The sequence below is a fragment of the Sphingopyxis sp. H053 genome (assembly GCF_001468225.1).
Taxonomy (GTDB): domain Bacteria; phylum Pseudomonadota; class Alphaproteobacteria; order Sphingomonadales; family Sphingomonadaceae; genus Sphingopyxis.
In genome coordinates this window covers 225,254-281,187 of record NZ_LNRU01000007.1, presented here as the reverse complement: position 1 = coordinate 281,187, position 55,934 = coordinate 225,254, and the positions used below count along the sequence as shown (strand labels likewise).

Below are 55,934 nucleotides of genomic sequence, written 5' to 3'. Positions count from 1 at the left end.
AAAAACCCTCGGCGAGCCCCTGCAAGGTCACCGTCTTGCCGGTGCCGGTCGCACCCGCGATCAACCCGTGACGGTTCGCACGTTTCAGCACCAGCGACTGGCGCGGGCCATCGGCTGCGCCGCCTCCGCCAAGGCCGATATAGATTTCGCTTGCCGTACTGCCGTCGCTCACCCGCTGTCCTCCACCTTGAAATGTTGCGTCGAGGTTAGAGCGGCGGGTGAGTGCAGGCAATCGGCAAACCAGCGTGGCCGCCGAAACCAGCACACGGCCAAAAACCGCCGAACTTTACACTGAATTCGCGTTTCGCGGCGGCACGGGGGAACACCGCCGCTGGCGTTAAAGCCACAAAAGCCCCGCACGCGCGAAGCGAAAATGGGGCTTTTGTGGCTTTACGCGATCGTACGGGCGGTCGGCGCATCGCGCCACGGGCAAGAACAGCAATGGTGTCGGGTCGGGCCATCCGAAAGCATAGATCATGGCGGGATATTTTAGGAAAGGCCCTTTCCATGCCCGCCGCCGGCATCGACCGGCGGCGGGCATATCCAATCGCCGCCAAGCACGCTATCTCTTGCAGATGAGCGCTGCGGAGGCCGAGATAATTTCCATCCTGCGCGCCGACCGGCGGCGCTGGCATCTGCTCGCGACGGTTGCAGCGCTCGATCTGCCCGACTGCTGGATCGGGGCGGGTTTTATCCGAAACGCGGTTTGGGATCATCTGCACCAATATCCGCCATCGCCGCCCAATGGCGATATCGACGTGATCTGGTACGATCCCGATCGAACCGACCCGGCACTCGATCGGCACCACGAGGATCGGCTGGCGGCAATCGAGCCATCGGCCCTCTGGTCGGTCAAGAATCAGGCACGGATGCACATCCGTAACGGCGATCCGCCTTATGCTTCCGCCATCGATGCAATGCGCCATTGGCCCGAGACAGCGACCGCCGTTGCGGCCCGACATCATGGTGCCGGCCTCTGCGAAGTCGCAGCTCCCCTGGGCACCGACGATCTTTTCGGCCTGATCTTGCGTCCCGCGGCAAATTTCGTCGACCTGAAGCGCGACGTTTACGACGAGCGACGGCGATCCAAAAAGTGGCTGGAACTCTGGCCATTGTTGCGGGAGGCGTAGGACGGCGCGGGACCGAAGGCCGTCTCCTCAATCATCGTCACCCCGGATTTGATCCGGGATCCCCGCTTGCAGTCGATGCCAGTCGATGCCGAAAAAAGCGGGATCCCGGATCAAGTCCGCGATGACGAAGGTGGGGAACATGAACGCCCGCTCCCCACCCCCAAAGCCGAGATCGACCCCGACCCATTCACCCCATCATGAAGGCGTTGAGCTTGTTGCCGTCGGGGTCGCGGAAATAACCGGCGTAAAACCCCTCGCCGCGCGGTCCCGGAGGGCCTTCGCATGTGCCACCATGCGCGAGCGCGATTTCGTGGAGGCGGTGGACCTGTTCCTTGTCCTTCGCCTGCAGCGCGACCATCACGCCGTTGCCGACCGTCGCGACATTGCCGTCGAAGGGCCGCGTCAGCCCGATGCCCGCGCCGCCGCCCGGCTTTCCCCACGCGATGAAGCCGTCGAACTCCATCATCCGCGGCGTGTCGAGTTCGGCGGCAATCGCGTCATAGAAGACCGCCGCCTTTGCCAGATCCTTCGTGCCCAGCGTCACATAGCCAATCATCATCTTTCTCCCGACTCGTTCTTATGAGAACATAATATGAACAAGAGCCGCGGCGCGCAAACAAAAAGGGCGCCGGACCCGAAGGTGCGGCGCCCCGTTTGATGGACCGGAAGCCGAAGCCTATTTCACGCGAATCGCGATAAAGGCCGACGGCTGGCCGCGGCGCTGGATTTCGAGCAGCACCGCATCGCGGCCCGCCTTCTTCGCGTCGGCGATGGTCCTGGCGAGCGCCTCGCTCGTCGTGACCGGGGTGCGGTTCGCGCTGAGGATCACGTCGCCGCGGCGCAGGCCCTTGCGGCCGGCGTCGCTGCTCGCCGACGCGGCGCCGATCACCAGACCCTTGGTTCCGGCGTCGACACCCACCGCGCGCGCGATATCGGGGGTCACCACCTGCACCGACAGGCCAAGCTCGTCCTGGATCGCCTTGTCGGCCGCGCCGGTCGGATCCTCGGGTTCAGCCTGCTCGGCCTCGGGGTCGAAATTGGCGCCCGCCAGCTCTTCCTCGGGCGGACGCGTGCCGACGAGGACATTGAGCGTCATCGCCTTGCCGTCGCGGATGATCTCGAGCGGGATGCGCGTGCCCGGCTTGGTGTTCGAGACGATGTACGACAAAGTCTGCTGCGGCGTGACGTCCTTGCCATTGACCTTGGTCACGACGTCGCCGCGCTTCAGCCCGGCCTTCTCGCCCGCCTGTGCGGGTTCGACGCGCTGGATGAACTCGCCGCGATCCTTGGGCAGGCCGAGCGCCGCCGCGAGATCCTCGTCGACCGGCGCGATGCCGATGCCGAGATAGCCGCGCTGGACCTTTTCGCCCGCGCGCAGCGCGTTGATCACCGGGATCGCCGCATCGGCGGGGATCGCGAAGTTGACGCCGATGTTCGCGCCGACGGGCGAGATCAGCATATTGTTGATGCCGACGACATTGCCCTGCAGGTCGAACAACGGGCCGCCCGAGTTGCCGCGATTGATCGCGGTATCGGTCTGGATATAGCGGTCATAGGCGCCGCCCTGCCCGATGTTGCGCTGAACCGCCGAGATGATGCCCGCGGTCACCGTCGAGCCGAGGCCGAGCGGGTTGCCGATCGCGACGACCCAGTCGCCGACGCGCGCGGTGCCGCCGTCGGCGAATTTGACGAAGGGCAGGCCGCCGGCCTCGATCTTGAGCAGTGCGAGATCGGACGCGACGTCGCGGCCGACGATCGTCGCCTTATATTCCTTCTGGTTGGTCAGCGTCACCGTGACCTGGTTCACCGCCTCGCCGCGCGGACCGCCCGAGATGACGTGATTGTTGGTGACGATATAGCCGTCGGCCGAGATCAGAAAGCCCGAGCCGCCGCCCTGCTGTTCCTGCGTGATCGGTTCGCGCGTCCCGGCAAAGGGGTTCAGCCGGACGCCGAGCGTGACTTCCTGCTTGGTCGAGATGTTGACGACCGCGGGCTGCAACTGCTCGACGAGGTCGGCGAAGCTTTCGGGCGCACCCGAACGCGGAACGACCTTGGCGATTTCGCTCTTTTCATTCTGCGCGACCTGCGCGCCGACGGGGGACTGGGTGACCAGCGCCAGCGCGGTGCCACCCGCCAGCAAGGCCGAAGTGATGCCATAAACATAACGCACGATCGAAATTCCTTTTCGTTCTCGAAAAACTCATCTGCCCCGGCCGCGGCTATCTGCGGCGAATTGGCTGAACGGTGATTGAACATGAACGAGCGCTGCAAGTTCCATTCAGCCGGCAGCCGCCCTCATCAACCGCCGCTGAACCGCTTCAGATATTCATTGTCGGGCGACATGATGATCGACGTCCCGCCCGTGTTGTTTTCACCCAGGAAGGTCTGCCGATAGCTCTGCATCGCGCGGTAGAAGTCATAGAATTCGGGGTCCTTGCCAAAGCTGGCGGCGTAGATACGCGCCGCTTCACCATCGGCGCTGCCGCGGATGATCTGCGCTTCCTTCTGCCCTTCGGCGCGGATCGAGATCGCTTCCTGCTGGCGCGCAGTGCGCATGCGGTTGTACGCCGCCTCGAGCGTCGCGCCTTCGGGAAGGTCGGCGCGCTTGATCCGAACGTCGATGATCTCGGCGCCATATTTGTTCGCCTCGCGGTTCAACGCGACCTGGATATTGTCCATCACCGCACCGCGTTCGGGCGACAGCAAGGTCGCGAAGGTGCGCTTGCCCAGCTCGTTGCGCAGCGACGAGCCGAGGATCGTCGCAAGCTGCGCCTGCAATTTATCCTCGGTGCGGATCGCGGTGTACATACGCACCGGATTGGTGATGCGGAAGCGCGCGAAGGCGTCGACCTGCAGCCGCTGCTGATCGGTCGAGAGCACCTGCTGGCGCTCCATGTTCACGCCGAGGATGCGCTTGTCGATATACTGGATGCCGTCGGTGAAGGGCACGCGCAGGACGAGGCCGGCGCCGGACTTGCCGAAATCCTCGCCTTCCTTGTAGCGGTTCACCGTGCGCTCGATCTCGCCGAAGCGCAGGATCAGTGCCTGCTTATCCTCGGGCACGATCGCCAGCGATTGCGACAGGATGACGAGTATGATGACCACGCCAAAGAGTAGCCGCATCGGGTTCTGGAAGAACGAACCGAACATCATTCGCCTCCCTTCGTGGCGGCTTCAGGCGCCTTGATCCGCTTCTGCACTTCGTTGAGCGGCAGATAGGGGGTCACCCCGCGTGCTTCGACAATCGTCTTGTCGACGTTCGACAACACATTCTCCATCGTTTCATAATAAAGGCGCTTGCGCGTCACTTCGGGTGCCAGTTCATATTGCGCGTAGATCTGGTCGAATGCCGACGTGTCGCCGCGGGCGCGTTCGAGCACCTGCTGCTGATAGGCGCGCGCGAGGTTGATCGCCGATTCGCGTTCCTGCCGCGCCGCGGTGACTTCCTTGAACGCCTCGTCGACCTGGCTCGGCGGGTCGACCTGGCGGATCGCGATGCCCTGGATCATCACCCCGGCGCGATACTGGTTGAGCAGTTCCTGCATGCGCTGCTGGACCTGCGCCTCGATCTCGACGCGGCCGGGGCCGATCGCCTGGACGAGGTCGAAGTTCGCGACCGTCGCGCGCATCGCGCTTTCGGCGACTTCGCGGATCGTGCCTTCGGGATCGGCGAGCTGGAAGAAGAACAGCTCGGGATCGCGCACCGACCAGCGGACCTCATAAGCGAGGTCGACGATGCTCTGGTCGCGCGTCAGCACGAAATTCTCGTCCGTAGCGTTCGGCGAGCCGACCGCCATCGTACGGATCGCGCGAACGTCCTCGAGCCGGATGCGCTCGATCGGCGCCGGCCAGGTCAGTTTCACGCCGGGGCCGACGGTGCGCGAATAGCTGCCGAGACGCGTGACCACGCCTTCCTTTTCGGGCGGTACGATGTGGAAGGAGGAGAAAAGCACCCACGCGGCGACGAGCGCGAGCACCACCCATTTCCAGAGCTTCGCCGAATCGCCGAAATTGAACGGGCTGCCGCCGCCCGAGCCGCCACCGCCGAAACCGCCGCGTCCCTTGCGCAGCAATTCGTCGAGCGCCGAAGGGCCGCGCGGTTTTTGCGCGCGCCGCTGGTCGGCCGGATCGGGCGTGACCCACGGGTTGCGCGGGCCGGGCTTTTTGCCGTCGCCCTTCCCGTCATCGTCCCCCTTGCCGGGACCGCTGCCCCACGGGCTATTAGCCATCTGGCTGATCTGATGGAAAAATTGCCGCAATCCTCTCGGGCTGCGGCGTCCCATGCTGCCGTCAATCTTGTCGTTCATAAGGCTTTTATAGGGGCGGCGGGCGCGATTAACAGGGGGTGCGCACGAAAATGGCTGGCAAACGCACCGATCATGCCTATCTGCCGCGGACATGACCGAACAAAGCGCCGATATCGCCCGCCTGACCGCCACCGCCGCCGACCTCAGTGGAGGACGGTCGTCAGGCCTGCGAATGCTCGACGATTCGGGATTGCTCGCGGTGGTGCTCGATGTGTCGGGGCTTGCCGTCGAAGAGCGCCAGCCGCTCGAGGACAAGCTCCGCGCCGGCCTGCTCGCCGATGCGGGCGTGCGCGAGGTCCGCATCGCGATGACCGCCGAAAAGAAAGCGATGACGATCATCGCGGTCGGCAGCGGCAAGGGCGGGGTCGGCAAATCGACCCTCGCGGCGAACCTCGCCGTGGCGCTGCGCCGTCTTGGCGTGAAGGTCGGACTGGTCGACGCCGACATCTACGGGCCTTCGCAACCCCGATTGATGGACAGCGAGGGCGTGAAGCCCGAAGCGCGCGGATCGAAGCTGGCCCCCGTCCCCAACGCCTATGGCGTGCCGATGCTCTCGACCGGCCAGATCGCCGCGCCCGGACAGGCGATCGCGTGGCGCGGCCCGATGGCGGGCAAGGCGCTCGAACAGCTCGTCGACGCAAGCTGGGGCGACATCGACACGCTCGTCGTCGACCTGCCGCCGGGCACCGGCGACGTCCAGCTGACGATGATCCAGCGGCACAAGCCCGCGGGCGCGGTGATCATATCGACCCCGCAGGACCTTGCGCTGATGGACGCGACGCGCGCGGTCAGCCTGTTCGAACAGGCCGACGTGCCGATCATCGGGCTTGTCGAGAATATGGCGGGCTATGCCTGCCCGCATTGCGGCGAGGTCAGCGACCCGTTCGGGTGCGGCGGCGCCGAAGCGGCGGCAAAGACGATGGGCCTCGACTTCCTCGGGCGCGTGCCGCTGTCGATGGGCATCCGCCTTGCGAGCGATGGCGGCGTGCCGCCCGCGGCGGGAACCGATCCCGCGGGCGAGCCATTCCATGCGATAGCGGCGAAGGTTGCCGACTGGCTGAACACACGAAAGGGGCGATAATGGCGATCAACGACGAAGGCGAAATCCGCGAACTGCTCGGACAAAAGCGCCGCATCGCCGTCGTTGGCGCGTCGCCGAACCCGGCACGCCCGTCGAACGGCGTCCTCGCCTTCCTCGTGGGCCAAGGGCATGACGTGATCGCGGTGAACCCCGGCCACGCCGGCAAGACAATCCACGGCGCGCCCGTCGTCGCGACGCTCGCCGACGTCGAACCGCCCGCCGAGCTCGTCGACATTTTCCGCAACAGCGCCGACGCCGGCACCGCGGTCGACGAGGCGATCGTCCATGGCGCGAAGGCGGTGTGGATGCAGATCGGGGTGATCGACGAAGCCGCGGCGAAACGCGCCGAGGCCGCGGGACTGACCGTCGTCATGGATCGCTGCCCCAAGGTCGAGATCCCGCGACTCGGCCTGCTGAAGTGAAAGCCGCGCTTTCGCTGCTCACCGCGACCATGCTCGCGGGATGCGCCACGACGTCCGTCGCCAACAGCCCGCAGGATGCGTTTTTCGAGGCGCTTTCGGCGCGCTGCGGCCAAGCCTACGCCGGCAAGCTCGCAAGCGATCAGGAGGCCGACGCCGAGATGCGCGGCAAGGCGATGGTGATGCATATCCGCCATTGCACCGCCGACCGGATCGAGATTCCCTTTCACATCGACGGGCTGGCCGAAGACGGCGGCTGGGACCGCTCGCGGACGTGGATCATCACCTGGACGGGCGCGGGTCTCCGCCTCAAGCACGACCATCGCCACGCCGACGGCAAGCCCGACGCGGTCACCCTCTATGGCGGCGACACCGCCGATGCCGGGACGGCGACGCGCCAGACCTTCCCCGTCGACGCCGAATCGATCGCGATGTTCACCGCAACCGGCCGCAGCGTTTCGAATAGCAACATCTGGTCGGTCGAAACGACGGACGCGGGCTTCACCTACGGCCTCGACCGGCAGGGACGGCATTTCCGCGTCGCGTTCGATTATGCGAAACCGGTGACGCCGCCGCCCGCGCCCTGGGGTTGGTAAGGAACCGATTCCCCCGTCATGCGCTAGGTCGCATCGAACGGGAGAAAATATATGCGCACCCAGACCCTTATGCTGATTCCTTTGCTCGCGCTCGGCGCCTGCAGCGAAAAGGCGCCCGACCCGCGCGGCGTCGGACATGACGAGACGCTGCTCTCAGTCTCCGCGACCGGCCGATCCGAAACGCGGCCCGACGAGGCGCGCTTCACCGCAGGCGTAAGCACCATCGCGGCGTCGGCCGAAGCCGCGACGCAGCGCAACAATGAAACGATGACCAAGGTGACCGAGGCGCTCAAAGCCTTTGGCGTCGCGGGCAAGGATCTCCAGACGCGCCAGCTGACCGTGAACCGGATCGACTGGGGCGCCAACAAGGGCAAGTTTGAAGCCGTCAATCAGGTCGAGGTGCGGATGCGCGCGGTCGACAAGGCGGGCGAAGCCGTCGCCGCGACGACAGAGGCCGGCGCCAACGTCCTGTCGGGTCCGACGCTGCGCGTCTCCGATCAGGAAGCCGCGACCAAATCGGCCTACGCCGCCGCCTATCGCGCCGCGCGCGCCCGCGCCGACGCTTATGCGGGCGCCGCGGGGCTCAAGATCGACCGGGTGCTGACGATCCGCGATGGCGGCGACAGCGCGCCACCGATGCCTTATGCCGGCGGCGTCGCTTATGAGGCCGCTGCTCAATCGGCCAACGCCGCCCCGCCGTTCAATCCGGGGGTCAGCGAATCGCAGGTTTCGGTGCGCGTCGACTTCGCTTTGTCGGAGAAATAGAGCGCAACGCTGGCGGCCGCGCGAAAGGCCGATTTTCTTTGCGCCGATTCGCACCCCTGACTATCAGCAGCGAGCATGGCCGGCATTCGCGACATCGTGGGGAAAGATAAATCGCGCCTGCCGCACGTCAGCCGCCGTTCGCTGCTGGTCGGCGCGACCGCGGCGGGCGGGCTGGCGATCGCGTGGAGCCTGTGGCCGCGCGATTATCAGCCGAACCTCACCGCCGCCCCCGACGAACATATCTTCAACGCCTTCCTCAAGATCGGCGACGACGGCCACATCAGCGCGATCGTCCCGCAATGCGAGATGGGGCAGGGCGTCACCACCTTGCTGCCGCAGATCATGGCCGACGAACTCGGCGCCGACTGGCGGACGATCGCGGTCGAGAGCGCGCCGATCAACCCGCTCTATACCAACACGCTGCTGATCGACGAGGATAGCGCGGTCTTCACCCCGCGCGCCGGTGTCCCCGATTTCGTGTCCGATGTGCGCAGCTGGGCGCGCCGCGAATGGGCGGTGCGCCACGCGGTGATGCTCACCGCGAACAGCTCGTCGGTGCGCATGTTCGAAGCACCGTGCCGCGCCGCGGCGGCGCAGACGCGCGCGCTGCTGATGATGGCGGCGGCCAATCGCTGGGACGCCGACTGGGAAGAATGCGACACGCAGGACGGCTTCGTCACCCATGGCAAGAAAAGGCTGCGCTTTGGTGATGTCGCGGCGGCCGCGGCGCTGCTCGAACCGCCCGCCGAGCCCGTCTATCGTGCCAGCAGTTCGGACCCGCTTTACGGCAAGGAGCTGACGCGGCTCGATCTGCCCGCCAAGATCGACGGCTCGGCCAATTATGCCGGCGACATCCGCCTGCCCGACATGGTGTTCGCGGCGATCCGCCAGGGCCCGCTCGGCGCGACGCGGCTGAAAAGCATCGACCGCGAGAAAGGGCTCGGCTCGCCCGGCCTGCTGCATGTCGTCACGCATGAGCGCTGGGTCGCGGCGGTCGCGCGCAACTGGTGGGCCGCGAACCGCGCGCTCGACCGCTTCGCGCCCGTCTTCGAAACCGAAGGCACCCCGATTTCGACCGACCGGATCGACACGGCGCTGAAATCGGCGCTGAAGGACGAGGGCTATCGCATCGCAAGCGAAGGCGACGTCGCCGAGGCGATGGAAGGACGGCAGAAAATCGCCGCCGAATATGCCGTCGCGCCCGCGCTCCACGCCGCCATCGAAACGCGCACCGCGACCGCCGCGCCCGACGGCGACGGCCTGCGCGTCTGGGTCGCGACGCAGGCGCCCGCGCAATGCCGCGATGCGGTCGCGCGCGCGACGGGGCTGGCGCCCGCCAATGTCACGCTGTTCCCGATGATGGCGGGCGGATCGTTCGACGCCTGCCTCGACCACAATGTCGCGGTGCAGGCGGCGATCATCGCGCTGCAGGTAAAACGCCCCGTCCAGCTCGCCTGGTCGCGCGCCGAAGAGATTATGCGCCTGCCGCCGCGCGCGCCCGCGCGCGCCAAGCTGACCGCCACGCTCAACGCCGCGGGCGGGATCGACGCACTCGTCACGCGCATCGCCGTTCCCTCGACCAACCATGAATTTCGCGACCGGCTGTTCGACAACACGCCGGCGGACGTCGCGCAGCGCGCAGCGGCGGGCAACCCCGATGCGGCTGCGGTCGAGGGTGCGGCGAGCAGCTATGCGATCCCGCACTTCGCGGTCGACCATTGCCCCGCCGACATCGGCCTGCCGACGGGGCGCTGGCGCGGCAACGCCGACAGCTACACCGCGTTTTTTACCGAATGTTTTATCGACGAGATGGCGGCGCGCGCCGGAACCGATGCGCTGTCCTATCGCATGGCGATGCTCGGCAATGCACCGCTGCTCGCGCGCTGCCTGCTCACCGCGACCAGCCTTGGCGGCTGGGAGGGCGGATTGTCGGGGACGGCGCAGGGGCTCGCGTGCCATGCAATGCGCGGCAGCCATATCGCGCTGATGGCGACCGCGCGGCCAAGCGAGCGCGGGCTGCAGGTCGAGCAATTGGTCGCGGTGGTCGACGCCGGGCGCCTCGTGAATCCTGTGATCGCGCGGCAACAGATCGAGGGCGGGCTGATCTTCGGCCTCGCGGCCGCGGTCGGCGCGACCACCGACTATGAAGGCGGCCTCGCGACCGCGCGCAAATTGGGCCAGCTCGGCCTGCCCGACCTGTCGCAAACGCCGCAAATATTGGTCGAATTCGTCGAAAGCGACCGCGAGCCCGGCGGGCTCGGCGAAATCGGCGTTCCCGTCGTCGCCCCTGCGATCGCCAACGCGATGTTTGCCGCCACCGGCCGCCGCATCCGCCGCCTGCCCCTCTCGGCGCACCCGCTGTGAGCGCGCCGCCACAGATTGGCGTTCTGCTCGTCAACCTCGGTACCCCCGATGCCCCCGACGCGCGCTCGGTACGGCGCTACCTTGCCGAATTCCTGTCCGACCGCCGCGTCGTTGAAATTCCGCAAATCCTGTGGCAGCCGATCCTGCGCGGGATCATCCTGACCACCCGCCCGAAGAAATCGGCGCATGCCTACGCGCAAGTGTGGACCGACGAAGGCTCGCCGCTCGCCGCGATCACGCGCCGTCAGGCCGAAGCCTTGCAGGCGGCGTTCGGAGAAACGGTGCGGGTCGCTTATGCGATGCGCTATGGCGAACCGGCGATCGGCGCGGCAATCGATGCGCTGAAGGCGGCGGGATGCGACCGCATCCTCATCGCACCGCTCTATCCGCAATATTGCGCCGCGACGACCGCGACCGTCGTCGATGCGGCGGGCCAGCATCTGCAATCGCTGCGCTGGCAGCCGACGCTGCGTTTCCTGCCGCCCTATCATGCCGATGCCGCTTATCTGGGCGCGCTGAAGATATCGGTCGAGACGGCACTGGCCGCGCTCGACTTCACCCCCGACGTCCTGCTCGCAAGCTTCCACGGCATGCCCGAGCGCACGCGGACGCTCGGCGATCCCTATCACGACCAGTGCCAGGCGACCGCACGGCGGCTTTCGGACGCGCTCGGCAGGCCGGTCGAGGTCAGTTTCCAGTCGCGCTTCGGGCGCGCCAAATGGCTCGAACCCGCGACCGACACGCGCCTCGAACAACTCGGCCGCGACGGCCGCAGCGTCGCGATCTTCGCGCCGGGCTTTGCCGCCGATTGCCTCGAAACGCTCGAGGAACTGGCAATCCGCGGCAAACACCAATTCGAAGACGCCGGCGGCAAGGATTTCGCCTATCTCCCATGCCTCAACGCCGATGCGCCCGGCATGGCGATGCTCGAGAGCCTGGTCCGCCGTGAACTCGCGGGCTGGCTCTGATCGCGGCCGCTTACCAACTGTTTAGGTCCATGCGCTAAATTGATCCGACACGGTGCGGAAAGCTTGTTGAACCGCGCCATTTTGGAGATTCGCGATGAACGAGGTCGAATCGGCGGTGCTGATGCTCGCCGGAGTGACGCTGGCCCTATTGGCGATCGTCTTCGCCATCTGGTGGTCGCGGCGACCGCGCACCGCACCCGCCGCGCCGCGAGTTCCGCGCGAGCCCCGTGAAATCCGCCTGCCCAAACTCTCGCGCAAAACCGCACCCGAAGTTGAGGAGGTCGAAATCTCTCCCTCACGGCTCGCGCGGATCAGCCGCAAGGCGCCGCTCGAAATACCCGCCCAGGCCGAATATGAAATCTCGCCCGAGCCCGTCGCCGTTGCCGAGCCCGTCGAGGTTGCCCTCGAACCGGTGATTTCCGGGGTCGAGGACGAAGCGCACCGGATCGAGAAGGCCGATATCGAAGAGGTCACGCTTCGCCTCATTCCCCAGATACCGCCGCGCGACGCCATATCGACGAACAGCTGGCTCGGCGGCCGCCCGCACCTGCCCGCGGGCATGGAATGGCCAAGGATCGACGATCAGCCAGCGGATTTTCTGGCGCAGATCAGCTGCGCCGACCTGCCGCAAGACCTGTGGGGCGGGCTGGGGCCGCGCGACGGCGCGCTCGCCTTCTTCATTCACCGCCGCAAACATACGCTGCGCGTCCTTCACCTGCGCGATACCGGCATGCCGGTTGCACCGCCCTTCACGCTCAACGATCCCGAGGGATGGTTCGGCCCGCATGGCGGCCTCGCTTCGGGCGATCTCGCCTCCTTTGCCGTGCGCGCCTTTCCCGAATGGCCCGTCGACCTCGTCGCCGTCCGCCCGGGCGATACCGATCCGCGCAGCGAGGGCGATCCGGATGAGCCCGGTGCCGCGCTCCACGATCGCGGCTACGACATCGCCGACCCCGCCTTCCATCCCTTCGACTGGGGCAGCATGACCGCGATGGTCGCGCTGCTCGAACAGCGGCTCGACCGGCTGATGACCGAAGCGCCTCCCGAGGCCGACACCGACAATCCCGACGAAATGGAACAATGCGCCGCGCTCAACCGCGAAGCGCGCGCGCGCGCCGAAGAGATTATCGCGATCGTCCGCGACGGCGCCGGGCGCGCCGATTTCTCGGCCGGCGACGCAACCGCGGTGATGGCGGGGCTGCACGCGATCCGCTGGGTCAAGGTGATCCGCTCGGCCGCCCCCGAAACGGGCGCCGAACAGGTCGAGACGATCACCCTGCCGCTGACGACGCACCGCGCCGATGCGAATCTTTGGGTTCACGACTATCAGACGATCCTGTTCGATCGCGCGAAACATGCCTGGTGCGCCAATCCCGACAATCTGTCGGCGCCGGCGCGCGCGCTTTTCGAGCCCTGGTGGCGCACCCTGGCCGAGCGCGAGATGGCGGCGATGGGGCATGAGCCCTTTCGCCACGTCCCCGATTATGACGAGGAACGCGACGCGGTTTTGCTCGAATTGCCGACCAGCGGATTGATGAGCCGCATCTTTGGCGACCGCGACAATCTGGTGGTGACGATCGACAAGGCCAACCTTGCGATCGGCGATTTTTCGAAACTGCGTGTCCAAGTGAGCAGCTAACCGCCTCTATCCCTTGAATAGCTTTGCGATTGACGTTCCGGTAAACTTGCGGCGGCCGCTCGCGCCGCCTAGTCATGGTCCATAACTCTGTGGGAGAGAAGGATTTATGGCACGCATCGCAATCGTTACCGGTGGCAGCCGCGGCATCGGGGAAGCGATTTCCCTGAAACTCAAGGAACAGGGCGTCACCGTCGTCGCCAACTATGGCGGCAATGACGAAAAGGCGCGCGAGTTCACCGACCGCACCGGCATCGCGGCGATCAAATGGGACGTCGGCGACCATCAGGCATGCCTCGACAGCTGCGCGCGCATCGCCGAGGAATTCGGCCCCATCGATATCGTCGTCAACAACGCCGGCATCACGCGCGACGGCACGCTCGCCCGCATGAGCTATGACGACTGGGACGATGTGATGCGCGTCAACCTCGGCGGCTGCTTCAACATGGCGAAGGCGACCTTTGGCGGCATGGTCGAGCGCGGCTGGGGCCGTATCGTCAACATCGGGTCGATCAACGGCCAGGCCGGCCAGTACGGCCAGGTCAACTACGCCGCCGCGAAATCGGGCATCCACGGCTTTACCAAGGCGCTGGCGCAGGAAGGCGCCAAAAAGGGCGTGACGGTGAACGCGATCGCGCCGGGCTATATCGACACCGACATGGTCGCCGCGGTCCCGCCGCAGGTGCTGGAAAAGATCGTCGCGAAGATCCCCATCGGACGCTTGGGTCAGGCCGACGAGATCGCGCGCGGCGTCGCGTTCCTGTGCAGCGAGGATGCGGGGTTCGTGACCGGATCGACGATGTCGATCAATGGCGGGCAGCATATGTACTGACGGGCCGAGGGCGCCAGCAATGTCGTTCGCGCCAGCGAACGGCGAGCTGGAAACCGGTGGCGAAGCCACGGCCCGGCACGGCCAGCGGGGCGGCGATCCGGAAAGATCGCCGAACCCGTCTGACGACAGGCGGCGGCTTTGCCGTCGCCCACCAAGCCGCCCGCATTCCCCCTACTCGATCGTACACCCCACCACGCGCCACGCGCCGCCCTCGCGAACCAGCGACAGCGTTTCGATCGCCCCCGCCTTGTTCGCATAGCTCGTCCGGAACTTGACGAGCTGATAGCCATAGGGCGGCGCGGGCACAAATTCCTCGCCGATCAGTTCGCGCGAGACGACCGCGCCGAGCGGCGTGCGCACCGTCTCCGACACTTGGGCCCACCGCTCGCTGGTGTTGAGCGATTTGAACGCCTGCCCCGTCGCATTCCAGCTGCCGTGCCAGTCGCTTTTGTCGGTGAGGGCAAGCCACTGCCGCGCAGCCTGTGCCGCGGCGGTTTCGGCGGCGGGCGCGGCGGAAGCAGGCTTCGGCGCAGCAGACGGCGCGGCGGTCCCCGACAGGGACGCGAGGGCATAGAGAGCAAGGCTGATCGACATGAATATTCCTCCGGCTATCCAGCCGAAGCGGCGCGACATGCGCCGCGTCCCGGCCGGTGCCCGAAGCCCTTCCATGTCGGTGGCGGCGGCCGCATCCCCCAAAACCCTGTCCGCCAGAAATTGGGGATCCTGCCGTTCGATCTCGCGCAGCTGCCGCGCCGCCTCGCGGCTGCTCGACGCCGACATCTTGCGCCGCGCATCGCGCAGCCGTTCGTTGATCGTGTGGACCGACAGTCCCAGATGCCGCGCCATCGATTTCGCGTCATGGCCATCGACGAGCAGGCGCAACGTCTCTTTTTCTTTTTCGGTGAGCGCCTGAAGTCCTGTCATAAGCCTGTCTGCATTCGCGCCGGATCGGCTGGCCGGTTTACAGAGCGCCGAAATGCCCTGCCACCCCAAATAAATCGTACCCCGATTTTGGACGGCGCGGCGGCGCGGCTGTGGCCTTGCCGCCGCGAATCAAGTCGCTACACCCGGCGCATGACCGACGCCTCACTCCCTGCCGCCCAGCACGACCTCGCGCGCGCTTATGCCGGCGGCGCCCCCGGCGTCCTCGTCTCGGGCCTCGTCTGGCTGATCGCCGGAACGATATGGCAGCTTCACGGCACCACAGCCGCCTTCGCGGCGCTCTTTTTCGGCGGCATGACGATCCATCCGCTCGGTGTCCTCATCGAACGCGCTGCATTCAAGGCACCCAGGGCCACCATCGGCAAGCCGCTCGAAACGCTCGCGATCGAGGCGACGATCCCGCTCTTCGTAGGCGTGCTGATCGCATGGGTGCTACTCGTCCGCGCGCCCGACCTCGCGATCCCGACCTTCGCCGCGATCGTCGGCGCACGCTATTTCCTCTTCCGGACGATGTATGGTGACATCGCCTATTGGGCGCTCGGCGGCGCCATCCTGCTCGTCGCCGGGCTGGCGCTGTTCGGCATCGGCCTTCCGCTCAACCTCGGCATCCTCGTCGGCATCATCGAACTGATCGCCGCCGCGCTGATCCTGCAGCGCTGGCGCGCCCGCCGTTGAACACGCCGCTTCATCCGCCGGTCAAGCGCTCGGTGACGATCGCGGGTCACCCGACCTCGATCAGCCTCGAACCGATGTTCTGGGATGCGCTCGAAGCCGAAGCCGCGCGGCAGGCCTTACCTGTCAACGCGCTCGTCGCGCGCATCGATGTCGAGCGGATGGAAGCCGACGATCCGCCGAACCTGACCTCGGCGATCCGGCAATGGCTGTGGCGGGGCCGGCCCGGTCAGATCGCGCCGTAGACCGCCAGCCCGAACGCCGCCCCCTTGTCGGGCGCATGATGCAGGAACAGCGACGGTTCGATCAGTTCGAGTTCCATGATGTGGAGCTTGCCCGCGGCATCGCCGACCATGTCGACGCGCGCATAGACCGGCGGCGCTGGTGCGGCCGCCAGCGCCGCTGCGGCGAGGGTCTGCGCGGCGTCGCTCGCGTCCCACGGCTCTTCGCGCCCGCCGAACTGTTCCTGCACGCGAAAGTCGCCCGAAGCCGGGCGCTTGACGATCGCGTGGCTGAACTTGCCGGCAAAGAAGAAAAGCGAATATTCGCCCTCGGTCAGGATGCCGGGCATCAGCGGCTGGACCAGCCGCCGGGCGCCGTGGGCATCGGCGGGAATCGGCACACCCGGTACGATACGATGCGTCCCGTCGGCGCCGCCCGAGATCGCGGGCTTGATCACCACCTCGTCGGTCGCGAGCTCGGACATCGCTTCGGTCAGGCTCGCGTCGTCGAGTGCCGCGACCTCGACCGTCGGCACAACCGCGACACCCTTTGCGCCGAGTTCGCCGAGATAGGCTTTGTCGCTGTTCCAGCGCAGCACCGCCACCGGGTTGACCACCGGCAGGCCGGCTTCCTCAAGCCGGTCGAGCAGCGCGTACCAGCCCGCGACGTCGCGCTGATAGCCCCACGCGAAGAGCGGCAGCACCAGATCATAAGCCGACAAATCGCCGGGATCGGTCCACACCCGCTGCTCGACGATCAGCCCGGCCGCGGTCAGCGCCGCCGCCTTGCGGGCGAAAGCGGGCTGCCACTTTTCATAATAGTCGGGCGCCGGGACGAGGATCGCGACGCGGGGCTGAAACGGCATTACCGCCCCAGGAGCCCGCGTGCCTGCCCGGCGATATGCGACAGCATCGCGCCGTTCGGGTTCGGGATCATCCGCGCCCGGTCGACCGTCGCGCGGAACTGCTCGACCCGCGGCGCATGATCGGCGAGCCATTTGGTCACCGCCGCGTCGAGATCGCCCTTCGGCAGCCCGGCGAGGAAGGTCAGCCGCATCTGCTGGAAATCGCGCGCGAGGCTGTTGACGAGCAGGCGTTCCCACGGATCGGCGGGGCTCATATGCGCCGCCAGCGTCTGCGCCCAGTCGAGCCCCAGCGCTTCGCCCAGATGGGTGAAGGCGCTGGTCACCGCGACCTCGTCGTCGCCGCGCCGTTCGGCAAGGTCGACGATGCCGATCGCGCCGTCGGTCTTGAACAGCCGCACGACCGACGCGGTCAGCGCCTCGGGCGCGCCCGCGTCGAGCAGTTGCTGCGTCAGCATGTCCCATTGATGCTTGACCGAAGGGCTGAGCAGCGCGTCGACACTCGCGTTGAGGCGGTCGACGCCGGGTTCGAGCCGCGCGACGACGGGACCCGGCTGCGACAATGTCTGCGTCACGCGCAGCAGGTCGGCCATTTGCGAGGTCATCGCCGACGCGGCCTGGCTGAACAGCGACAGGCGGATGCTCTCGTCGATCTTCGCTTCGTCGAGCGCGTCCCAGATCGCCGGCATTTCGAGCAGCCGTTCGACCGCGACGAACGCCGCGGCGATATCGCCGAGCGCGCAGCCTTCCTCTTCGACGAGCTCGAAGGGATGGACGATGCCCATGCGGTTGATGATGCGGTTCGCGATCTTCGTCGCGATGATTTCGCGGCGCAGCTGGTGATCGGCGATCGCAGCCGCAAAATCGCGCTGCATCTCGTCGGGGAAGGCCGCGGCAAGGTCGCTGCCGAGCGCCGGGTCGTCGGGGAGGTCGCTGTTCTCGATCGCATCCTGCAGCGCGAGTTTCGCGGTCGACAGCAGCACCGCCAGTTCGGGGCGCGTCAGCCCGCGGCCTTCGGCGGCGCGGCGGAGCAGTTCGTCGTTCGCCGCGAGCCCCTCGACCTTGCGGTCGAGCCGGCCCGATGCCTCGAACGTCTCCATCAGCCGGACGAGCGACGGCACCGCCGCCGATCCGCCCTTTTCGGCGATCGACAGCGCGAGCGCCTGCAGCCGGTTGTCCTCGAGCACCAGCTCCGACACATTGTCGGTCATGCGCACGAGCAGCGCGTCGCGGTCGTCCTGCGACAGGCGCCCTTCGGCCATCTCGCGGTTCAAGGCGATCTTGATATTGACCTCATTATCCGAGCAATCGACGCCCGCACTATTGTCGATGAAGTCGGTGTTGATCCGCCCGCCCTTCGCCGAGAAGGCGATGCGCGCCGCCTGCGTCGTGCCAAGGTTCGCACCCTCGCCGACCGCCTTGACGCGCAGATCCTCGGCATCGACGCGCAGCGCGTCGTTCGCGGGATCGCCGACCTCGGCATTATTCTGGCTCGCGGCCTTCACATAGGTGCCGATGCCGCCGAACCACAGCAGGTCGACCGGCGCCTTGAGGATCGCCGAAATGAGCGACACCGGGTCGATTTCGGAGACCGACAGGCCGAGCAGCGCCTGCACTTCAGGGGTCAGCGTTATGCTCTTCTGGCTGCGCGGGAAGATGCCGCCGCCCTTCGAGATCAGCTTGGCGTTATAATCGGCCCAGGATGAGCGCGGCAGGTTGAACATCCGCTCGCGTTCCTTCCAGCTCTTCGCCGGATCGGGATTGGGGTCGAGGAAGATGTGGCGATGGTCGAAGGCGGCGGTCAGCTGGATCGCCTTCGACAGCAGCATGCCGTTGCCGAACACGTCGCCCGACATGTCGCCGCAGCCGGCGACGCGGATCGTGTCGGTCTGCACATCGACGCCCATTTCGGCGAAGTGGCGCCGGACCGACAGCCACGCGCCCTTGGCGGTGATGCCCATCGCCTTATGGTCATAACCCTTCGACCCGCCGCTCGCGAACGCGTCGCCGAGCCAGAAGTCGCGCTCCATCGCGAGCCCATTGGCGACATCGGAGAAGGTCGCGGTGCCCTTGTCGGCGGCGACGACGAAATAAGGATCGTCGCCGTCGTGGATCACGACGCCCTTCGGATGCACGACCTTGCCCGCGACCAGATTGTCGGTGATCGACAGCAAGGACCGGATGAAGATGCGATAGCATTCGGTGCCCTCGGCAAACCAGGCATCGCGGTCGAGCGACACGTCGGGCAGCGCCTTGGGATAAAAGCCGCCCTTCGCGCCGGTCGGCACGATCACGGCATTCTTGACGCGCTGCGCTTTCATCAGCCCGAGGATTTCGGTGCGGAAGTCGTCGCGGCGGTCGGACCAGCGGAGACCGCCACGCGCGACCGGGCCGGCGCGCAGGTGAATGCCCTCGACGCGCGGCGAATAGACCCACACTTCGCGCCACGGCAGCGGCTTGGGCAGGCCGGGAACCTGCGCGCTGTCGATCTTGAACGCCAGCGCTTCTTCGGCGGCGGGCGCAAAGGCGTTGGTGCGCAGCGTTGCGCCGATCACCGCGTGGAACAGGCGGAGGATGCGATCCTCGTCGATCGACTTGATGTCGGCAAAGCCCGCCATGATGTCGGCTTCGAGTGCCTCGGCGCGCTTCGCATCGCGCGCCTTCGGATCGTGGAGCGCCGCGAAACGCTCGATCAGCGCGGCGGTCAGCGCGGGCGCATGGCGCAGCGCGCTGACGACCGTGTCCATGCCGTAAGCCGAGCCGCCCTGACGCAGATAGCGGAACCAGGCGCGCAGCCAGACGATCGCGCGCGGGTCGGTCTGGTTGGTGAGCACCAGCTCGTTGAACGCGTCATTCTCGGCGCGCCCGTCGAGCACCGCCGCGATCGCGCCCTCGAGCACTTCGGCATAAGGAAGCAGCGCGAGCTCGTCGACGTTGGCGGGCAGCCGCAAGGTGAAATCGTGGATCACGATCGCCTGCTCGTCGTCGCCCTCGGCGCCGGGGGCGCGGCTGTTCAGCGCGGTCGGGATTTCCTCGAGCACCTCGAAGCCGAAATGTTCAAGCGCGGGGACGACCGCGGACAGCGCGAGCGGGCCGGCCGCGCTATAAACTTTGAGCCGCAGGCGATCGTCGCCGTCGAGGCTCTTGCGCGCGAGGCGCACGCTGCGCGGGTTGGCGGCGTCGAGATCGCGCAGGCGCAGGATGTCGCGCGCCGCTTCCTCGGGATTATAGAGGTTGCGGTAATTGGGCGGGAAGGTCGGCGCAAAGCGCGCCGCGAGTGCTGCCGCGCGGCCCGGTTCGCCGCGCTTCGCCAGCGCCGCCTCAACCTCGGGCTGCCAGCCGCGCACCATCTGTTCGAGCTGCGCGTTGAGCGCCTCGGTATCGGGAACAACGCCGCCGCTGCGCAGGTCGAGCGTGTAGCGCAGCAGCGCCGCGCCGCCGTCTTCGAGCACCATCGTCCAGCCGATCACGCCGGCTTTCGCTTCGCGCACCAGCAGCGATTCGACCGCGAGGCGGCGGCCGGTCGACACTTCGTCGCGCGGCAACCAGACAAAGGCGAACAGGTGGCGGCCCAGCGCGCTCTGCACCGTCACCACCTTCGGCCGCGGCCGGTCGGTGATCGACATCGAGGTCAGCACCAGCTCTTCGAGCGAGGCGGCGTCGAACGCGATCAGCAGGTCGTGCGGCAGCGCGGTCAGCGCATGCGCGAGCGCCTTGCCCGCGTGGCCCGTGGGATCGAAGCCGAACTTCGCCATCAGTGCTTCGAGCTGCGCGCGCAGCATTGGCACCTTCGCGGGCGGCGCCGACAGCGCCTGGCTCGTCCACAGGCCGGCATGGATCGACAGCCGCTCGACCTTCTTGCCCTTCACTTCGGGCACGATGACGAGGTCGAGCAGCACGCGGCGGTGCACCGCCGACAGCCGGTTCGACTTGATCAGCAGCGGCGCATGGCCGCCCTTGTCGAACCATGCGAAGGCGGCTTCGAGTGCAGCCGGTGAAAGCAGCTGGCTTTCGCTGCTCTCGCTGATCCCCAGCGAATCCTGAACCTTGCCATCGCGCGTCCGCCACTCATGGCCAAGCTGGGTCATCGAGCCGCCCTCGAACCAGCGCAGCAGTTCGGCGGCTTCGCCCTCGACGCGCATCGCGGCGTCGGCGAGCATCGCGGCGCGCATCGCGCGCCAGTCGCGTACCGCCGCGCGGACGTCGCGCAGCGCGGCTTCGAGCCCGTCGAGCAGGCGCCGGCGCGCGCGCGCATCGCCGCGCTCAAGCTCGATATAGATGACCGACTCGCGCGTTCCGCCCTCGCCCGCTTCCTGCAGATGCCCCTTGGCATCGCGCTTCACCGCGACGACGGGGTGAAGGATGCGGTGGACCGCCAGCCCCTGCGCGGCGACCGCCTGCGAGGTCGAATCGACGAGGAAGGGCATATCGTCGTTGATGATCACGAGCCGCATGCGGCGGTCGGTGCCGTCGGCAGCGATCGGTTCGAGGAGCAGCGACGGGGTCGCTTCGGCGCGATCGAGCGCAGCGCGCGCGGCGAACTGGCTCGCGTCGGCGAGCGCCGCCTTGTCCATATCGTCGCCCTCGCCCGGCAGCGCGCTGCCACGCAGCGCCGCCAGATAGGCGGCGGCTATTTTCGAAGGAATTTTGGCGGTGGTGGTGGTGTCCGTTTCCGGCGTGTCGGACAAATTCTGAGACATAAAGTGCAGCATCCCGAACCAAAGAGGGGGACCCAGCCGACGATCGGCGGGGGCCCGTTCGCTGCCGCCCCCTATGCGCCTCAGCGGCGCGCGGCTCAAGACCTCGTTCGCGCGCCCGCGTAAAATAATTTCAATTTTCGGATTTTCTGTTGCGTGAACGCTCTCAGCCGTTCTGCGTGATCGGAACCGCCTTCTTCGCCAGCTTCGCCACCAGCGCCGGATCGTCGGCCGCCTTGGCGACGATGCCGATGTGCCCGCCCGGCATCGCGCGCGCGATCAGCACGACGAATTCGGCGCCGCCGGCGTCATGCTCAAGGATGAGCGCCGGGTGCGCGCGGCGCAATGCGTCGAGCGTCTCGTCGGGACGTTCGGCGGCGTCGGCCGGCTTGCGGCGCGCGCGCGCGTCCTTGACCAGCCCCTTGAGCCCGCCCGGATAGCGGTCGAGATAGGCGCTGAGTTCGCCGCGCCCCACGCCTTCGTCCTTGGCATGACCGAGCACGCAGGCATATTCGGCAAGCCGCGTCTTGTCATAGGTCGCGCCGAAAACCAGCTTCACGACCGGGGTCATCGGTGCGCGCTCCTGCATCGCCAGCCCGGCGTCGTCGAGCAGCGCGGCAAAGGCGTCGGGCTGCTCCTCGGCGGCGAGCGCGAAATCCCACGCCTTGCCGACCGCCTGATAGAGCGCACCGCGACTCCGGCTGTCGGCGGCGATCGCGCGTTCGGCGGTTTCGCGTGCGAGCGCGAGCCAGTCGGCGAGTTCGGCATCCTGCCCCGGATCGACCGGCACCTCGTCCGCGTCCCCGTCGTCTTCGTCCGCCTCGACCTCGGCATCCAGCAAGAGCTCTTCATCCTTGCCCAGCCCGGCGAAACCGGGGGCCGCATCGACCGCGACATCGTCGTCGAGATGCTGCGAGTCGGGACCATCGGCCCACACGGGCACCGGCGCGGTCAGCGGCGCGGCGCTGCGCAGCGCCTGTTCGACCGACAGCTGCAGTTCCTCGGCCTGGTCGGCGGCAACAGCCTCCTTCCAGTTGATCACACCCATGATGAAATCGATCGTGTCGTCGTCGGACGAAAAGGGCAGCAAGATGCCGCGGTACATGATCGTCGTGCCGCGATCGTTGACGAACTCGGCCTCGAAGCCGATCGGCGCACGGTTGGCGATGATCTGGAGATAATGGTCGGTGAGGCGCGACAGCAGGGATCGGCCCGGAATCTGGCTGATATAATGGACGTCCTCGTCGATCTGCGATTCTTCGCGCAGCGTGTCGCCGAGGAAGGCGAGTCCGGGGTTTTCGACCCCGGCGGTGAAGTCGAGCAATACCGAGTGCGAGCCGAAATCGGCGCCGTCGAGGTCGAGGTCCTCGACCGACGGATAAGCGCGGTCGGCGAGCAGCGAGGCCCAGTAATTATAGGCCCGAACCTGCATCCGCCGTTCGTCGACGCCGACGGACGCGGGCGCGTCGATCGCTCCATCCTCCTGGTCGTGGCTGCCCGAAAGCAGTCCGCGCATGCTGTCCATCATTTGTCCCCAGTCGCAAACATCGGTAAATCTTATGCACCGGGACTGGTAAAAGCGGCGTAAACGATGGCGGGGGCGATCCGCGCTTTGCGCCGCCGCGCTTCGCGACGCGATTGTACGGCAAAAAGAGCGGCCAAATGCCTCTTTGGCCTGAAATCGCTCCATTATGCATGGGTCATATTTAGATAATCACCATGCCATAAACCCGGGAAATCCATATAACCATTCTATGTCATATGGTTAGGCTTCTCCTTCACTTGCCCAAATCTCCGCACCATATGCTTTTTGCATGGCATATATGATGCTTTCTGTTGGAGTCGGACATGACGAGCGGTGATATGGGCAACGAAAAGCTGCGCTGGATTCTCTGGTCGGGCTGGCACGGAAAATGCCCCGAATGCGGCAAGGGCCATATGTTCCGCTCGTGGCTGAAACTCGCCGATCATTGCGAGAATTGCGGGCTCGATTTCAGCTTTGCCGCGCCCGACGACGGCCCCGCCTTTTTTTCGCAGTGCATCGTGGCGTTCCCGCTGACCTTCGTGATCGTGTGGCTGCAGATCGCCTACAGCCCGCCGCTGTGGGTCCATCTGGTCTTTTCGATCCCGATCATGGTCATCGGGTGCGTGCTGCCGCTGCGCCCGATCAAGGGCTGGCTGGTCGCCTCGCAATATGTGAACAAGGCGCAGGAATCGGGGACCGAGCATCTGTGGGCGAAGCTGAATGCGCGCGAAAAACATGAAGCGGACGAACGGCGTGGCGGGTGACGCATGGCTCCCCGACATCGCGAACGCGGCAGGGCCCAAATATAAGGCGGTGACCGCCGCAATATCGGCGGCGGTCGCGCGCGGCGAGCTGCGCCACGGCGATCGCCTGCCGCCGCAGCGCGACCTCGCGGTGAAACTCGGCATCGACCTCACCACGGTGACCAAAGCCTATGACCTGGCGCGCCAGCGCGGCCTGATCGTCGCGCGCGGCCGCGCGGGCAGCTTTATCCGCGAGGATGTGCGGACCGGCGAGGTGGCGACCGCAGCGCAAAGCGACATCGCGATGAACAGCCCGCCGATCCCGATCGAAAGCCGGTTGACCGATGCGATGGCATCGGCGCTGGGCACGCTGGGGCGTGCCGACGGTCTCGCGCGGCTGCATTATCAGCGGCCGGGCGGCGCCGCGGCGGACCGCGAAAGCGGCGCCGAACTGCTCGCTCGCACCGGCCTGTCGTCTTCGGTCGAGCAGATCATCGTCACCGCCGGCGGGCAAAATGGGCTGCACGCCATTGCTTCGGCGATCCTCAAGCGCGGCGACCGCGTCGCGTGCGGGCGCTTCGTCTATCCCGGCTTCGCCGCGATCGCCCGGCGCATCGGGGTCACCCTCGTCCCGCTCGCCGCAATGACCGCCGAAGCGTTGGAGGCGGCGCATGCCGCGGCCCCGCTCCGCGCACTCTACGTTGTGCCAACCAACGACAATCCGACCACCGCGACGATCGGGATCGGGGAACGGCGGGCCATCGCCGCGTGGGCCGAGGAAACGGGCGTCCAGATTATCGAGGACGATGCCTATGGCCTGCTCCCCGACGCGCCGATCCCCGCGATCGCGAGCTTCGCGCCGCGGGTCGGCTGGTATGTCACGAGCATGGCGAAGATCGTCTCGCCCGCGCTGCGCGTCGGCTTTGTCCGCGCGCCGGGGGTGGCCGAGGCCATGCAAATCGCGGCGTGCCAGCATGAAAGCGCGGTGATGGCGCCGCCGCTCAACGTCGCGATGGTATCGCTATGGCTGGCCGACGGAACGCTCGACGCGTTGATCGACGCGGTGCGCAAGGAGGCGAGTTGGCGGCAGCGGCTGGCGCACAGCGTGCTGGGTGACGGACGCCATGCCGCACACCCCCAAGGCTATCACTTCTGGCTGCCGCTGGCGGTCGATATCCAGCCCGACACGCTCGCCGCCGCGCTCGCGCTCGACGGGCTGTCGGCGGTGCAAGCGGACCGCTTCGCGGTTGCCGCCGACACGCCCAGAGCGATGCGCATCTCGCTCGGCGGGACGATCGACCGCCGCGGGCTTTCGCGCGCGCTGCACCGGCTCGCGGCGCAGCTATGGACGCCCGGCGGCGCGGCGAGCCATATCGTCTGACGCGGCCCTAGGTCGACCAGCCGCCCGCGAGTGCGCGGAACAACGCGATCTGGCGCCGCGAAATCTGCCCGTCCTGCGCAGCGAGCACCGCTTCGGTTTCCGCGAACGTCCGTTCGGCATCGAGCCATTCGAGCGAATCCGACGCGCCTTCCTGCCGCTTCGCGCGCACGATCCGCGCCGCGCGTTCGGCCTGATCGCGCGCGGCGCGCAGCGCCTGCCGCTGTTCGAGCGAACGCGCATAGGACGACAGCGCCGTCTCGGTTTCCTCGAGCGCGCGCAACACCGTGCCGTCGAATTCGGCCAGCGATGCCTGCGTGTCCGCCTCGGCCGCCGCGATCCGCGCCCGCGCAGGCTCCTGATTCGGGAACGCCCAGTTGAGCAGCGGCCCGAGCAGCCAGCGGATCGGCCCACCGCCGAACACATCGCCGAAGCCCGATCCGGTCGACCCGGCCGAACCGCCGAGCGTGATGCGCGGGTAGAGATCCGCGGTCGCGACGCCGATCCGCGCGGTGTCGGCGGCCAAGCGGCGCTCGGCGGCGCGAATGTCGGGACGGCGCTTCAATAGCGCCGCCCCATCACCGACCGGGATGGGGTCGGTGATTTCGAGGCTGATGTTGCGATCCGCCGCGATCGCGGGGAGCGCAGCGGGGGCACGACCGGTCAGAGTCGCGAGGCGGAACAACGCCGCCTGCCGCTCGGCCTCGATGGAGGGGATGTCGGCCGAACGCTGGTCGCGCAGCGTCGTGATGCGCGCGAGGTCGAGCCCCGTCGCCATCCCGACCTCCTTGCGGCGTTCGGTGAGCTTCACCTGCTGGTCGAGCAGGCTGACGATGCGCCGCGCGACATCAAGCCGCGCCGCGCCCGAAGCCGCATCGGCATAGGCCTGCGTCGTGTCGGCGGCGACGATCACGCGCACCGCGTCGGCATTGGCTTCGGCGGCGGCGGTGTCACCGCGCGCGGCCTCGATCGAGCGGCTGACGCGGCCGAACAGGTCGACCTCGTACGAGACATTCAGCCCGACATCGACCGCCCAATCTTCGCGGGGCGAGCCCGGCAGGCGCTGGTCTTCGGGGCTGCGGCCGTAATTGGCGCCGGCACCGATCTCGCCCTGCGGCAGCCGATCCCCACGCGCGCCGCGCAAGGATGCACGGGCGCGGGCGATGTTAGCGACCGCAACGCGAACGTCGGTGTTGTTCGCCAGCGCATCGCCGACGAGCCCGTCGAGAACGGGATCGTCATAAAGGCGCCACCAGTCGCCCGCGACCGGCGCAAGCGACACCGCGGGGCTGTTCGCCGAGACGAACGGCCCGGTGGCGACAGGCGCCGACGCCGATTTCGGCTCGGCATAGTTGGGGCCGACCGCGCAGGCGGCGAGCGTCAGCGCCGAGGCGGCGGTGAGGATATTGCGGAGGATCATGATCCTTCTCCTGAAATTCTATCGCTAAAGAAGCCTATGTGCTCCCGCGAAGGCGGGAGCCCATCTCCCGCCGGCGCAAGTTGGGGCCGACCGGAGATGGGTCCCCGCCTTCGCGGGGACACGCGGAAAAGAAGACATTTTTTCATCACTCAGCCGGAACCGGCAGTGCCGTCCCGTGGTCGTCCGACCCGCGTCGCGCGCGCCGCTCTGCCGACCACTGGCTGAGCGCGCGTGCGACGACGTAGAAGGTCGGGGTGAAGATGAGGCCGAACGCCGTCACGCCGAGCATGCCGAAGAAGACCGCGGTCCCGAGCGCCTGGCGCAGTTCTGCCCCCGCCCCGCTTGCGATCAGCAGCGGCACGGCGCCGAGGATGAAGGCAAAGCTGGTCATCAGGATCGGGCGCAGACGGTCGCGCGCGGCACGCACCGCGGCTTCGATCGGCGACAGCCCATCCTCTTCCTCGGCCTGCTTGGCGAATTCGACGATCAGGATCGCGTTCTTCGCAGCAAGCGCGATGAGCACGACGAGCCCGATCTGCGTCAGCACATTATTGTCCATGCCGCGCAAATTCACGCCGACCATCGCCGCGAGCAGACACATCGGGACGATGAAGATGATCGCCAATGGCAGCATCAGGCTTTCATATTGCGCCGCGAGCACGAGGAAGACGAAGACCACCGCGAGCGCGAAGACGATACCCGCGGTGTTCGCCGCCGCCTTCTGCTGGAAGGCGATGCCCGTCCATTCGGTGCCGTAGCCCGCCGGGAGCGTTTCCGACGCGAGCTTCTCCATCGTCGTCAGCGACGCGCCCGACGACGAGCCCGGAGCGGTATCGCCGTCGATCTCGACCGCGGGGAAGAGGTTGTAGCGCGTGACGCGGTACGGCCCCGTGCGATCCTCGAAGTTCGCGACCGACCCGATCGGCACCATCGCGCCTGAATCGGATCGCGTCCGCAGGTTGGCGATATCGGCGACGGTCTGGCGATAGGGCGCATCGGCCTGCGCGGTGACACGATAGGTGCGGCCGAGCAGGTTGAAGTCGTTGACGAACGCCGATCCCAGATAGACCTGCAACGCTTCGAAGACGCGTTCGGGCGGCACGCCGAGCATATTCGCCTTCGCCCGGTCGATATCGGCATAGACGCGCGGGTTCGACGGGTCGAAGAAGGTGAAGACGTTCGCGAGGCCCGGGGTCTCGTTCGCCTTGCCGATCAGATTGTTCGTCTCGTTCGCGAGCGCGGCATAGCCGTTCCCGCCGCGATCCTGAACGATCATGCGGTAACCGCCCGCCGAGCCGATGCCCTGGATCAACGGCGGCGGGATGATGACGATCTGCGCCTCGGTGATGTCGGCGGTGTTCGCGCGCGCCTGGTTCATGATGTCCTCGAAATTGACCCCGAGCTTCCCGCGTTCCTCGAAGGATTTGAGCGGGAAGTAAGCGGCGGCCGAGTTCGGCGCGAGCGTCTGCGACGGGCCGTCGAAGCCCGCGAGCATCACCGAACCGAGCACACCCTCGATCGGCAGCACGCGGCCAGCGACCTTCTTCAGCACCGCATCGGTGCGTTCGACCGAGGCGCCCGAGGGCAGCTTGGCGACGACGAGGAAATAGCCCTGATCCTGCGCGGGAATGAAGCCCGTCGGCGTCGCCCAGAACAGGCCCGCGGTCGCGGCGATCAATCCGGCATAGGTGACCATCATCTTTTTCGGCGCACGCACCAGCCGGTCGGTCAGCCGCGCATAGCCGTTGCTGAGCCGCTCGAAAGCCTCATTGAAGCGCTCGCCGGCACGGTGGATACGCGCCATCAGCCATCCGTCCGCCTGCGCGGGGGCGTGCGGCCTCAGCAGGATCGCCGCGAGCGCGGGCGACAGCGTGAGCGACAGCACGAGCGAGATGATCGTCGCGGTCGAGATCGTCACCGCGAACTGCTGGTAGAAGGCACCCGACAGCCCGGTAAGGAACAAGGTCGGCACGAACACCGCGCAGAGCACGAGCACGATCGCGACGAGCGCGCCCGAGACCTCATCCATCGACGTGCGCGCAGCTTCGAGCGCGCTCATCCCTTTTTCGAGGTTGCGTTCGACATTTTCGACGACGACGATCGCGTCGTCGACGACGATGCCGATCGCGAGCACCAGCCCGAACAGCGAGAGGTTGTTGAGGCTGTAACCGAACGCCGCGAGCACCACGAAGGTCCCGATCAGCGACACCGGAATCGCGAGCACCGGAATGATCGCCGCGCGCCATTTCTGCAAGAAGACCAGAATGACGATGACGACGAGGATGACGGCTTCGAACAGCGTCTCCATCACCGCGTCGATCGACTGGGCGATGAATTCGGTGGGGTTATAGATGACGCGATATTCGAGGCCCTTGGGAAAGCTTTTCGATGCCGCCGCCATTTCGGCCTCGACCGCCTGCGCCGCGGCGAGTGCGTTCGAACCCGGGCGCTGGAAGGTCGCGAGAATGACCGTCGGATCGCCCGACAAATAGGTGTTCGAATTATAATCCGATGCGCCGAGCTCGACGCGCGCGACGTCCGAGACGCGGACCTGACGCCCGTCGGCGTCGGTGCGGATGACGATATTGGCGAAATCCTTGGGGTCGGTCAGGCGGCCTTGCGTTTCGACACTCAGCTGGAAACTGCTGCCGTTGGCATGCGGCGGCTGGCCGAGCGAACCCGCGGCGACCTGCACATTTTCACGGCGCAGCGCGGTCACGATCTCGCCCGCGGTCAGGTCGAGCGCGGCGGCGCGGCCGGGATCGATCCACACGCGCATCGCATAGTCGCGGCTGCCGAACAGGCGCACGTCGCCAACGCCGTCGATGCGGCTCAAACGATCGCGCAGCTGCGTCAGCGCATAGTTGGAGATGTACGCGCGATCCAGCGACTCGTCGGGCGAAACCAGGTTCACGATCAACAGGAAGTCGGGCGAGGTCTTGCGCGTCACCACGCCGAGGCGCTGCACCGTTTCAGGGAGGCGCGGGGTCGCAATCGCGACGCGGTTCTGCACCAGCACCTGCGCGGCATCGAGGTCGGTGCCGATCTTGAAGGTCACGGTGATCGTGACGACACCGTCGCCGGTCGACTGGCTGCTCATATAGAGCATATTGTCGACGCCGTTGATTTCCTGCTCGATCGGCGCCGCCACTGTGTCGGCGACGGTTTCAGCCGACGCGCCCGGATAGGTTGCGGTCACAGTCACCGTCGGGGGGACGATGTCGGGATATTGCGAGACCGGCAGGCCGATATAGGCGACCGCACCGATGATGGTGATGATGACAGCGAGCACGGCGGCAAAGATCGGCCGGTCGATGAAAAAGCGGGATAGGCGCATGGGAGAGCCCCTGTTCTATGATCTGTAAACCTTCCCCTCCCGCCCCGCGGGAGGGGTAGCGAGACTTGCGAGCTTGCTCGCTAGTCGCAGCGGGGAGGGCATAGCCACCGGCCCTCCCCCGACCCCTCCCGCAAGCGGGAGGGGAGAGAAGTTACCGCGTGAAGGTCGCCTGCGCCGACACCGGTTCGACCGCGGCAGCCGCACCCTCGGGGGGTGCCGTGGCGACGATCTTGCCCGCCTTGGCCACGGCCTTTTCGCCGGGACGCGCGAACTGATAGCCGTTGATGACGACACGATCGGTCGGGGTCAGGCCCGAACGGATGACGCGCAGACCATCGACTTCGGGGCCAAGCTCGACCGGCTTCGCCGCGACCATGCCGTCCTTGCCGACGACATAGACGATCTTGCGCGCCTGGTCGGTCTGCACCGCCGCGGCGGGGATCAACAGCGCGCGCGCCGTCTGGCCGGTCGTCAGGCGCATGTTGCCGAACATGCCGGGGGTCAGGAACATTTCCGGGTTGCGGAAGCTGGCGCGGGCGCGGATCGTGCCCGAACGCGGGTCGAGGCCATTGTCGGTAAAGTCGAGCTGCCCCTTCCAGCGATAATCGCTTTCGTCCTGCAGGCGGACTTCGACCGCCGCACCCTTATCGCCGCCCGCGCGCTTGGTCTTGAGGAACAAAGCTTCGGATCCCTGGAAGGTGAAGTAGACGGGATCGAGCGCGTTGATCGTCGTGAGCAGCGTACCGCCGGCATCGCCCGCCGACACAAGGTTGCCCGCGTCGATCTGGCGATCCGAAATACGGCCGCTCAGCGGCGCGCGAACGACAGTAAATTCGACGTCGAGCGAGCGCGCCGCGATGCGCGCATCGGCACCAGCCAGCGCGGCATTCGCAGCGTTCACCCGCGCACGCAGCCGGTCGATCTCGCTCTGCGACACCGCCTCGACATCGACGAGCCGTCCGGCGCGTTCGAGTTCGAGCCGCGCGAGCGCAAGGTCGCTGCGCGCGCTGGCCGCCGAGGCACGCGCTTCGGCGAGCGCGGCGCGATAGGGGCGCGGATCGATCGTGAAAAGCGGCTGACCCTGACGGACGATCTGCCCGTCGGTGAAGTGGATCGCGGTGATCGCGCCCGAAACGCGCGGGCGCACCTCGACCGCTTTCGATGCCTCGAAGCGGCCGATATATTCGTCCCACAAGGTCACGTCGCGCGCGATCGGCGCCGCGACGGTGAGCACGGGCGCGGGCGCTGCGGCCGCCTGCGGCGGACCGTCGCGGAGCAGCCACCAGGCGCCGACAATGAGCACGAGGAACGCCCCGATCCACGCGGCGCGGCGGCCGCGGCCGGGGTGGAGCAATGTCTTGAGTTCGCGCCGGACCTTCGCGTCGGCGGGGTCGAGTTTTTCGATCGGGGTGTGGACGGTCATGGAAATGCCCTCTTCTTTTCGTTCGTTTTGGCCGCCTGCGCCCCCGGGGGAGGGGGAGGGGGGCGCAGGCAGCCAGCGCCGGAAGCGCATGCCTCCGGCTGGTGTCGCAAATGGTCCTTGTTGCCAGAGGGCCCTCGAGAGAGGACGGCCGCCCTGTCCCGCCACACGCATCCCATGCGCGCGCGGGGTCCCTGTTTATATCTTGCGGGCAAGCGCCTTCGGGCGCCCGACCGGAGCAAGACTCTCTTCCGGGAAATTATTCGATGGTGAAACTTCCGGCCGCCGCACGATCTTTGTCACGCAGCGGCCGGTCTCGGGGGAGAGCCTATCTTTGTATACTGAGTGGTATATAAGTCATGTTGCGCTGCGTCAAGACCATTCTGTACCGGGCAGTAAAATTTTTCTTTCCGAGCGTTTACCGAAACAGTGGGCGTCGGTCTTTCGGCCGGTAAATGCTCAGATCAACGCCCCGGCCAAAGCTTCAGGCTGGTTTCGACGAGCCGCTCCAGCTCGGCGCGCGTCGCGCCGGCGCCGGCCTGCACCGACATGCCCTGGTTCACCGCGGTCAGGAACGCCGCCAGACCTTCGGCGTCGGTGTCGGGCGGGAAGTCGCCCTCTTCCTTGGCGCGCGCAAAGCGTTCGAGCATCGCGCGCTTCGCCGTCGCGCCGCGTTCGAGCACGGCCTGACGAATGCATTCGGCCTCGGCGCCGCACGCAACCGAGGTGATCACGCCAAGGCAGCCGTTCGGATTTTCGGGGCAGGTGTACATGTCGAGCGCCCCGTACATCAGCCGCTCGGCGACGCCGCGCGCGGTCGGCGCATCGAGCGCCGCATGCATATAGTCGGCCTTTTCGCGCTCATAGAGGTCGAGCGCCTTGTTGAAGAGGGCTTCCTTGTTGCCGAAGGCCGCGTACAAACTCGGCTTGGTAATCCCCATCGCCTCGGTCAGATCAGCCATCGACGCACCCTCATAGCCCTTCGACCAGAAGACGCGCAGCGCCGCCGCCAGCGCCATGTCGACGCAAAATTCGCGCGGACGGCCCTTATGCGGTGTGGCGACGGTGGCGGTTTCGATTTCCATAACGGCTGGTATATAAGTGGTAGATCGCAACTTGTCCAGTGGCGCCCCCGATCCCCTATCCTCCCTGTCGCGAAGCAATGGGGAGGTGGCAGCGCGAAGCGCTGACGGAGGGGCCATAACGCAACGTCGCGGCCCCTCCACCATGCTTTGCATGGTCCCCCTCCCCATCGCTTCGCGACAGGGAGGATCCTATGCCAATCTTGTGTCGATCGGCAGCCCGCCCTTCAGCGTCAGCGTCACCGGCGTCCGCTCGGCAATATCGGCGAGCCGTGCTTTCTGTTCGTCGTCGAGCCCCGCGATCGTCAGCACCCGATCGACCCGAAGGCCGTCCTTGTTGACGAGCCGCAGGCCGACATCGACCGATTCGAGCGGCCATTCCTTGCGGTCGGCGTACATGCGCAATGTGATCGCGGTGCACGCGCCGAGGCCCGCGAGCAGGAAATCATAAGGCGCCGGCCCCAGATTCTGCCCGCCCAGCCCCGGCCCCTCGTCGCCGATCAGCTCATGGCCGCCGACGTTGATCGCGGTGCGATAATGATCCTTGCCGATGCGGGCGGTGCCATGGGCCATGCTGCTGTCCTCCATGCGAACGAGTCCGATAGAAACTTCTTTCCCGGCAGGGCGCGCAAACGGCAAGCAGAAAGCGGGACGATTCACAAGCTGGATATCGTCCGCCTGGCTCCGTGTGCGGGGCAAAAGCAAACATCTTGAACTGACCGCCAGGAATCTTACATTGATTTCATCGTCAACAAGCGAAAGGAGGTGGTCGAATGTCTCATTGTCACGCGCCGCATGCGGCAGATTTGAGCATGACCTTCCTCGCGGGGGTCCGGCTCGGATAATCGTCCGCGAACAGGCACGACAATGGAAGGGCTGCTCCGAAAGGGGCAGCCCTTTGTCCTTGGGGCTACCGAACAGCCTCCCTCGTCAGGTTACCGTCAGAAACCGGCGCTACAGATTGCGCGATAGGGGCGACGCCATGGGACCGACGCAAGCGAAGTCTGATTTTGCAACTTGGGAAAAGTTTGGAGCCGAGCCGGAATCTAATTACGCGAAAAAATTGGCAGTTTTCCGGGATATTCCTCTATTCGCAAATCGTCCAGTGCCCCCAAAAAGGCCCCAAATTAATCTTAGACCACTGGATTACATCGGATTTTTGGCCGGCTGCGTACCCTAATCGTGCCGATTCCCACTCAGTTCGTCACGCGGCAATCGGCATGCGATATGGGAAATACCAAGCGGCAAGCGCCGCCGTCAGTGCCTTCATTTCCTCCTCGCCATGCAGCGGACCCGGCGTGAAGCGAAGCCGCTCGGTTCCGCGCGGTACCGTTGGATAGTTGATCGGCTGAACATAGGCGCCATGCTCGGTGAGCAGATGGTCGCTGAGGGCCTTGGCGCGGACAGGGTCGCCCACGAGGAGCGGGACGATGTGCGTGTCGCTCGGCAAGACCGGCAACCCTGCGGCCCGAAACAGCGACTTGAGCCGCTGAGCAGCGGCCCGCTGTCCTTCGCGTTCAGATGTCGACACTTTCAGGTGGCGAACGCTGGCGAGCGCGCCGGCGGCGAGAACAGGCGACAGCGAGGTCGTGAAGATGAAGCCTGGTGCATAGCTGCGAATGCAGTCAATGACTGCGCGGTCCGCGGCGATATAACCGCCCATGACGCCGAAGGCCTTGGCGAGCGTGCCCTCGATCACGCTGACGCGGTGCGCCACTTCATCGCGCTCCGATATACCGCCACCGCGCGAGCCGTACATGCCGACGGCGTGGACTTCATCGAGATAGGTGAGGGCCTGATAGCGATCGGCCAGATCGCAGATCGCGGCGATCGGCGCGACGTCGCCGTCCATCGAATAGACACTCTCGAAGGCGATGAGCTTGGCCCGCGCGGGGTCCGTTTCGGCAAGCAGTGCCTCGAGATGCGCCAGATCATTGTGGCGAAAGATCTTCCGCTCGCATCCCGCATTGCGAATGCCGGCAATCATGCTCGCGTGATTTAGCTCGTCCGAAAATACCACGCAGCTGGGCAGGAGCTTGCCCAGCGTCGCGAGCGTGGCGTCGTTCGACACATAGCCCGACGTAAAGAGGAGCGCACTCTCCTTGCCATGGAGATCGGCAAGCTCGCGCTCGAGTTCGATATGATAATGGGTGTTGCCGCTGATATTCCGTGTGCCGCCCGAGCCCGCACCGACATCAGCGATTGCGGCTTCCATTGCATCGAGGACCGCCGGGTGCTGCCCCATGCCGAGATAGTCGTTCGAACACCAGACGGTGATCGGCCTCGCTTCCCCATCGGCATCGAAGCAGCGCGCGCCGGGGTAGGCGCCGCGGTCCCGCAGGATATCGACGAACACCCGATAGCGTCCCTCGTCGTGCAGGCGCGCGATCGCATCGCTGAAAATCTGGTCGTAGCGCATGAGCCTGCCCCTAAAGGTTGAAATAGCCGGGATATGAGGCTTCTATCTGTCAGGGCGGATACGCTTCCCATTAGGAATAACACGTACAGGTAAGCTGCAGATTTCTGCAGTTAGCGGAGGATTTATATCATGCCCTGCTTGCTGTTCTATCTGCGCAATTGGAAAACATAGGCTCGAGGTCCTCACGAGTGATCGCGCCGCGATGACGGTCGAATTGCGCGGCGACCAGTCGGGCGTAGGGCAGGCCATGGTCCTCGACGACGAGCCTTTCACCCTCCCAGCGAAGGATATTCAGGCGCTCGAAGGGCGCAAGCGCGGCCCGCGCAGACTTTAGCCAGCGCGCGTCGAGGCAAGCGGTCCCCTGGCACAGCAACTCCTTGATGAGCCGCCCGCGCTCGCGGTCATCGGCGTCGATCGCAACGCCCAGAACGGCGGACAACTGATCGGCTGCGATGAGGTCACGATAGACGCCCGCGCGTTTTTCATTCTGGACGATGAGATCGGGAAACCGGCTGATCGCACTGGCACCGATGCCGATCAGAACCGGGCTGTCGTCCTCGGTAAAGCCCTGAAAATTGCGGCTCACCCGCCCGTCGCGCGCGGCGTCGGCAAGCGGATCGGAAGGCAGCGCGAAATGATCGAATCCGACGGGAACATAGCCCGCATCGGTGAGGCGCTCATACCCGCGCCGGGCCTGCTCGAAGCGCAATTCATGGTCGGGCAGATTGCTGGCGTCGATCTGGCGCTGGCGCGGAATCATGTTCGGGAGATGCGCATAGCCGAAAAGCGATATCCGGCTCGGCGCGAGACGGATCGTTTCCTCGAGCGTCTCATCGAGATCGGCGAGGGTCTGACCCGGCAGGCCGTACATCAGATCGAAATTGATGGCGTCGATATCGCGCAGCCGAAGCCCGGCCACGACGCGTTCGATATGGGAGAGCGGCTGGATGCGTCCGATTGCCTGCTGGATATGCGGTGCGAAGGTCTGCACGCCGAGGCTCACGCGGGTCACGCGCGCGGCAGCCAGTACAAGTGCCCATTCGGCAGAGAAGCCGCGCGGATCGAGCTCGATCGATATCTCGGGCCGGTGCGCATCGAACAGGGTAAGCAACAGGTCGAGCAGGCGCACCAGCTCGACCGGGGCGATCGCATTAGGGCTACCGCCGCCGAAGGCAATGCGCTGGACGCGTCCGCGGCCCCCGAGCCGCTTGGCGACAAGCGTAATCTCCGACTGGAGCGCCGCGAGATAGTCGGCGAGCCGATGCTTGCGTCCCGCCGCGCCGGTGTTGCAGCCGCAATACCAGCAGATCTGCTCGCAAAAGGGGATATGGACATAAAGCGAAATCGGCGTCGCGGCTTCGACTGCGTCGAGTGCCTGTGCATAGGCGTCGGCGCCGACGTCGTCGGCAAATTCCATCGCCGTTGGATAGCTGGTGTAGCGCGGCACGGGCCGGGCGAGAAGATCGGGATGATAGGACCACATGCGACGGCTTTACGCGGCGCCCGCAGCGGCGACATTGACCGGGATCAAAACCCGCCGCGTCAACAGCATCCTCGCTTGCCGGACAGCCGGTCCCGCCGGTCGGTCATGGCGTGACACGCCTTGGCGCAATTGCCGCCCTCGTCGCTCGGCCGGGCGGGATCGGCAGGCAGGACAAGATGCTGCGCGGCGCCGCCGCACTTCCCGACGCGTATGACGCGCGCGTCGGTCGCGAGCGGTGCGGTGGCGAGGCCCGCCGCCGCCACAACGGCTCCGATCCGGCGCGCGATCATGCGGCCCGGTCCTCTTCATCCTCAACGAAGATCCGCAGCGCCGCGCCGTCGAGATCCTCGAACTGCCCTTGGCGCAATGACCAGAAGAATGCAGCGAGCCCGAGCAGGCCGAGCCCCAGCGCGATCGGTATGAGCAGTATAAGGCCGTTCACCGGATCGCGCCTTTAAGGCGCAGGGCATTGCCGACGACGAGAAGCGACGATCCCGACATGGCGACCGCGGCGATCAACGGGGTGACGAGTCCGGCGAAAGCGAGCGGCACGGCGACGACGTTGTAGACGATCGCGAGCATGAAGTTCTGCCGAACGACCGTCTGGGTTCGCCGCGCCATGCGCACCGTCTCGACCACGGGCATCAACCGGTCGCCCATAAATATGCAGTCGGCGGCATTTTTGCCGACGTCGCTCGCGGAGCCCGGCGCCATCGAGGCATAACCTGCGGCAAGCGCCGGACCGTCATTAAGGCCATCGCCGAGCATCAACACCTTGTGCCCGAGCGCCGTCTGCCGTGCGATCGCGGCGAGCTTGTCTTGAGGGCTCATACCGGTCTGCGCGGTGAGACCGAGCTCGCGCGCCACGGGGGCGACGGCTTCGGCACGATCGCCCGACAGGATCATGGCCGCGATCCCGGCTTCGCGCAGCGCATCGACCGCGTCGCGCGCGTCGGGACGCAGCTGGTCGGCGAAGCGGATCGTCGCCACCGGACGCCCGTCGACGGCGAACTGGGTCGCGAGCGCATCGCCCAGCCCGGTGCCGAGCGGCCGACCGAGCGTCACGGTGCGGTCGGCCCAGCGAGCTTCCACCCCGAACCCCGCGGTTTCTCGGATCGAAGCGACCTCGGCGGGACGAACGTCATAGGCTTGCAGCCCGCGGGTCAGCGCTTCGCTGAGCGGATGACGGCTCGACTGAGCCAGCGCGAGGACCAACGATTTGACGCCGATATCGAGCAGCCCGAGATCGAGCGCCTCGGGGCGGCCAGGCGTGAGCGTCCCGGTCTTGTCGACAAGCGCGAGGTCGACTTCGGACAGGCGCTCCAGCGCCGAGCCATCCTTGATCAGCACCCCCTTGCGCATCAGGGCCCCCGCGGCGACGATTTGCGCGGCGGGCACAGCAAGGCCGAGTGCGCACGGGCAAGTGATGATCAGCACCGCTGCAGCGATGAGCAGGCTGTGATGCCAGCCGGCGCCCGCGATCATCCAGCCTGCGAAGGCAAGCAGCGCAAGGCAATGGACGGCCGGTGCATAGAGGCGGGCCGCGCGATCGGCGATCCGGACATAGCGCGACTTACCCTGCGCGGCCTCGCCCATCAGCCTAGCGATATCGGCGATCGCAGTATCGCTGCCCGCAGCGGTGACGCGAACCTTCAGCGGTGCATCGAGGTTGAGGGTGCCCGCATGAACGACGTCGCCCGGGCGAACCGTCTGCGGCGCGCTTTCGCCGGTCAGCAGCGACAGATCGATGCTGCTCGATCCGCTCGCGATGACGCCGTCCGCCGCGAGCCGCTCACCGGCAGCGACGAGCATGACCATATCCGGCTCAAGCGCAGTCGCGTCCACCCAGCGCGTCGAGCGTTCGTGGCCAAAGACCATCGCACCGGTGCCCATGTTGCGGAGCAGCGCGGTGACGCCGCCCCGCGCGCGGTCGCGCATCACGCTGTCGAGCCAGCGGCCGCAGAGCAGGAAAAAGAGCAGCATTACTGCGCCATCGAAATAGGCGTGGGCGCCGTGCGTCGCCGTCTCGTAGAGGCTCATGACGCTGACGAGCAGGACCCCGATGCTGATCGGCACGTCCATATTGGTGCGGCGATGACGCAGCGCGCGCCAGGCCGAACGGAAGAAGGGGCGTCCGGCGTAAGCGATCGTCGGCAGGGCGATCGCCGCCGACAGCCAGTGGAACAGGTCGCGCGTAGCCCCCGCCGCGCCCGACCAGACCGACACCGAGAGCAGCATGATGTTCATCATCGCGAAGCCCGACACCGCGACCGCGCGCAGCAACTCACGGCTCGTTTCGGCTTCGGCATCGGCTTCGTCGGGGCCGCTCCCGATCGGGTGGGCTTCGAAACCCAGGCTCGAAAAGGCGCCGATCAGGTCGGGCATGTCGGTGTCGGGGGTGCAGGACAGATGGACGCGCTTCTCGGTGAAGTTGACGCGCGCGGCGGCGATGCGCCTGTCGCGCACCAGCCCCTGCTCCAGCTTGGCGATGCAGCCCGCGCAGCGGATATCGGGCACCGCGAAGTCGCGTTCGACGACGGCGGTCGCGGTCATTGAAGATTCTCGCGATAGCGGGCTTCGTCGGCGCCACGCCGGACGATAAGGTCGAGCCGCCAGCGCCCCAACACCAGCGGCTCGACCGAGCGCAGCACGCCGCCCACCGCCGGCTCGAAATTGAGCGCGGCGGGCGGGGTGCGCCCAACGGGGTGGTTGATCGTTGCCGACGCCCGAATGCCGTCGAGCGGAACGCCATCCTTGCTGAGCGCCAGAAGCACGTGCCGCCTCGCATCGAGCGTGATGCGCGTATCCCATCCGAGGCGGTCCTGCGCGTCGGCACGTTTTAGCCATTCGTTATAATGCTGGCTCGCAACATAGCTGTTCTCGACTACCTTGCCGCCAAAGGTCGACATGGCGAAGCGCGCCATGGTGAGATTGACCGCGATCACGACCGCAAAAAAGCCGACGAGGATCGCCGTCATATGCCGGCCGGTGAAGGCCTTGGGTTTGCGTGTGTCGGTCATTGTCCTGCCTCCGGCCGGTCGAACTGGATGATGTCGCTGTCGCCGCGCGGATCGCCGTCGAGCCCGCGCGTACCGATCGTGAAATCCTGCCGCGCCGGACCGATGGCGGGCGCCGCGACGAAAAGTTTGACGCTCGTGACGCTGTCGGCGGGCAGCGCCAGTTCGATACGCTGCCCGGCCTTTTCACGCGAACCGGCGTCGGTCCACAGCACCGCACCGGGAAGCCCGCTGACACTCACCGCGACCCGGCGCGGGCGCGTTTCCATATTGCGCAGCTTCAGCGTGTAATTGTTGCGGATGTGGCCGTCGGAAAGCTGGACGAAGAGCGGGCTGCGCTCGTGCTGGACGGCAAGGTCGAGCCGCGTCCGCTGGCCGAGCGAAAAGAGCATCGCCGCACCGATTGCGGTCCAGACGCCGAAATAGATCAAGGTGCGCGGACGCAGCAGCGTCTTGCGGATCGGCTGCCCGGTGCCGCCTGCCTTTTCGGTCGCCGCATCGTCGAGCGTGCAATAGTCGATGAGCCCGCGCGGGCGACCGACCTGCGCCATCGCCCTGTCGCACGCGTCGATACAGAGTGCGCAGGTGATGCAACCGATCTGCGGCCCTTCGCGAATGTCGATTCCCGTCGGGCACACGGCGACGCACTGGTTGCAGTCGATGCAGTCGCCGAAGCCGCCGGGGTGAGCCTGCGCCTTCTTGACACTGCCGCGCGGTTCGCCGCGCCAGTCCTTGTATGTCACCAGCAGCGATTTTTCATCCATCATCGCGGTCTGGATGCGCGGCCAGGGGCACATATAGACGCACACCTGTTCGCGCATAAATCCGCCGAGGATGAAGGTCGTCGCGGTCAGCACGGCGACGGTGCCATAGGCGACAAGCGCCGCCTGTCCCGTCCAGAAATCCGCCGTCAGCGTCGGCGCATCGGCGAAATACATGATCCACGCGCCGCCGGTCCAGAAGGCGATGGCCAGATAGATGCCATATTTGATCACCCGCTTCGCCAGCTTTTCGGCCGTCCACGGGCCGTTCGCCAGCCGGACCTGCGCGTTGCGGTCGCCGTCGATCAGCCGGTCGACATGCTGGAACAGGTCGGTCCACACCGTCTGCGGACAGGCATAACCGCACCAGGCGCGCCCGACTGCGCTGGTGACAAGGAACAGCCCGATCCCCGCCATGATGAGCAGGCCCGCGACATAATAGAATTCATGTGGCCAGATCTCGATCTGGAACATGTAGAAACGCCGGTTCGCAAGGTCGACGAGCACCGCCTGATCGGGCGCGTAAGGACCGCGATCCCAGCGGATCCACGGCGTCCCGTAATAGATCACGAGCGTGACCGCCATGATCGCCCATTTGAAGCGGCGGAAGGGACCGTTCACCGCTTTCGGGTAAACGCCCTTCCGCGCTTCATAGAGCGGCGCCGACTGGCCGGAAAGATCTTCAGGGCTGGCCATCGGCTCCCGCCCCTTCGGCGACGGGCGCGAGCCCCTTCTCGCCGCCGCCCAGCGAATAGACATAGGCCGACAGCATCTTGATCGTGACCGGATCGAGCCGGCCACCCCAGCGCGGCATCACGCCGTTTCGCGGCTGCGTGATCGTCGCGGTCAGGCTGTCGCGATCGCCGCCGTACAGCCAGATCGCATCGGTCAGTTTCGGCGCGCCGACCTGCCGCCCGCCTTCGCCGCCCGCGCCGTGGCAGACCGCGCAATTGTCCGCGAACAGCGTCGCGCCGCGCGACGACGACGCGCTGACCTTTTCCTGCCGGCTGATCGTGCGCACGAAACTGACGACATCGCCGATCTGCGCCGCGTCGAGAATGCCGTCGCGGCCGAAGGCGGGCATCAGGCTGGTGCGGGTCGCCTTGTGGTCGGGATTCCGGATGCCGTGGGTGACCGTATATTCGATGGTCGCCAGATCGCCGCCCCACAGCCAGTCGTCGTCGGTCAGGCTCGGATAGAGCTTCTTCACCCCCGCACCGCCAGCGCCGTGGCACTGGACGCAATGGACGCGGAACGCCGCGCCGCCGCCCTGCACCGCCGCCTGCATCAGTTCGGGCTTCGCGGGCAGATCGGTAATCGCGGTTGCGGCGATGGCATTGACCGTCGGCGCGCGGCGCTTCGCATCGGCCGCCATTTCCTTTGCAAGGTCGCCGCGGCTCGACCAGCCGAGGACGCCCCTGGTCGCGCTGTCGACCATCGGCCACGCCGGATAGAGGATGACATAAGCCAGCCCCCAGACGATCGTGGCGTAAAAGGTCCAGAGCCACCAGCGCGGCATCGGCGTGTCGAGTTCCTCGATCCCGTCCCACTCATGGCCGACCGTGCTCGTGCCGGTCGCCTCGTCGATGCGCTGTTTCAGATCAGCCATGCTCGTCGTCCTTGAAGATCATGTTCGCGGCCTCTTCGTTGCGGGCGCGCGCGCTCGGCCGGAACGGCCAGGCGATAAGGGTGAGGAACAGCAGCGCCATCGCGAGCAGCCCCCAGCTATCGGCGAAATGGCGAAGCGCGTCGTAGCTCATCGCGCCGCCTCCGTTTCGCCGGCGCGTTCCTGCGGCGCCGCCTTGTCGACATCGACCAGCGTGCCGAGCATCTGAAGATAGGCAATCAGCGCATCCATCTCGGTCACGCGCGCGGGGTCGCCGTCAAAGTCGCGGACCTGCGCCTTCGGATAGCGCTTCTGCAGATCGCCCGCGCCGGCATCGGGGTCGGCCTGCGCCCGGATGTCATCGTTCGCCTTGGCGATGTCGGCCTTCGTATAGGGCACACCGACGCGATAGAGCGCGGTCAGGTCGTTCGCCATGTCGCCCGTCTGGAGATCGCGTTCGGCGAGGAAGGCATAGGGCGGCATGATCGATTCGGGCACGACGCTGCGCGGGTCGATCAGATGCGCCTTGTGCCATTCGTCCGAATAGCGGCCGCCGACGCGCGCCAGGTCGGGCCCGGTGCGTTTCGACCCCCATTGGAACGGGTGGTCGTACATGCTCTCGGCGGCGAGGCTGTAGTGGCCATAGCGTTCGACCTCGTCGCGGAACGGACGGATCATCTGGCTGTGGCAGGTGTAGCAGCCCTCGCGCATGTAGATGTTGCGTCCGGCGAGCTCGAGCGGGGTATAGGGGCGCATGCCCTCGACCTTCTCGACCGTGTTGTCGATCCAGAAAAGCGGCGCGATCTCGACGATGCCGCCGATGGTGACGGTGAGCAGCGCGAGCGCGCCGAGCAACGTCACATTGCGTTCGATCTTCTTGTGGCTGAAGCCCTGTTTGGCGGGTCTGGTGGCCATGATCCGGGCTCCTTATTCGGCAGGGACGGGCGCGAGCGGGCGGTCCGCTGCGGCGTTGTACGGGGTTTCGGTCATCGGCTTTTCGGCGCGCACCTTGCCGCTGAGCGTCGCCCAGACGTTGAAGACCATGATCAGGAAGCCGGCGAGATACATCGCCCCGCCCGCGGCGCGGATCAGGTACATCGGGTGCATCGCCGCGACGCTTTCGACGAAGCTGTAGACGAGGTAGCCGTCGTCTCCATATTCGCGCCACATCAGGCCCTGCATGATGCCCGCGACCCACATCGACGCGGCGTAGAAAACGATGCCGACGGTCGCGAGCCAGAAGTGCCAGTTGACCATGCGCAGGCTGTAGAGCCGCTCGCGTCCCCACAGGCGAGGCACGAGGTAATAGACAGCCGCGAAGGTGATCATGCCGTTCCACCCGAGCGCGCCGCTGTGGACGTGGCCGATCGTCCAGTCGGTGTAATGCGACATCGAGTTCACCCATTTGATCGACATCATCGGGCCTTCGAAGGTGCTCATGCCGTAGAAGGTGAGCGCCATCACCATCATGCGGATGATCGGGTCGGTGCGGATCTTGTCCCACGCGCCGTTGAGCGTCATCAGACCGTTGATCATGCCGCCCCAGCTCGGCATCCACAGGATCACCGAAAAGACCATGCCCAGCGTCTGCGCCCAGTCGGGCAGCGCGGTGTAATGGAGGTGGTGCGGCCCCGCCCAGATGTAGAGGAAGATCAGCGACCAGAAGTGGATGATCGACAGGCGATAGCTGTACACCGGCCGCTCGGCCTGCTTCGGCACGAAATAATACATCATCGCGAGGAAGCCCGCGGTCAGGAAGAAGCCGACCGCATTATGCCCGTACCACCATTGCGTCAGCGCATCCTGCACCCCGGCAAAGGCGGCATAGCTCTTCGACCCGAAGATGCTCGCCGGCACCGACAGATTGTTGACGATGTGGAGCATCGCAATGGTGACGATGAAGCTGAGGTAAAACCAGTTAGCGACATAGATATGCGGCTCGCGGCGCTTGACGATCGTGCCGGTGAAAACGACCAGATAGGCGACCCAGACGATCGTCAGCCATAGGTCGACATACCATTCGGGCTCGGCATATTCGCGTGCCTCGGTGACGCCCATCAGATAGCCGGTGGCGGCAAGCACGATGAAGAGCTGGTATCCCCAGAAGACAAAGCGCGCGAGCGTCGGGAAAGCGAGCCGCGCGCGGCAGGTGCGCTGGACGACGTAAAAGCTCGTCGCGATCAGCGCGTTGCCGCCGAAGGCGAAGATCACCGCCGAGGTGTGCAGCGGCCGCAGGCGCCCGAAGGTCGTATATTCAAGATTGAGGTTCAGCGCCGGGAAAGCGAGCTGCAATGCGATGAATAGGCCTGCCGCCATGCCGGCGATGCCCCAGAACAGCGTGGCGACGACCCCCCAACGCACCGGATCGTCGTCATAGACGCCCTGATCGGCGGGCATCTTCAATATCCCGCGCGCGATCGCCTCATAATCGGCGCGCGACACGGTCGTCCAGAGCATCAGCAAAGCGGCCAGCGCGACGATGATCATATGGACGGCGAAGGGCGCATCGACCGCGACCGCCGCCATCACCAGCGCGAGCAGGGCCAGGCCGAGCCAGCCCCCCGCCTTTGCTACCAGAGTGTCCATATCGCTTGTCCCTGTTTTCGCGCGGCTTTGACGCCGCATGGTTCAGGACCGCTCTTGGCCGTGCGGCGGGGCAAAAACATTGACCAGGATCAACGAATAGATTGCGCGGCATCAATGCCCGGCGGCCAGGCCGGGTGCAGGGAGCCCAGGTCAACGCAAGGAGCAACGACCATGAAAAAACAGCATCTCTCGCTGATCGCGCTGGCGGCCGCCGCCGCAATTCCCGGGCAGGCCGCGGCCAAGGCCGGCGATGTCCAGTTCAAGATTTTCGCGACCTATGTCGCGCCCGACGGCAAGATCAGCGACGTCAAGCTCGACGGGATCGGCCTGCCGGCCGGGACGCAGACGAAAGCCGACGACAATGTGACGCCGACGGTCGCGATCGAATATTATGTCGCCGACCATATCTCGCTCGAGACGATTGCCGGGGTGACCCAGCATGACGTGAACGGCCGTGGCGCGCTGAGCGGCGCGACGTTGGTGTCGAACGCCAAGATCGTCCCCGCGACGCTGACGCTCAAATATCATTTCGGCAAGGAAGGCGGCATCCAGCCTTATGTGGGGGCGGGTCCGAGCTACTTCATCTTCATCGACGAAAAGCCCGGCGCCACGACCCGGTCGCTCGGCGCGACCCGCCAGAAGATGGGCGACAAGCTCGGCGCCGCGCTCCAGGCCGGGGTCGATATTCCGGTGAACGACAAGGGACTCGCGCTATCCTTCGATGCCAAACGCTATTTCCTGCGTCCGACCGCGACATGGTATGCCGGGACGACCGAGGTGCTGAAGACGCGGCACAAGCTAGATCCCTGGGTGATCAGCGCCGGCGTCGCTTTTCGTTTCTGACCTCCCAACTGGCGCCGTTGGCCGGTCAGCCTGCCATTTCGTTCAGAGCCGCAAGGTCGTTGATGACGATCTTGCGGCGGGATGGAAGGTCGATCAGGCCATCGGCGCGCATTTTGGTGAACTGGCGGCTCGTGGTCTCGATGGTGAGACCCAAGATGTCGGCGATCTGCTGACGGCCGAAGGGCAGCTCGAAGCCTCGCGCCGTATCCGCCGCACCGGGAGGTGACGACAAGCGATCGGCCATTTCGAGCAGGAAGGAAGCAACCTTCTCGGACGCCGACTTGCGCCCGAGCAGAAGCATCCAGCGGCGCGCGCGATCGAGTTCGCCGAGCGTGCGGCGCAGCAATTTTTGTTGGAGATCGGGATGGTCGGCGGCGAACTCGTCGAACTGGTCGCGATGGAAGATGCAAAGCTCGGCGGCGCTGATCGCGCTGACGCTATACGGGCTTTCCTTCCCGAACGGCCGCCCGATGAAGTCCGAGGGAAAGACGATACCAACGATCTGCTCGCGCCCGTCGGCGGTGGCGGCGACGAGTTTCAGGACGCCTTCAAGGACATTGGCGACGACCGGCGCGTCGTCGCCCTCCCACAGGAGCGTATGCCCGCTGCTCACGCGCTGGCGCCGGCCCATCCGGCCGAGCAACAGGAGCTCGTCCGGCCGCAGGCTCGCACAAATGGCGCGGTTGCGCACGATGCAGGACAGGCAATCGGTCATGCGCCGGGCGCCCGGCAGGCAGGCATCGCGGTCAATGGGCGAGGAGGAGCGGCGCCGGCGCGGCTTCGAGCAGATAGCGCGTCACCCCGCCGAACAGGGTCTCGCGCAGCCGCGGACGCCCATAGGCGCCCATCACGATGAGCCCCGGTGCCATTTCCTTCGCGGTTCGCTCGAGTATCTCCTCGGGCGTAAGCGCCCCGCAATCGAGGCGGCGAAGCTCAGCATGAATGCCGTGCCGCGACAGATAGCAGAGCGCGTCCTCGGCCGGCACCCGTCCCTCATCCGGCCCGACCTGCACCATCGTCACGCTGCCCGCGCCCGCCATCAACGGCCCAGCGGCGCGCAAGGCGTGCGCGGCTTGCGGGCTGCCGTTCCACAGGATCATCACCGGGGCATCAAGGTCGAGCGGCTGGCCTTCGGCGGGCAACGCGAGCACGGGCGCGGGCACAGTCATTGCGAGGTCGCCCGCCAGCGTCGGCTGAGCGAGGCCGCGCCGGTCGCGGGGGCCGAGCGATACGATGGCAAGATCGGCTAGCGTCGCGGCGAGCGAGAGCGCCGCGAGCGCATCGCCGTCGGCGATGGCGACGTCCCAAGGCACATCCTCGCGCGCGAGCTGCGCCGCGAGCCGGGTCTCGAGCTCGGCATCGGCAAGCTGCGCCTTGGCGAGCTGTTCGCGCGCCAGATACATGCCGCCGAAGGGATCGGAGGCGATGAACTGCTGGAAGGGCGAGCAGATCAGGAAACTGAGATGAGCGCCGAGGCGCCGTCCGATAGCGAGCGCCGTCTCGGTGCGCGCGGCCATGGCCGGGCTGGCGTCGGCGTGAATCAAAAGATTTCGCATGTCTTGCTCTCCTTCATGATGGAGAGGGAAGCGCTTATGCGCGCCGCCTTCATTGACCCTGATCAACAAATCCGCGCTTTCAGGCCGGCCGGCACAGTGGGTCGCTCCGTATAATTACGAAATGCGCCGACCGCGCGGGGCGTTAGCCTGACGTCGCAAAGGAGCAAGCGATGCCGAGACCCAGTCCATTGACCCCATTTCGCGCGCACCCGCGCCGGACTCCGGTGAATCGCGCGCCGGCGGACCCGCGACGCGAGCAAAGCCGTATCGCGGGCACCCTCACGCTTCGCCCTTCGCCGCTCCGGCGGTCCGATCCAAATCAAGGAGACAGAGGATGACGCTCACCAATGCGCCCGACACCACGCTCAGCGAGGCGACCGAGACTTGCCTGCAGACCCGCAGCGGCGTCGACCTTCGTCTCCGGCCGGTCGCGGAGAGCGACGCGGATATCGTCAATCATTTCTTCGACGGCCTGACGGCGGACGATATGCAGTTCCGCTTCCTGAGCGGCCAGTCGCACCTGTCGAGCGCCCAGCTCGCGGCGATGATCGGTGTCGATCATCGCCACCGCGAGCATCTGCTCGCGTTCGATGCCGCGACCTCGGAGCTGATTGCGAGCCTGCTGATTGCTGCCGACGATGCGTTCGTGACCGCCGAGGTCGCGATTTCGGTCGCGCCGGCGTATAAGACACGCGGCGTCGGCTGGCCCCTCCTCAATCATGCCGTCGATCTCGCCCGCGCCCGCGGCCTCAAGACGTTGCGGTCGATCGAGAGCCGCGCCAATCGAGGCGCGATGGAGGTCGAGCGGACGCTGGGGTTCAAGGCGAGCGACTATGATGGCGACGCCACGCTCGCTCTGCTCGAACTCGAGCTTCGCTGACCTTGGCCATCGGGTCGGCGCCCGGCAGGCAGCCGGCTGGAGACACTCCCAATGGAGCAAGGCTTTCATGCCATGCAGCTCGACACGCCGGGCGCACCGCTACACCGCGTCGAACGCGCGATCCCGACTCCGGCCGACGGCGAAATCAGGATCGCGATCACCGCTTGCGGCGTGTGCCGGACCGATCTCCATATCGCCGACGGCGACATCAGCGGCCGGCATCCGATTGTCCCGGGCCATGAGATCGTCGGCCGCGTCGATGCACTCGGCGCGGGCGTCACGCGGTTCGGGCTTGGCGAGCGGGTCGGCGTGCCTTGGCTCGGCAGGAGTTGCGGCACCTGCCCCTATTGCGCTGCGGGCCATGAAAATCTCTGCGACGCGCCCGAGTTCACCGGATTCACGCGCGACGGCGGTTTCGCTTCGCATGTCGTCGCCGATGCGCGCTTCTGCCTCGCAATCCCTGCCGCCTTCGACGATCTTCATGCGGCGCCTTTGCTCTGCGCCGGCTTGATCGGCTACCGCGCCTATCGCATGGCGGACAGCGCGAAGGCGCTCGGCCTCTATGGTTTCGGCGCCGCCGCACATATTCTCGCGCAGCTCGCGATCGCCGACGGCACCGATGTCTACGCCTTCACACGCGAAGGCGATACCGCTGGTCAGGATTTCGCCCGCCGCCTCGGTTGCGCCTGGGCGGGCGCGTCGACCGAAGCACCGCCGGACCCGCTCGACGCAGCGATCCTCTTTGCGCCGGTCGGAGCACTGGTTCCCGAAGCGCTACGCCATGTCCGCAAGGGCGGACGCGTCATCTGCGCCGGCATTCATATGAGCGACATCCCGTCCTTTCCTTATGCCGATCTCTGGGAGGAAAGGTCTATCCGGTCGGTCGCCAATCTGACTCGTGCCGATGGCGCAGCGTTTCTCGAAGCCGCGGCGCGCTGCGGCGTGCGGACGCATGTCACCGCGCTACCGCTCGCCGACGCCAATCGCGCGCTCGACCGGTTGCGCGCCGGCGAAGTCGAAGGCGCGCTCGTCCTCGTCCCCGAGGGCGCGGCTAGGGGGAATCCCTAATGGCGCGCCCGCACCGGCGGCGCGAAAGTGGCGAAGGCCAGATCGGCCTGTCAGGAGAGACTGCCATGGATCGTTTCGAGCGAGACCCCGCCAGCGCGGCGCGCCCTCCCGAATGTCCCGATTGCGACCCGCCGGCGCAGCCCGACAAGGCCTATCCGGAGACGCCTGCACCGGACCCCGATCGCCAGCCGCTGCGCACGTCGCCGGAGGCACCGGTGCTTCCCGACAGCCATCCCGAAACCACGCCGCGCGAATATCCCGAATAGCTGCGCGCGGCCGGACAAGACCTCAAGGGCTTGCGGGCGGCGTGCCGCTGCGCGTGAGCCTCGTCACGGCGTCGACAAGCATATGCTCGCGCAAGGGCTTTTCCAGAACGAGCGCGAAGCCCGTCTCGCGCGCGCGCGCGCTCAGCTCCCCGGACGGATAGGCGGAGATCAGGATGGCCGGCCCATCCCAGCCCTGCGCGCGCAGCGCGCGCAGCATCGCGATCCCGTCGCTGCTCTCGAGCCGGTAATCGACGATCAGGCAGTCGGGCGCGGCACGCGCCGCCTCGGCGAGCGCGGGATCGGCGGCGGGCCAGGCCTTCACCGCAAATCCGCGTCCCTGCAGAAGCAGGAGGAGCGAGCGGCGCACTGCCGGGTCATCCTCGACGATAAGAATGGTCGGCGGTGCCTCGCTCCAACCCGATCGGGCGATCAACATGTCCATGGTCCCGTTATCGAAGCTTTGGCATGGCGGCAGGTTTCCGGCCGCTACCGGCCAGGTCTTGCAGAATTGTCGGGCTCGCCCTTTCGGAGGTGCGAGCCCGAAGCCGGAAAACAGGGCCGGGGGCCACCGATCAATGGCTCATGAGCAGGGGGAATTTGCTCTTCGTCAGCAGATTCTTCGTGGTGCCGCCGAAGGTCTCGCGCAGCCGGCCGCGGCCGTAGGCGCCCATCACGATATAATCGGCGCGGAACATCTTTGCCTCGTCCGAGATCAGGAAATCGGCGTGAAACTTGCCGATGTCGGTCTTGCGCACATTTGCCGCGATGCCGTGGCGCGACAGATAGGCCGCGGCATCCTCGGGCACGATATGATTGTCGGACCCTTGCGCGGTGAAGATCTCGACCTCTTTCGCGAAGGCGAGCAGCGGTACAGCGGCGCGGAGCGCGGCCGCCGCCGAGGGACGACCGTCCCACGCGACGAGCGCGCGCTCGAGCTCGAAGCGTTCGAGCGTCTCGGGCACCGCCAGCACGGGCGCACTCGCGCGCGCGACAATGCGGCTCGCGATGTCGCGCATGTCGGGCATCGGAAAGCCGTCGAGCGCGCGATTGAGGATGATGAGGTCGGCGAGGTCGGCTGCATCGAGTACCGCATTCGCGATCTCGTCCATCGCGTCGATCCAGCTCCAGCTGACATCCTCGCGCGACAGGCGCTCGCTGATCACCGACTTGTTCTTCGCCTCGCTTTCGCGCTCGTCGAGGATGACGACGGTTTCGGCAAAGCCGAACCCGTCACCGGCGATGAGCGGATAGGGCGTGACGTCGATGCAGGTCAGATGGCCTTCGACCGCGCGGGTGATATCGAGCGCCGCCTGCAGGCGAGCTTCCTGGCCATGGTCGTCATGTACGAGCAACAGGATATTCTTCATGAGCCGTCTCCTTGGTTTCTGCACCGAGACTATGTGTCGTCAGCCGAGGCCGATATGCGCAATGATACGGATGGAAAGGCGGCCGCCCGGATGTCCGGACGGCCGCAGGGGGGTCGCCTCTTCCCCAGGCCAGCGGGATCAGCTGTCGACCGCGAGATAATCCTCGACGTCGGTCACGCCGGGCGCCGACCAGGCAGCGAGCTCGGCCATGCGCCGCTCGCCCCACGCCTTGACCCGGCCGCGCAGCGTGACCGTGCTGCCCTCGGTGGTGACCGATACGCCGCTTGCGTCGAGACCCGCCTGGCGCTTGAATGCCGCCATGATCCGCGCCTTGACGTCGGCAGGGGTGGGAATATCGCCGACCTTGATCAGGTTCGAGACGCCGGTGACCCCCGATATCTGCCCCGCGGCGCGCGCGACTTCCTTTGCGATGAAGTGCCAGTCGACGGTGCCGGTCAGCGTGACCCAGCCGCGCTCGACCTTCACCTTGATCTGCCCCTCGGGGATCGCGACCGTCCAGCCGATCATGTCGACGATCCGCTTGGCGATCTCATGATCGGCGGTCTTGGGATCCGACGCGAAGCGCACCTTCAGCTCCTCGGCGAGCGCGCGAACCCCCACGACCCGCCGTACGGCGCGCTCGGCCGCGACCTTCTGCGGGAAGCTCTTCACATAGCCCGCCAGCGTCACGACGCCGTCATTGACCGACACGCCGATATCGGCGTGATCGACGCTCGGATCCCATTCGAGTTCGGCGACCACATCATCCTGCAGCTGGCCGTCACTCTTCTTCTGCATGATCATTCTCCTTCGAAAGAAATCCGGCTCGCGTTGCGAGCGGACCGAAGCCGGCGAACATCGGCAGGAGCCGCCCGCGCATGCTAGCAGCCTTACCCGGGACGAAGGATGCGGCTTATCCGCAACTTTCCGTAAGGAGAGCTCCGCTTGGGAACTTCCCCGATTCTGCCTCCGCAGCCTGCTCGCTAGGTCCGGGTTGCGCTCCGGCGCATTGCGGCAACGAGGGTCCTGCCCGGCACAGCCCGCCGCCGCGATCCCTCTCGATTTTCAAGAAGGAGCAAGCTGATGAACGATCTGACCCCGACCCGCACCGCGGGTAGCCAGCCCGCTGAGGCGGAGCTTGGCGCGATGAACTGGCTGCGCAGCGAGCTCGACCGCATGTTCGAGGAATTCGCTCTCCCCGGCCGCAGCCTGCTGAGCTATGTCCCGCGGCTCGTGAGCCCGCTCCCGGCGGTCGAACTCGTCGATACCGGCCCGGCCTACAAGCTGACCGCCGAGCTCGCGGGCCTCACCGAGAAGGACATCCGGCTCGAGGTCGCCGACGGGGTCCTCCTGCTCGCGAGCGAAAAGGAGGAATCCTCCGAGCGCCGCGAGGATGGACATCTGATCAGCGAGCGGCGTCACGGCAGCTTCCGGCGCCGCATCGCCCTGCCCGCCGACGCCGATGCCGACAAGATCGAAGCGAAGTTCAAGCATGGCTTGCTCAGCGTCGAGATCGCGAAGACCGAAAAGGCGCGCGATCACGCTCGCAAGATCAAGATCGCCAGCTAGGCAAACGGGCCGGAACCGAAGACGCGGCTTCGGCCCTCCCGCTCGATCTCGCACGATTCCCTCGCACCGGAGTTATATCATGCCCCCTGGTATTCACACCGACCGGCACGGCGAGGCGCTGCTTCGGCTCAAGCTCGGATCGGCGATGCTTTCGCTTGTGATCTGCGCGTCGTTGATCCTGTCGCTCGCTCCGCGGCTGTGGCCGTAGGACCAGACGCGCCGATGTCGGCGCCTAGCGATCCGGCGCGCCTTCCTCGTCCCCGCCGAGAATCTCCGCCGGCACCGGGCTTCCGGCGCGCAGCGAATCGGGCGTGATGATCACGCTCGTTCCCGCGACCAGAAGCGGGCCGAGCAGCGCGCGCAGATCGGCCGCGATGTGGACGCGCCCGGCGAACGACGTCGGTGTCCTCGCGGCGATCGCGCCCGGGAGGGGGACTTCCGTCCAGGCTGCCGGCCCCTCGACGCCCGACCGCCGGATGAAGGCGGAAGTGCCCGTCATCGATCCCTCGATGCGCGCGGGCGCCGAGCCGATGATCGTTCCGTTGCGAAGGATCAGGATCCGCTGGTCTGTGGCACTGGCGATGATCGACAGGGGGCCGCTGGGCGCGCGTTCGGGCGTCCAGAGCAGCGCGCCATCGGAAGGGCGCGTTTCGGTCATGGCGAGCGGATCGGTCGGGGCCGCACGCGTCACCGCTGCGGCATCGGTGACGATGACCGTCATGCCGAGCCGGGAGACGCCATAGAGGAGACGGGCGAAGCCATGCGGCAGGCGAATGCAACCGTGCGAAGCGGGGTAGCCCGGCAAGGTGCCGCCGTGCAGCGCCACGCCGCCCCAAGTCAGCCGCTGCATATAAGGCATCGGCGCATCGTCGTAGAGGCTCGAGCGATGGTCGACGTCGCGCTGGAGGATGGTGAAGACACCGGTCGGGGTTTCATGGCCGGCCTTGCCCGTCGAGACAGTGGTAATCGCGATCGGGACGCCATTGCGGTACAGCGTGCCGCGCTGGGTCGCAAGACTCACGATCATCATCAAGGGCCCGCGCGGCGCGATCTCGGGCGCCCAGATATAATCTCCGGGCTTCAACCGCTCGGCGGCATCGAGCACGCTCCCATGAGGGCTTGAGGGCTCGGCCGAGGCCGCGAGTGGCAATAGCAGCGCCGCTCCCAACAAAAGCACTGCCCTTCCGGCGAGCTTCGCCCAGGTTCCCACTTTCTCAACCGGCCATCGCTGCCACTCGGGCGCGGTCGTTGATCCGTACCGCGCGCCGCGAGGGCAAGTCGACGAGGCCGTCGCTGCGCATGCGCGTCAGCTGCCGGCAGGTCGTTTCGATCGTCAGCCCCAATATGTCGGCGATCTGCTGGCGGCCGAAGGGGAGCTCGAACCCGTCCGGGGTCTCGCTGGCATCGGCGGGCAGCCGCTCTTCCATGTCGAGAAGGAAGGAGGCGACCTTTTCGGGTGCCGACTTGCGGCCGAGCAGCATCATCCAGTGCCGCGCGCGGTCGAGCTCGTCGAGCGTGCGATGGAGCAGTTTCTGCTGGAGATGCGGATGGCGACCCGCGAAATCGTCGAACTGCTGGCGATTGAAGATGCAGACCTCGGCGTCGGTCATAGCGGTGACCCGGTAGGGGCTTTGCTTGCCGAACGGGCGGCCGATAAAATCGGAAGGGAAGACGAGCCCGACGATCTGCTCGCGGCCATCGGCGGTGGCGACGACCAGCTTCAGGACGCCCGACAGGACATTCGCGACCGTCGGGGCTTCGTCGCCTTCCCAGAGCAGGGTGTGACCCGCCTTCACGCGCTGCCGCCGCCCCATGCGGCCGAGTTCGGCGGCTTCGTCGGCGGCAAGGCTGGCGCAGATGGCGCGGCAGCGTACGGCGCAGGATGCGCAATCGCTCATCGCCGTGCACCCGCAAGCGACGCGCGCTGCGCACGCCACTCCGTTGCTTGGCGGTCGCGGCCTGGATGGCGGAAAAGATGTGGCTGACCCCTCATGCGGCCGGGAATAGCGGCTCTGCATGCGCCCGTGATTACGCAACTGTACGTATGCGGTGCGAGGAAAGGCCCGACCGGCGCGAACCGCCAGGGGCGTAAGGGCTATTGCGTAACGACAGGGGGCGCGTCCCGGCGCAATCCGGCGAGACAAATCCGCGACGAAAGGACCCAGGATGAGCGAAGCCGGCCACGATCTTCATGCGCTGTTTCCGGACCACGGGCCGGCGCTCCATGCACTCAAGCTTGGCAGTTCGAATTTTCGCCAGCTCGCCGAGGAGCATCATGACCTTCAGAGCCGGATTCAGCGCGCCGAGGCCGGTCTTGCGGCGGTCGCCGACGACCAGCTGGAGGACCTCAAGAAACGGCGGCTGTTCACCCTCGACGAGATTGCCGCGCTCATCGCGATCGAGGAGGAGGCGTGATGCACAGTCTTTCCGAAATACGCGCGGGCCTGGTCGTGCGCCTCGACCAGCTCGCAGCGGAGGTTGAGCGGCTGGAAAGCGAGCAGCGCGTGCCGCTCGACGACGATTCCGCCGAGCAGGCTGTCGAGCGCGAAGACGACGAGACGATCGATGCGCGGCAAAGCGCCGCAACTGAGCAGATGAAGGCAATCCGGCTCGCGATCGCGCGTCTCGATGCCGGCCATTACGGCCTCTGCACCGCGTGCGGCATCCCGATCGATGCCGCGCGCCTCGAAGCCGTTCCGCACACCGCGCATTGCATCGACTGCGAGCGCGAGTTCGGCGGCTGAACATACGTCCGGCGAACGACATGATCGAATCCCTTCCCGACGCCAACCTGCAGCAGCTCGCCGGCATCGGACTGGCGCTTCTTCTCGGGCTGCTTGTCGGCATCCAGCGAGGCTGGAGCCTGCGCAACGAGACCGCGGGCAGCCGCTTCGCGGGTGTGCGGACCTTTGCGCTGTTCGGCCTTGCAGGCGGCATCGCGGGAGCTACCGGATCTCAAAGCCCGGCGATCGCGGCGATTGTCGCCGGGGCTGCAGCTGTCCTCACCCTCATCGGCTATGCGAAAACCGCGCGGGCGCCCGAGCAGCTGAGCGGGACATCGAGCCTCGCGGCCCTCATCACGCTCGGTTGCGGCTATCTCGCGGCCAGCGGTCGGAGCGAGATGGCGACGGTGGTCGCCGTCGCCATGACGCTGGTGCTTGCGCTGCGCACCGAGCTTCATCGCTGGGTTTCCGGTCTCAGCGATATCGAGGTCGGCGCGATCGTCCGGTTCGCGCTCATCGCGCTCGCCATACTGCCGCTGCTGCCCGACCAGCGCTTCGGCCCCTATGACGCCTGGAATCCCCGCCAGCTCTGGCTGGTCGTGGTGTTCGTCTCGGGCTTCTCCTTTCTCGGCTATATCGCAGCGAAACGCTTTGGCGCCTCGCGGGGCACGCTCGTCATGGCCGCGACCGGCGCGATGGTTTCCTCGACCGCGGTGACCGCAGCGCTCGCGATGCGCGTGCGCGATGGCGAGGAAAGCGAGGCGATGGCCATTGCCGGCATCGGCGCGGCGTCGGCGGTCATGCTGATCCGCGCGATCATCCTGACCCTGTTCCTCGCGCCGGCAGCGATGCCGGCCTTCGGCTGGCTTGCGGCACCCGCCGCGCTGGTGAGCGGCGGCGCGATGTTCTGGGCTTTGCGGAGCCGCCGCAAGGAAAGCGCTGCCAACCGTCCCGTCGAGCTCAAGAACCCGTTCCGGCTCGCGCCGGCGATCGGTCTGATGCTGCTCGTCATGGTGCTGACCGTCGCCGCACGCTGGATGATGGCGATGGTGGGCGAACGCGGCCTCGCGCTGGTCATCGCGCTTTCGGGCCTGGCCGACGTCGACTCCGCGATCATCACGGTGGGATCGCTACCTCCGGGTCTGCTCGAGGGCCAAATCGCGACGACCGTCATCATTGCCCCGGTGCTCGCGAACACGTTGTTCAAGGGCGCCACCGCTCTGGCGATCGCAGGGCTGCGCAAAGGATGGAAGCTCGCCCTGCCGCTTGTCCTGAGCGTGGCGGCCAGCCTCGCAGTCACGCCGACCCTTCTCGTCTGAGCCCGATCGGATGCAACATGAAATGGCCAGAGGTGGAATAGTTTCAAAAAGGGCCTTCGATGACCGCAGCAAT

55 protein-coding genes (2 of these 55 running past the window's edge) are annotated in these 55,934 nt (G+C 66.5%); 23 read left to right on the top strand and 32 right to left on the bottom strand.

The features are described from left to right. Positions 1–172, bottom strand: partial view of a helicase HerA-like domain-containing protein gene (locus tag ATE70_RS15800; protein ID WP_058538833.1) — the start only. The gene continues 1,424 nt to the left of window position 1, outside the view; the window shows 172 of its 1,596 coding nt (coding positions 1–172); it begins with the start codon at positions 170–172; its stop codon lies beyond the left edge, outside the window. A gap of 403 nt (positions 173–575) precedes the next feature. Here ATE70_RS15800 and ATE70_RS15795 point away from each other — a divergent pair, with 403 nt between their 5' ends. Next, positions 576–1,130, top strand: coding sequence for a nucleotidyltransferase family protein (locus tag ATE70_RS15795; RefSeq protein ID WP_058538938.1), 555 nt, complete (start codon positions 576–578; stop codon positions 1,128–1,130). Between the two features lie 187 nt (positions 1,131–1,317). Here the strand turns inward: ATE70_RS15795 and ATE70_RS15790 are convergent, their stop codons facing one another. From ATE70_RS15790 to hflK, 4 genes are all read right to left on the bottom strand, one after another. Further along, positions 1,318–1,686: a VOC family protein gene (locus tag ATE70_RS15790; RefSeq protein ID WP_058538937.1), complete on the bottom strand. Its 369-nt coding sequence runs from the start codon at positions 1,684–1,686 to the stop codon at positions 1,318–1,320. A 120-nt stretch (positions 1,687–1,806) separates the two neighbouring features. Continuing rightward, positions 1,807–3,300, bottom strand: coding sequence for a trypsin-like peptidase domain-containing protein (locus tag ATE70_RS15785; protein WP_058538832.1), 1,494 nt, complete (start codon positions 3,298–3,300; stop codon positions 1,807–1,809). Positions 3,301–3,428: 128 nt separating this feature from the next. Then, positions 3,429–4,280, bottom strand: a complete 852-nt coding sequence (gene hflC / locus ATE70_RS15780; protein WP_058538831.1) for a protease modulator HflC — start codon at positions 4,278–4,280, stop codon at positions 3,429–3,431. After that, complete coding sequence (hflK, locus tag ATE70_RS15775; RefSeq protein ID WP_082639596.1) at positions 4,280–5,437, bottom strand: protease modulator HflK; 1,158 nt, start codon at positions 5,435–5,437, stop codon at positions 4,280–4,282. Before hflK ends, hflC begins: the two co-directional genes overlap by 1 nt. Positions 5,438–5,528: 91 nt before the next feature. Here hflK and ATE70_RS15770 point away from each other — a divergent pair, with 91 nt between their 5' ends. The 8 genes from ATE70_RS15770 (at position 5,529) to phbB (ending at position 14,098) form a co-directional block, all read left to right on the top strand. Beyond that, complete coding sequence (locus ATE70_RS15770) at positions 5,529–6,518, top strand: Mrp/NBP35 family ATP-binding protein (protein ID WP_058538830.1); 990 nt, start codon at positions 5,529–5,531, stop codon at positions 6,516–6,518. Beyond that, the gene (locus tag ATE70_RS15765; protein ID WP_037516940.1) at positions 6,518–6,940 is read left to right on the top strand and encodes a CoA-binding protein; all 423 of its coding nucleotides are present in this window, start codon (positions 6,518–6,520) and stop codon (positions 6,938–6,940) included. Before ATE70_RS15770 ends, ATE70_RS15765 begins: the two co-directional genes overlap by 1 nt. Beyond that, complete coding sequence (locus tag ATE70_RS15760) at positions 6,937–7,533, top strand: hypothetical protein (protein ID WP_231732673.1); 597 nt, start codon at positions 6,937–6,939, stop codon at positions 7,531–7,533. The genes ATE70_RS15765 and ATE70_RS15760 overlap by 4 nt, the downstream gene beginning before the upstream one ends. A gap of 51 nt (positions 7,534–7,584) precedes the next feature. After that, positions 7,585–8,298 carry an SIMPL domain-containing protein gene (locus ATE70_RS15755; RefSeq protein ID WP_058538829.1) on the top strand — a complete coding sequence of 238 codons (714 nt, stop codon included), beginning with the start codon at positions 7,585–7,587 and terminating at the stop codon, positions 8,296–8,298. A 75-nt stretch (positions 8,299–8,373) separates the two neighbouring features. Then, positions 8,374–10,662 (top strand): xanthine dehydrogenase family protein molybdopterin-binding subunit, encoded by a 2,289-nt coding sequence (locus ATE70_RS15750; RefSeq protein WP_058538828.1) that lies wholly within the window; start codon positions 8,374–8,376, stop codon positions 10,660–10,662. Beyond that, entirely contained in the window at positions 10,659–11,630 is a 972-nt protein-coding gene (hemH, locus tag ATE70_RS15745; protein WP_058538827.1) for a ferrochelatase, read from the top strand. Before ATE70_RS15750 ends, hemH begins: the two co-directional genes overlap by 4 nt. Positions 11,631–11,724: 94 nt before the next feature. Beyond that, positions 11,725–13,269: a DUF1963 domain-containing protein gene (locus ATE70_RS15740; RefSeq protein ID WP_058538826.1), complete on the top strand. Its 1,545-nt coding sequence runs from the start codon at positions 11,725–11,727 to the stop codon at positions 13,267–13,269. Between the two features lie 106 nt (positions 13,270–13,375). After that, a complete protein-coding gene (phbB, locus tag ATE70_RS15735; RefSeq protein WP_058538825.1) occupies positions 13,376–14,098 on the top strand; it encodes an acetoacetyl-CoA reductase in 723 nt (240 codons plus the stop codon). Between the two features lie 171 nt (positions 14,099–14,269). Here phbB and ATE70_RS15730 read toward each other — a convergent pair whose 3' ends face one another. Further along, the gene (locus tag ATE70_RS15730; protein WP_058538824.1) at positions 14,270–15,022 is read right to left on the bottom strand and encodes a helix-turn-helix domain-containing protein; all 753 of its coding nucleotides are present in this window, start codon (positions 15,020–15,022) and stop codon (positions 14,270–14,272) included. 150 nt (positions 15,023–15,172) lie between these two features. On the opposite strand from ATE70_RS15730, the gene ATE70_RS15725 reads away from it, so the two are divergent. Continuing rightward, on the top strand, positions 15,173–15,715 hold the full coding sequence (locus ATE70_RS15725) for a DUF7010 family protein (RefSeq protein WP_058538823.1): 543 nt from the start codon (positions 15,173–15,175) through the stop codon (positions 15,713–15,715). Further along, positions 15,712–15,957: a ribbon-helix-helix domain-containing protein gene (locus ATE70_RS15720; RefSeq protein WP_058538822.1), complete on the top strand. Its 246-nt coding sequence runs from the start codon at positions 15,712–15,714 to the stop codon at positions 15,955–15,957. Before ATE70_RS15725 ends, ATE70_RS15720 begins: the two co-directional genes overlap by 4 nt. Here the strand turns inward: ATE70_RS15720 and ATE70_RS15715 are convergent. The 3 genes from ATE70_RS15715 to ATE70_RS15705 all read right to left on the bottom strand — a co-directional run bounded on the left by ATE70_RS15715 (position 15,942) and on the right by ATE70_RS15705 (position 23,018). Next, positions 15,942–16,799, bottom strand: a complete 858-nt coding sequence (locus ATE70_RS15715; RefSeq protein WP_058538821.1) for an ATP-grasp domain-containing protein — start codon at positions 16,797–16,799, stop codon at positions 15,942–15,944. The genes ATE70_RS15720 and ATE70_RS15715 overlap by 16 nt on opposite strands. Next, a complete protein-coding gene (locus ATE70_RS15710) occupies positions 16,799–21,496 on the bottom strand; it encodes an NAD-glutamate dehydrogenase (protein WP_058538934.1) in 4,698 nt (1,565 codons plus the stop codon). Before ATE70_RS15710 ends, ATE70_RS15715 begins: the two co-directional genes overlap by 1 nt. Before the next feature lie 163 nt (positions 21,497–21,659). Continuing rightward, entirely contained in the window at positions 21,660–23,018 is a 1,359-nt protein-coding gene (locus tag ATE70_RS15705) for a hypothetical protein (protein WP_058538820.1), read from the bottom strand. 323 nt (positions 23,019–23,341) lie between these two features. On the opposite strand from ATE70_RS15705, the gene ATE70_RS15700 reads away from it, so the two are divergent. Then, on the top strand, positions 23,342–23,782 hold the full coding sequence (locus ATE70_RS15700; protein WP_156419832.1) for a DUF983 domain-containing protein: 441 nt from the start codon (positions 23,342–23,344) through the stop codon (positions 23,780–23,782). Then, on the top strand, positions 23,739–25,142 hold the full coding sequence (locus tag ATE70_RS15695; RefSeq protein WP_231732671.1) for an aminotransferase-like domain-containing protein: 1,404 nt from the start codon (positions 23,739–23,741) through the stop codon (positions 25,140–25,142). The genes ATE70_RS15700 and ATE70_RS15695 overlap by 44 nt, the downstream gene beginning before the upstream one ends. A 7-nt stretch (positions 25,143–25,149) precedes the next feature. Here ATE70_RS15695 and ATE70_RS15690 read toward each other — a convergent pair whose 3' ends face one another. The 16 genes from ATE70_RS15690 to ccoN all read right to left on the bottom strand — a co-directional run bounded on the left by ATE70_RS15690 (position 25,150) and on the right by ccoN (position 44,270). Then, the gene (locus ATE70_RS15690; RefSeq protein WP_058538817.1) at positions 25,150–26,559 is read right to left on the bottom strand and encodes an efflux transporter outer membrane subunit; all 1,410 of its coding nucleotides are present in this window, start codon (positions 26,557–26,559) and stop codon (positions 25,150–25,152) included. A gap of 145 nt (positions 26,560–26,704) precedes the next feature. Continuing rightward, a complete protein-coding gene (locus ATE70_RS15685; protein ID WP_058538816.1) occupies positions 26,705–29,896 on the bottom strand; it encodes an efflux RND transporter permease subunit in 3,192 nt (1,063 codons plus the stop codon). A 151-nt stretch (positions 29,897–30,047) separates the two neighbouring features. Next, entirely contained in the window at positions 30,048–31,319 is a 1,272-nt protein-coding gene (locus tag ATE70_RS15680) for an efflux RND transporter periplasmic adaptor subunit (protein WP_058538815.1), read from the bottom strand. A 461-nt stretch (positions 31,320–31,780) separates the two neighbouring features. Next, positions 31,781–32,401, bottom strand: a complete 621-nt coding sequence (locus tag ATE70_RS15675) for a TetR/AcrR family transcriptional regulator (RefSeq protein ID WP_082521505.1) — start codon at positions 32,399–32,401, stop codon at positions 31,781–31,783. Between the two features lie 189 nt (positions 32,402–32,590). Next, entirely contained in the window at positions 32,591–32,971 is a 381-nt protein-coding gene (locus tag ATE70_RS15670) for an OsmC family protein (RefSeq protein WP_058538933.1), read from the bottom strand. A 631-nt stretch (positions 32,972–33,602) separates the two neighbouring features. Continuing rightward, the gene (gene hemA / locus ATE70_RS15665) at positions 33,603–34,817 is read right to left on the bottom strand and encodes a 5-aminolevulinate synthase (RefSeq protein WP_058538814.1); all 1,215 of its coding nucleotides are present in this window, start codon (positions 34,815–34,817) and stop codon (positions 33,603–33,605) included. A gap of 127 nt (positions 34,818–34,944) precedes the next feature. Beyond that, positions 34,945–36,300 carry an oxygen-independent coproporphyrinogen III oxidase gene (hemN, locus tag ATE70_RS15660; RefSeq protein ID WP_058538813.1) on the bottom strand — a complete coding sequence of 452 codons (1,356 nt, stop codon included), beginning with the start codon at positions 36,298–36,300 and terminating at the stop codon, positions 34,945–34,947. A gap of 59 nt (positions 36,301–36,359) precedes the next feature. Continuing rightward, positions 36,360–36,590 (bottom strand): hypothetical protein, encoded by a 231-nt coding sequence (locus ATE70_RS15655; RefSeq protein ID WP_058538812.1) that lies wholly within the window; start codon positions 36,588–36,590, stop codon positions 36,360–36,362. Continuing rightward, positions 36,587–36,742: a cbb3-type cytochrome oxidase assembly protein CcoS gene (gene ccoS / locus ATE70_RS15650; protein WP_058538811.1), complete on the bottom strand. Its 156-nt coding sequence runs from the start codon at positions 36,740–36,742 to the stop codon at positions 36,587–36,589. The genes ATE70_RS15655 and ccoS overlap by 4 nt, the downstream gene beginning before the upstream one ends. Next, positions 36,739–38,853 (bottom strand): heavy metal translocating P-type ATPase, encoded by a 2,115-nt coding sequence (locus ATE70_RS15645; protein ID WP_058538810.1) that lies wholly within the window; start codon positions 38,851–38,853, stop codon positions 36,739–36,741. Before ATE70_RS15645 ends, ccoS begins: the two co-directional genes overlap by 4 nt. Beyond that, positions 38,850–39,320 carry a FixH family protein gene (locus ATE70_RS15640; protein WP_058538809.1) on the bottom strand — a complete coding sequence of 157 codons (471 nt, stop codon included), beginning with the start codon at positions 39,318–39,320 and terminating at the stop codon, positions 38,850–38,852. Before ATE70_RS15640 ends, ATE70_RS15645 begins: the two co-directional genes overlap by 4 nt. Beyond that, a complete protein-coding gene (gene ccoG, locus ATE70_RS15635) occupies positions 39,317–40,774 on the bottom strand; it encodes a cytochrome c oxidase accessory protein CcoG (protein ID WP_058538808.1) in 1,458 nt (485 codons plus the stop codon). The genes ATE70_RS15640 and ccoG overlap by 4 nt, the downstream gene beginning before the upstream one ends. Next, on the bottom strand, positions 40,761–41,687 hold the full coding sequence (ccoP, locus tag ATE70_RS15630; protein WP_058538807.1) for a cytochrome-c oxidase, cbb3-type subunit III: 927 nt from the start codon (positions 41,685–41,687) through the stop codon (positions 40,761–40,763). Before ccoP ends, ccoG begins: the two co-directional genes overlap by 14 nt. Next, positions 41,680–41,838, bottom strand: a complete 159-nt coding sequence (locus ATE70_RS15625; protein ID WP_054731544.1) for a cbb3-type cytochrome c oxidase subunit 3 — start codon at positions 41,836–41,838, stop codon at positions 41,680–41,682. Before ATE70_RS15625 ends, ccoP begins: the two co-directional genes overlap by 8 nt. Next, positions 41,835–42,599, bottom strand: coding sequence for a cytochrome-c oxidase, cbb3-type subunit II (gene ccoO, locus ATE70_RS15620; protein WP_058538806.1), 765 nt, complete (start codon positions 42,597–42,599; stop codon positions 41,835–41,837). The genes ATE70_RS15625 and ccoO overlap by 4 nt, the downstream gene beginning before the upstream one ends. 12 nt (positions 42,600–42,611) lie before the next feature. Then, on the bottom strand, positions 42,612–44,270 hold the full coding sequence (ccoN, locus tag ATE70_RS15615) for a cytochrome-c oxidase, cbb3-type subunit I (protein ID WP_058538805.1): 1,659 nt from the start codon (positions 44,268–44,270) through the stop codon (positions 42,612–42,614). Between the two features lie 171 nt (positions 44,271–44,441). On the opposite strand from ccoN, the gene ATE70_RS15610 reads away from it, so the two are divergent. Continuing rightward, positions 44,442–45,113 (top strand): OmpW/AlkL family protein, encoded by a 672-nt coding sequence (locus ATE70_RS15610; protein WP_058538804.1) that lies wholly within the window; start codon positions 44,442–44,444, stop codon positions 45,111–45,113. A gap of 25 nt (positions 45,114–45,138) precedes the next feature. Here the strand turns inward: ATE70_RS15610 and ATE70_RS15605 are convergent, their stop codons facing one another. Then, positions 45,139–45,828, bottom strand: coding sequence for a Crp/Fnr family transcriptional regulator (locus ATE70_RS15605; protein ID WP_058538803.1), 690 nt, complete (start codon positions 45,826–45,828; stop codon positions 45,139–45,141). A 31-nt stretch (positions 45,829–45,859) separates the two neighbouring features. After that, positions 45,860–46,669, bottom strand: coding sequence for a universal stress protein (locus ATE70_RS15600; RefSeq protein ID WP_058538802.1), 810 nt, complete (start codon positions 46,667–46,669; stop codon positions 45,860–45,862). A 334-nt stretch (positions 46,670–47,003) separates the two neighbouring features. Between ATE70_RS15600 and ATE70_RS15595 the strand changes: the two genes are divergently transcribed. The 3 genes from ATE70_RS15595 (at position 47,004) to ATE70_RS15585 (ending at position 48,883) form a co-directional block, all read left to right on the top strand. Then, positions 47,004–47,549 carry a GNAT family N-acetyltransferase gene (locus tag ATE70_RS15595; protein WP_058538801.1) on the top strand — a complete coding sequence of 182 codons (546 nt, stop codon included), beginning with the start codon at positions 47,004–47,006 and terminating at the stop codon, positions 47,547–47,549. A gap of 72 nt (positions 47,550–47,621) precedes the next feature. Next, a complete protein-coding gene (locus tag ATE70_RS15590) occupies positions 47,622–48,617 on the top strand; it encodes a zinc-dependent alcohol dehydrogenase family protein (RefSeq protein WP_082639631.1) in 996 nt (331 codons plus the stop codon). After that, positions 48,617–48,883, top strand: coding sequence for a hypothetical protein (locus ATE70_RS15585; protein WP_058799818.1), 267 nt, complete (start codon positions 48,617–48,619; stop codon positions 48,881–48,883). The genes ATE70_RS15590 and ATE70_RS15585 overlap by 1 nt, the downstream gene beginning before the upstream one ends. A 22-nt stretch (positions 48,884–48,905) precedes the next feature. On the opposite strand, the gene ATE70_RS15580 is transcribed toward ATE70_RS15585, so the two are convergent. From ATE70_RS15580 to ATE70_RS15570, 3 genes are all read right to left on the bottom strand, one after another. Next, positions 48,906–49,325, bottom strand: a complete 420-nt coding sequence (locus ATE70_RS15580) for a response regulator (protein WP_231732876.1) — start codon at positions 49,323–49,325, stop codon at positions 48,906–48,908. Between the two features lie 130 nt (positions 49,326–49,455). After that, on the bottom strand, positions 49,456–50,250 hold the full coding sequence (locus ATE70_RS15575; RefSeq protein ID WP_058538798.1) for a universal stress protein: 795 nt from the start codon (positions 50,248–50,250) through the stop codon (positions 49,456–49,458). 138 nt (positions 50,251–50,388) lie between these two features. Further along, complete coding sequence (locus tag ATE70_RS15570) at positions 50,389–51,048, bottom strand: BON domain-containing protein (protein ID WP_058538797.1); 660 nt, start codon at positions 51,046–51,048, stop codon at positions 50,389–50,391. Between the two features lie 285 nt (positions 51,049–51,333). Here ATE70_RS15570 and ATE70_RS15565 point away from each other — a divergent pair, with 285 nt between their 5' ends. Next, complete coding sequence (locus tag ATE70_RS15565) at positions 51,334–51,819, top strand: Hsp20/alpha crystallin family protein (RefSeq protein ID WP_231732670.1); 486 nt, start codon at positions 51,334–51,336, stop codon at positions 51,817–51,819. 79 nt (positions 51,820–51,898) lie between these two features. Continuing rightward, a complete protein-coding gene (locus tag ATE70_RS25680) occupies positions 51,899–52,027 on the top strand; it encodes a hypothetical protein (RefSeq protein ID WP_257720438.1) in 129 nt (42 codons plus the stop codon). A 24-nt stretch (positions 52,028–52,051) separates the two neighbouring features. Here ATE70_RS25680 and ATE70_RS15560 read toward each other — a convergent pair whose 3' ends face one another. Then, a complete protein-coding gene (locus tag ATE70_RS15560; RefSeq protein ID WP_231732669.1) occupies positions 52,052–52,996 on the bottom strand; it encodes a L,D-transpeptidase family protein in 945 nt (314 codons plus the stop codon). Positions 52,997–53,033: 37 nt separating this feature from the next. Further along, positions 53,034–53,717, bottom strand: a complete 684-nt coding sequence (locus tag ATE70_RS15555) for a Crp/Fnr family transcriptional regulator (protein ID WP_058538795.1) — start codon at positions 53,715–53,717, stop codon at positions 53,034–53,036. Between the two features lie 268 nt (positions 53,718–53,985). On the opposite strand from ATE70_RS15555, the gene ATE70_RS15550 reads away from it, so the two are divergent. The 4 genes in view from ATE70_RS15550 to ATE70_RS15535 are tightly spaced (at most 59 nt apart) and all read left to right on the top strand, a layout consistent with a single transcriptional unit that may run on beyond the window. Continuing rightward, positions 53,986–54,234: a YdcH family protein gene (locus ATE70_RS15550; RefSeq protein WP_058538794.1), complete on the top strand. Its 249-nt coding sequence runs from the start codon at positions 53,986–53,988 to the stop codon at positions 54,232–54,234. Next, positions 54,234–54,563 carry a TraR/DksA family transcriptional regulator gene (locus ATE70_RS15545; protein WP_054731556.1) on the top strand — a complete coding sequence of 110 codons (330 nt, stop codon included), beginning with the start codon at positions 54,234–54,236 and terminating at the stop codon, positions 54,561–54,563. Before ATE70_RS15550 ends, ATE70_RS15545 begins: the two co-directional genes overlap by 1 nt. 20 nt (positions 54,564–54,583) lie before the next feature. Then, a complete protein-coding gene (locus tag ATE70_RS15540; RefSeq protein ID WP_058538793.1) occupies positions 54,584–55,861 on the top strand; it encodes an MgtC/SapB family protein in 1,278 nt (425 codons plus the stop codon). 59 nt (positions 55,862–55,920) lie between these two features. Then, positions 55,921–55,934, top strand: the 5' portion of a protein-coding gene (locus tag ATE70_RS15535; RefSeq protein WP_058538792.1) for an NRAMP family divalent metal transporter. The gene runs 1,306 nt beyond the window's last position; only the first 14 of its 1,320 coding nucleotides appear in the window; the start codon lies at positions 55,921–55,923; its stop codon lies beyond the right edge, outside the window.

Excerpts from the sequence above, each read along its gene's own strand:
- ATE70_RS15575 (WP_058538798.1), bottom strand. The coding sequence starts at position 50,250 with ATGAAGAATATCCTGTTGCTCGTACATGACGACCATGGCCAGGAAGCT.
- hemA (WP_058538814.1), bottom strand. The coding sequence starts at position 34,817 with ATGCGCTACGACCAGATTTTCAGCGATGCGATCGCGCGCCTGCACGAC.
- ATE70_RS15640 (WP_058538809.1), bottom strand. The coding sequence starts at position 39,320 with ATGACCGACACACGCAAACCCAAGGCCTTCACCGGCCGGCATATGACG.
- ATE70_RS15790 (WP_058538937.1), bottom strand. The coding sequence starts at position 1,686 with ATGATTGGCTATGTGACGCTGGGCACGAAGGATCTGGCAAAGGCGGCG.
- ATE70_RS15570 (WP_058538797.1), bottom strand. The coding sequence starts at position 51,048 with ATGCAGAAGAAGAGTGACGGCCAGCTGCAGGATGATGTGGTCGCCGAA.
- ATE70_RS15590 (WP_082639631.1), top strand. The coding sequence starts at position 47,622 with ATGCAGCTCGACACGCCGGGCGCACCGCTACACCGCGTCGAACGCGCG.
- ATE70_RS15685 (WP_058538816.1), bottom strand. The coding sequence starts at position 29,896 with ATGCGCCTATCCCGCTTTTTCATCGACCGGCCGATCTTTGCCGCCGTG.
- ATE70_RS15600 (WP_058538802.1), bottom strand. The coding sequence starts at position 46,669 with ATGCGAAATCTTTTGATTCACGCCGACGCCAGCCCGGCCATGGCCGCG.
- ATE70_RS15555 (WP_058538795.1), bottom strand. The coding sequence starts at position 53,717 with ATGAGCGATTGCGCATCCTGCGCCGTACGCTGCCGCGCCATCTGCGCC.
- ATE70_RS15670 (WP_058538933.1), bottom strand. The coding sequence starts at position 32,971 with ATGGCCCATGGCACCGCCCGCATCGGCAAGGATCATTATCGCACCGCG.
- ccoG (WP_058538808.1), bottom strand. The coding sequence starts at position 40,774 with ATGGCCAGCCCTGAAGATCTTTCCGGCCAGTCGGCGCCGCTCTATGAA.
- ccoN (WP_058538805.1), bottom strand. The coding sequence starts at position 44,270 with ATGGACACTCTGGTAGCAAAGGCGGGGGGCTGGCTCGGCCTGGCCCTG.
- phbB (WP_058538825.1), top strand. The coding sequence starts at position 13,376 with ATGGCACGCATCGCAATCGTTACCGGTGGCAGCCGCGGCATCGGGGAA.
- ATE70_RS25680 (WP_257720438.1), top strand. The coding sequence starts at position 51,899 with ATGCCCCCTGGTATTCACACCGACCGGCACGGCGAGGCGCTGCTTCGG.
- ATE70_RS15610 (WP_058538804.1), top strand. The coding sequence starts at position 44,442 with ATGAAAAAACAGCATCTCTCGCTGATCGCGCTGGCGGCCGCCGCCGCA.
- hemN (WP_058538813.1), bottom strand. The coding sequence starts at position 36,300 with ATGTGGTCCTATCATCCCGATCTTCTCGCCCGGCCCGTGCCGCGCTAC.
- ATE70_RS15795 (WP_058538938.1), top strand. The coding sequence starts at position 576 with ATGAGCGCTGCGGAGGCCGAGATAATTTCCATCCTGCGCGCCGACCGG.
- hflK (WP_082639596.1), bottom strand. The coding sequence starts at position 5,437 with ATGAACGACAAGATTGACGGCAGCATGGGACGCCGCAGCCCGAGAGGA.
- ATE70_RS15770 (WP_058538830.1), top strand. The coding sequence starts at position 5,529 with ATGACCGAACAAAGCGCCGATATCGCCCGCCTGACCGCCACCGCCGCC.
- ATE70_RS15730 (WP_058538824.1), bottom strand. The coding sequence starts at position 15,022 with ATGACAGGACTTCAGGCGCTCACCGAAAAAGAAAAAGAGACGTTGCGC.
- ATE70_RS15655 (WP_058538812.1), bottom strand. The coding sequence starts at position 36,590 with ATGATCGCGCGCCGGATCGGAGCCGTTGTGGCGGCGGCGGGCCTCGCC.
- ATE70_RS15605 (WP_058538803.1), bottom strand. The coding sequence starts at position 45,828 with ATGACCGATTGCCTGTCCTGCATCGTGCGCAACCGCGCCATTTGTGCG.
- ATE70_RS15705 (WP_058538820.1), bottom strand. The coding sequence starts at position 23,018 with ATGGACAGCATGCGCGGACTGCTTTCGGGCAGCCACGACCAGGAGGAT.
- ATE70_RS15675 (WP_082521505.1), bottom strand. The coding sequence starts at position 32,401 with ATGGAAATCGAAACCGCCACCGTCGCCACACCGCATAAGGGCCGTCCG.
- ccoO (WP_058538806.1), bottom strand. The coding sequence starts at position 42,599 with ATGGCCACCAGACCCGCCAAACAGGGCTTCAGCCACAAGAAGATCGAA.
- ATE70_RS15750 (WP_058538828.1), top strand. The coding sequence starts at position 8,374 with ATGGCCGGCATTCGCGACATCGTGGGGAAAGATAAATCGCGCCTGCCG.
- ATE70_RS15580 (WP_231732876.1), bottom strand. The coding sequence starts at position 49,325 with ATGGACATGTTGATCGCCCGATCGGGTTGGAGCGAGGCACCGCCGACC.
- ccoP (WP_058538807.1), bottom strand. The coding sequence starts at position 41,687 with ATGGCTGATCTGAAACAGCGCATCGACGAGGCGACCGGCACGAGCACG.
- ATE70_RS15595 (WP_058538801.1), top strand. The coding sequence starts at position 47,004 with ATGACGCTCACCAATGCGCCCGACACCACGCTCAGCGAGGCGACCGAG.
- ATE70_RS15710 (WP_058538934.1), bottom strand. The coding sequence starts at position 21,496 with ATGTCTCAGAATTTGTCCGACACGCCGGAAACGGACACCACCACCACC.
- ATE70_RS15755 (WP_058538829.1), top strand. The coding sequence starts at position 7,585 with ATGCGCACCCAGACCCTTATGCTGATTCCTTTGCTCGCGCTCGGCGCC.
- ATE70_RS15695 (WP_231732671.1), top strand. The coding sequence starts at position 23,739 with ATGCGCGCGAAAAACATGAAGCGGACGAACGGCGTGGCGGGTGACGCA.
- ATE70_RS15680 (WP_058538815.1), bottom strand. The coding sequence starts at position 31,319 with ATGACCGTCCACACCCCGATCGAAAAACTCGACCCCGCCGACGCGAAG.
- ATE70_RS15545 (WP_054731556.1), top strand. The coding sequence starts at position 54,234 with ATGCACAGTCTTTCCGAAATACGCGCGGGCCTGGTCGTGCGCCTCGAC.
- ATE70_RS15740 (WP_058538826.1), top strand. The coding sequence starts at position 11,725 with ATGAACGAGGTCGAATCGGCGGTGCTGATGCTCGCCGGAGTGACGCTG.
- ATE70_RS15690 (WP_058538817.1), bottom strand. The coding sequence starts at position 26,559 with ATGATCCTCCGCAATATCCTCACCGCCGCCTCGGCGCTGACGCTCGCC.
- ATE70_RS15700 (WP_156419832.1), top strand. The coding sequence starts at position 23,342 with ATGACGAGCGGTGATATGGGCAACGAAAAGCTGCGCTGGATTCTCTGG.
- ATE70_RS15725 (WP_058538823.1), top strand. The coding sequence starts at position 15,173 with ATGACCGACGCCTCACTCCCTGCCGCCCAGCACGACCTCGCGCGCGCT.
- ATE70_RS15625 (WP_054731544.1), bottom strand. The coding sequence starts at position 41,838 with ATGAGCTACGACGCGCTTCGCCATTTCGCCGATAGCTGGGGGCTGCTC.
- ATE70_RS15550 (WP_058538794.1), top strand. The coding sequence starts at position 53,986 with ATGAGCGAAGCCGGCCACGATCTTCATGCGCTGTTTCCGGACCACGGG.
- ATE70_RS15565 (WP_231732670.1), top strand. The coding sequence starts at position 51,334 with ATGAACGATCTGACCCCGACCCGCACCGCGGGTAGCCAGCCCGCTGAG.
- ATE70_RS15645 (WP_058538810.1), bottom strand. The coding sequence starts at position 38,853 with ATGACCGCGACCGCCGTCGTCGAACGCGACTTCGCGGTGCCCGATATC.
- ATE70_RS15765 (WP_037516940.1), top strand. The coding sequence starts at position 6,518 with ATGGCGATCAACGACGAAGGCGAAATCCGCGAACTGCTCGGACAAAAG.
- ATE70_RS15715 (WP_058538821.1), bottom strand. The coding sequence starts at position 16,799 with ATGCCGTTTCAGCCCCGCGTCGCGATCCTCGTCCCGGCGCCCGACTAT.
- ATE70_RS15540 (WP_058538793.1), top strand. The coding sequence starts at position 54,584 with ATGATCGAATCCCTTCCCGACGCCAACCTGCAGCAGCTCGCCGGCATC.
- hflC (WP_058538831.1), bottom strand. The coding sequence starts at position 4,280 with ATGTTCGGTTCGTTCTTCCAGAACCCGATGCGGCTACTCTTTGGCGTG.
- ATE70_RS15585 (WP_058799818.1), top strand. The coding sequence starts at position 48,617 with ATGGCGCGCCCGCACCGGCGGCGCGAAAGTGGCGAAGGCCAGATCGGC.